This window comes from Bradyrhizobium sp. MI1.7 (genome assembly GCF_055811795.1).
The window spans coordinates 1-56,401 of record NZ_JBVVPO010000038.1 but is presented as its reverse complement, the minus strand read 5'-3'; the positions used below and the strand labels follow the sequence as shown (position 1 = coordinate 56,401).

Annotated in this window: 52 protein-coding genes (1 of these 52 cut by a window edge); 26 read left to right on the top strand and 26 right to left on the bottom strand. The window is 65.0% G+C overall.

Features of this window, described 5'->3' with window-relative positions:
* Nucleotides 1-69 carry the 3' end of a GNAT family N-acetyltransferase gene (locus tag AC0L3X_RS28990; RefSeq protein ID WP_063980439.1) on the top strand. Its footprint begins 525 nt before the window's first position, so 69 of the gene's 594 nt are visible here — the last part of the coding sequence; its start codon lies off the left edge, out of view; it ends in the stop codon at nt 67-69.
* Nucleotides 70-255: 186 nt separating this feature from the next.
* On the opposite strand, the gene AC0L3X_RS28985 is transcribed toward AC0L3X_RS28990, so the two are convergent.
* The gene (locus AC0L3X_RS28985; RefSeq protein WP_063980438.1) at nt 256-1,170 is read right to left on the bottom strand and encodes a DMT family transporter; all 915 of its coding nucleotides are present in this window, start codon (nt 1,168-1,170) and stop codon (nt 256-258) included.
* 118 nt (nt 1,171-1,288) lie between these two features.
* Here AC0L3X_RS28985 and AC0L3X_RS28980 point away from each other — a divergent pair, with 118 nt between their 5' ends.
* The 3 genes from AC0L3X_RS28980 (at nt 1,289) to AC0L3X_RS28970 (ending at nt 4,789) form a co-directional block, all read left to right on the top strand.
* Nucleotides 1,289-1,771 carry a MaoC family dehydratase gene (locus tag AC0L3X_RS28980; protein WP_014490587.1) on the top strand — a complete coding sequence of 161 codons (483 nt, stop codon included), beginning with the start codon at nt 1,289-1,291 and terminating at the stop codon, nt 1,769-1,771.
* A gap of 85 nt (nt 1,772-1,856) precedes the next feature.
* Nucleotides 1,857-2,897, top strand: coding sequence for a GTPase ObgE (gene obgE, locus AC0L3X_RS28975; protein ID WP_063980437.1), 1,041 nt, complete (start codon nt 1,857-1,859; stop codon nt 2,895-2,897).
* Nucleotides 2,898-3,154: 257 nt separating this feature from the next.
* Nucleotides 3,155-4,789: an alkaline phosphatase family protein gene (locus AC0L3X_RS28970; protein WP_063980436.1), complete on the top strand. Its 1,635-nt coding sequence runs from the start codon at nt 3,155-3,157 to the stop codon at nt 4,787-4,789.
* Between the two features lie 133 nt (nt 4,790-4,922).
* Here the strand turns inward: AC0L3X_RS28970 and AC0L3X_RS28965 are convergent, their stop codons facing one another.
* Nucleotides 4,923-5,888 (bottom strand): Bug family tripartite tricarboxylate transporter substrate binding protein, encoded by a 966-nt coding sequence (locus AC0L3X_RS28965; protein WP_063980435.1) that lies wholly within the window; start codon nt 5,886-5,888, stop codon nt 4,923-4,925.
* Between the two features lie 195 nt (nt 5,889-6,083).
* Here AC0L3X_RS28965 and proB point away from each other — a divergent pair, with 195 nt between their 5' ends.
* Nucleotides 6,084-7,205, top strand: a complete 1,122-nt coding sequence (proB, locus tag AC0L3X_RS28960) for a glutamate 5-kinase (protein WP_028149988.1) — start codon at nt 6,084-6,086, stop codon at nt 7,203-7,205.
* Between the two features lie 19 nt (nt 7,206-7,224).
* Here the strand turns inward: proB and AC0L3X_RS28955 are convergent, their stop codons facing one another.
* Nucleotides 7,225-7,521 carry a type II toxin-antitoxin system RelE/ParE family toxin gene (locus AC0L3X_RS28955; RefSeq protein WP_063980434.1) on the bottom strand — a complete coding sequence of 99 codons (297 nt, stop codon included), beginning with the start codon at nt 7,519-7,521 and terminating at the stop codon, nt 7,225-7,227.
* Nucleotides 7,511-7,789, bottom strand: a complete 279-nt coding sequence (locus AC0L3X_RS28950; protein ID WP_063980433.1) for a type II toxin-antitoxin system ParD family antitoxin — start codon at nt 7,787-7,789, stop codon at nt 7,511-7,513. Before AC0L3X_RS28950 ends, AC0L3X_RS28955 begins: the two co-directional genes overlap by 11 nt.
* 194 nt (nt 7,790-7,983) lie before the next feature.
* Between AC0L3X_RS28950 and AC0L3X_RS28945 the strand changes: the two genes are divergently transcribed.
* The 9 genes from AC0L3X_RS28945 to AC0L3X_RS28905 all read left to right on the top strand — a co-directional run bounded on the left by AC0L3X_RS28945 (nt 7,984) and on the right by AC0L3X_RS28905 (nt 16,319).
* On the top strand, nt 7,984-9,279 hold the full coding sequence (locus AC0L3X_RS28945; RefSeq protein ID WP_063980432.1) for a glutamate-5-semialdehyde dehydrogenase: 1,296 nt from the start codon (nt 7,984-7,986) through the stop codon (nt 9,277-9,279).
* Between the two features lie 23 nt (nt 9,280-9,302).
* Nucleotides 9,303-9,947: a nicotinate-nucleotide adenylyltransferase gene (locus tag AC0L3X_RS28940; RefSeq protein ID WP_063980431.1), complete on the top strand. Its 645-nt coding sequence runs from the start codon at nt 9,303-9,305 to the stop codon at nt 9,945-9,947.
* 208 nt (nt 9,948-10,155) lie between these two features.
* Entirely contained in the window at nt 10,156-10,512 is a 357-nt protein-coding gene (gene rsfS / locus AC0L3X_RS28935) for a ribosome silencing factor (protein WP_014490594.1), read from the top strand.
* Nucleotides 10,513-10,605: 93 nt separating this feature from the next.
* A complete protein-coding gene (rlmH, locus tag AC0L3X_RS28930; RefSeq protein WP_014490595.1) occupies nt 10,606-11,088 on the top strand; it encodes a 23S rRNA (pseudouridine(1915)-N(3))-methyltransferase RlmH in 483 nt (160 codons plus the stop codon).
* Nucleotides 11,089-11,120: 32 nt separating this feature from the next.
* Entirely contained in the window at nt 11,121-12,458 is a 1,338-nt protein-coding gene (locus AC0L3X_RS28925) for a murein hydrolase activator EnvC family protein (RefSeq protein WP_473317034.1), read from the top strand.
* On the top strand, nt 12,455-13,810 hold the full coding sequence (locus tag AC0L3X_RS28920) for a S41 family peptidase (protein ID WP_014490597.1): 1,356 nt from the start codon (nt 12,455-12,457) through the stop codon (nt 13,808-13,810). Before AC0L3X_RS28925 ends, AC0L3X_RS28920 begins: the two co-directional genes overlap by 4 nt.
* Before the next feature lie 145 nt (nt 13,811-13,955).
* Nucleotides 13,956-15,179, top strand: coding sequence for a divergent polysaccharide deacetylase family protein (locus AC0L3X_RS28915; protein WP_063980428.1), 1,224 nt, complete (start codon nt 13,956-13,958; stop codon nt 15,177-15,179).
* A 72-nt stretch (nt 15,180-15,251) separates the two neighbouring features.
* A complete protein-coding gene (locus AC0L3X_RS28910) occupies nt 15,252-15,755 on the top strand; it encodes an RNA pyrophosphohydrolase (protein ID WP_166346733.1) in 504 nt (167 codons plus the stop codon).
* A gap of 63 nt (nt 15,756-15,818) precedes the next feature.
* A complete protein-coding gene (locus AC0L3X_RS28905; protein ID WP_354132415.1) occupies nt 15,819-16,319 on the top strand; it encodes an RNA pyrophosphohydrolase in 501 nt (166 codons plus the stop codon).
* Nucleotides 16,320-16,455: 136 nt separating this feature from the next.
* Here the strand turns inward: AC0L3X_RS28905 and AC0L3X_RS28900 are convergent, their stop codons facing one another.
* From AC0L3X_RS28900 to AC0L3X_RS28875, 6 genes are all read right to left on the bottom strand, one after another.
* Nucleotides 16,456-18,117, bottom strand: coding sequence for an adenylate/guanylate cyclase domain-containing protein (locus AC0L3X_RS28900; protein ID WP_354132397.1), 1,662 nt, complete (start codon nt 18,115-18,117; stop codon nt 16,456-16,458).
* Between the two features lie 149 nt (nt 18,118-18,266).
* Nucleotides 18,267-18,674, bottom strand: a complete 408-nt coding sequence (locus AC0L3X_RS28895; protein WP_247306819.1) for a F0F1 ATP synthase subunit epsilon — start codon at nt 18,672-18,674, stop codon at nt 18,267-18,269.
* 96 nt (nt 18,675-18,770) lie between these two features.
* Complete coding sequence (gene atpD, locus AC0L3X_RS28890; RefSeq protein ID WP_063980424.1) at nt 18,771-20,213, bottom strand: F0F1 ATP synthase subunit beta; 1,443 nt, start codon at nt 20,211-20,213, stop codon at nt 18,771-18,773.
* A 54-nt stretch (nt 20,214-20,267) separates the two neighbouring features.
* Nucleotides 20,268-21,143 (bottom strand): F0F1 ATP synthase subunit gamma, encoded by an 876-nt coding sequence (locus tag AC0L3X_RS28885; RefSeq protein ID WP_063980423.1) that lies wholly within the window; start codon nt 21,141-21,143, stop codon nt 20,268-20,270.
* A 141-nt stretch (nt 21,144-21,284) separates the two neighbouring features.
* Nucleotides 21,285-22,814 (bottom strand): F0F1 ATP synthase subunit alpha, encoded by a 1,530-nt coding sequence (gene atpA, locus AC0L3X_RS28880; protein ID WP_063980422.1) that lies wholly within the window; start codon nt 22,812-22,814, stop codon nt 21,285-21,287.
* Complete coding sequence (locus AC0L3X_RS28875; RefSeq protein WP_063980421.1) at nt 22,814-23,374, bottom strand: F0F1 ATP synthase subunit delta; 561 nt, start codon at nt 23,372-23,374, stop codon at nt 22,814-22,816. The genes atpA and AC0L3X_RS28875 overlap by 1 nt, the downstream gene beginning before the upstream one ends.
* A gap of 635 nt (nt 23,375-24,009) precedes the next feature.
* Here AC0L3X_RS28875 and AC0L3X_RS28870 point away from each other — a divergent pair.
* Entirely contained in the window at nt 24,010-24,519 is a 510-nt protein-coding gene (locus AC0L3X_RS28870) for a septal ring lytic transglycosylase RlpA family protein (RefSeq protein ID WP_028150468.1), read from the top strand.
* A 227-nt stretch (nt 24,520-24,746) separates the two neighbouring features.
* Here AC0L3X_RS28870 and AC0L3X_RS28865 read toward each other — a convergent pair whose 3' ends face one another.
* Nucleotides 24,747-26,957, bottom strand: coding sequence for a primosomal protein N' (locus tag AC0L3X_RS28865; RefSeq protein ID WP_354132396.1), 2,211 nt, complete (start codon nt 26,955-26,957; stop codon nt 24,747-24,749).
* 123 nt (nt 26,958-27,080) lie between these two features.
* Here AC0L3X_RS28865 and AC0L3X_RS28860 point away from each other — a divergent pair, with 123 nt between their 5' ends.
* Nucleotides 27,081-28,046: a tyrosine recombinase XerC gene (locus AC0L3X_RS28860; RefSeq protein WP_354132395.1), complete on the top strand. Its 966-nt coding sequence runs from the start codon at nt 27,081-27,083 to the stop codon at nt 28,044-28,046.
* Between the two features lie 88 nt (nt 28,047-28,134).
* Nucleotides 28,135-28,722, top strand: coding sequence for a DUF4337 domain-containing protein (locus AC0L3X_RS28855; RefSeq protein WP_063980418.1), 588 nt, complete (start codon nt 28,135-28,137; stop codon nt 28,720-28,722).
* Nucleotides 28,723-28,899: 177 nt separating this feature from the next.
* Here AC0L3X_RS28855 and AC0L3X_RS28850 read toward each other — a convergent pair whose 3' ends face one another.
* The 12 genes from AC0L3X_RS28850 to AC0L3X_RS28795 form a co-directional block, all read right to left on the bottom strand.
* The gene (locus AC0L3X_RS28850) at nt 28,900-29,430 is read right to left on the bottom strand and encodes a hypothetical protein (RefSeq protein WP_063980417.1); all 531 of its coding nucleotides are present in this window, start codon (nt 29,428-29,430) and stop codon (nt 28,900-28,902) included.
* A gap of 35 nt (nt 29,431-29,465) precedes the next feature.
* Nucleotides 29,466-30,866: a dihydrolipoyl dehydrogenase gene (gene lpdA, locus AC0L3X_RS28845; RefSeq protein WP_063980416.1), complete on the bottom strand. Its 1,401-nt coding sequence runs from the start codon at nt 30,864-30,866 to the stop codon at nt 29,466-29,468.
* Nucleotides 30,867-30,904: 38 nt separating this feature from the next.
* Nucleotides 30,905-31,666 carry an SDR family oxidoreductase gene (locus AC0L3X_RS28840; protein ID WP_094183824.1) on the bottom strand — a complete coding sequence of 254 codons (762 nt, stop codon included), beginning with the start codon at nt 31,664-31,666 and terminating at the stop codon, nt 30,905-30,907.
* A gap of 56 nt (nt 31,667-31,722) precedes the next feature.
* Nucleotides 31,723-32,967: a 2-oxoglutarate dehydrogenase complex dihydrolipoyllysine-residue succinyltransferase gene (gene odhB, locus AC0L3X_RS28835; protein WP_014490618.1), complete on the bottom strand. Its 1,245-nt coding sequence runs from the start codon at nt 32,965-32,967 to the stop codon at nt 31,723-31,725.
* Nucleotides 32,968-33,142: 175 nt separating this feature from the next.
* Nucleotides 33,143-36,112 carry a 2-oxoglutarate dehydrogenase E1 component gene (locus AC0L3X_RS28830; RefSeq protein WP_063980415.1) on the bottom strand — a complete coding sequence of 990 codons (2,970 nt, stop codon included), beginning with the start codon at nt 36,110-36,112 and terminating at the stop codon, nt 33,143-33,145.
* A gap of 137 nt (nt 36,113-36,249) precedes the next feature.
* Entirely contained in the window at nt 36,250-37,134 is an 885-nt protein-coding gene (sucD, locus tag AC0L3X_RS28825) for a succinate--CoA ligase subunit alpha (RefSeq protein WP_025575976.1), read from the bottom strand.
* A gap of 33 nt (nt 37,135-37,167) precedes the next feature.
* Nucleotides 37,168-37,647, bottom strand: a complete 480-nt coding sequence (locus tag AC0L3X_RS28820; protein ID WP_166053462.1) for a DUF1579 family protein — start codon at nt 37,645-37,647, stop codon at nt 37,168-37,170.
* A 4-nt stretch (nt 37,648-37,651) separates the two neighbouring features.
* Complete coding sequence (sucC, locus tag AC0L3X_RS28815; RefSeq protein ID WP_135215827.1) at nt 37,652-38,848, bottom strand: ADP-forming succinate--CoA ligase subunit beta; 1,197 nt, start codon at nt 38,846-38,848, stop codon at nt 37,652-37,654.
* A gap of 222 nt (nt 38,849-39,070) precedes the next feature.
* Nucleotides 39,071-40,039, bottom strand: a complete 969-nt coding sequence (mdh, locus tag AC0L3X_RS28810) for a malate dehydrogenase (RefSeq protein WP_063980412.1) — start codon at nt 40,037-40,039, stop codon at nt 39,071-39,073.
* 263 nt (nt 40,040-40,302) lie between these two features.
* Nucleotides 40,303-41,487 carry a cell division protein ZapE gene (gene zapE, locus AC0L3X_RS28805; RefSeq protein ID WP_354132393.1) on the bottom strand — a complete coding sequence of 395 codons (1,185 nt, stop codon included), beginning with the start codon at nt 41,485-41,487 and terminating at the stop codon, nt 40,303-40,305.
* A 239-nt stretch (nt 41,488-41,726) separates the two neighbouring features.
* Nucleotides 41,727-42,263: an RNA 2',3'-cyclic phosphodiesterase gene (gene thpR / locus AC0L3X_RS28800; RefSeq protein WP_354132392.1), complete on the bottom strand. Its 537-nt coding sequence runs from the start codon at nt 42,261-42,263 to the stop codon at nt 41,727-41,729.
* 174 nt (nt 42,264-42,437) lie between these two features.
* Nucleotides 42,438-43,073, bottom strand: coding sequence for an arylesterase (locus tag AC0L3X_RS28795; RefSeq protein ID WP_166346762.1), 636 nt, complete (start codon nt 43,071-43,073; stop codon nt 42,438-42,440).
* Between the two features lie 55 nt (nt 43,074-43,128).
* Here AC0L3X_RS28795 and AC0L3X_RS28790 point away from each other — a divergent pair, with 55 nt between their 5' ends.
* The 4 genes from AC0L3X_RS28790 (at nt 43,129) to AC0L3X_RS28775 (ending at nt 48,310) form a co-directional block, all read left to right on the top strand.
* A complete protein-coding gene (locus AC0L3X_RS28790) occupies nt 43,129-43,851 on the top strand; it encodes an ABC transporter ATP-binding protein (protein WP_071908649.1) in 723 nt (240 codons plus the stop codon).
* Complete coding sequence (locus AC0L3X_RS28785; RefSeq protein ID WP_354132391.1) at nt 43,848-46,418, top strand: ABC transporter permease; 2,571 nt, start codon at nt 43,848-43,850, stop codon at nt 46,416-46,418. Before AC0L3X_RS28790 ends, AC0L3X_RS28785 begins: the two co-directional genes overlap by 4 nt.
* Nucleotides 46,419-46,688: 270 nt before the next feature.
* Nucleotides 46,689-47,480: a Bax inhibitor-1/YccA family protein gene (locus AC0L3X_RS28780; RefSeq protein WP_014490629.1), complete on the top strand. Its 792-nt coding sequence runs from the start codon at nt 46,689-46,691 to the stop codon at nt 47,478-47,480.
* Nucleotides 47,481-47,782: 302 nt separating this feature from the next.
* On the top strand, nt 47,783-48,310 hold the full coding sequence (locus AC0L3X_RS28775; RefSeq protein WP_354132390.1) for a GNAT family N-acetyltransferase: 528 nt from the start codon (nt 47,783-47,785) through the stop codon (nt 48,308-48,310).
* Nucleotides 48,311-48,458: 148 nt separating this feature from the next.
* Here AC0L3X_RS28775 and AC0L3X_RS28770 read toward each other — a convergent pair whose 3' ends face one another.
* The 3 genes from AC0L3X_RS28770 to acnA all read right to left on the bottom strand — a co-directional run bounded on the left by AC0L3X_RS28770 (nt 48,459) and on the right by acnA (nt 53,158).
* A complete protein-coding gene (locus AC0L3X_RS28770; RefSeq protein WP_063980407.1) occupies nt 48,459-48,830 on the bottom strand; it encodes a DUF2794 domain-containing protein in 372 nt (123 codons plus the stop codon).
* Nucleotides 48,831-49,443: 613 nt separating this feature from the next.
* The gene (locus tag AC0L3X_RS28765) at nt 49,444-50,220 is read right to left on the bottom strand and encodes a DUF1223 domain-containing protein (RefSeq protein WP_063985992.1); all 777 of its coding nucleotides are present in this window, start codon (nt 50,218-50,220) and stop codon (nt 49,444-49,446) included.
* A 217-nt stretch (nt 50,221-50,437) separates the two neighbouring features.
* A complete protein-coding gene (gene acnA, locus AC0L3X_RS28760; RefSeq protein ID WP_354132388.1) occupies nt 50,438-53,158 on the bottom strand; it encodes an aconitate hydratase AcnA in 2,721 nt (906 codons plus the stop codon).
* A gap of 243 nt (nt 53,159-53,401) precedes the next feature.
* Between acnA and ccmA the strand changes: the two genes are divergently transcribed.
* The 5 genes from ccmA to AC0L3X_RS28735 all read left to right on the top strand — a co-directional run bounded on the left by ccmA (nt 53,402) and on the right by AC0L3X_RS28735 (nt 56,335).
* Entirely contained in the window at nt 53,402-54,004 is a 603-nt protein-coding gene (gene ccmA, locus AC0L3X_RS28755; protein ID WP_354132414.1) for a heme ABC exporter ATP-binding protein CcmA, read from the top strand.
* The gene (gene ccmB / locus AC0L3X_RS28750; protein WP_473317032.1) at nt 54,001-54,726 is read left to right on the top strand and encodes a heme exporter protein CcmB; all 726 of its coding nucleotides are present in this window, start codon (nt 54,001-54,003) and stop codon (nt 54,724-54,726) included. Before ccmA ends, ccmB begins: the two co-directional genes overlap by 4 nt.
* 91 nt (nt 54,727-54,817) lie before the next feature.
* The gene (locus tag AC0L3X_RS28745; RefSeq protein ID WP_354132413.1) at nt 54,818-55,549 is read left to right on the top strand and encodes a heme ABC transporter permease; all 732 of its coding nucleotides are present in this window, start codon (nt 54,818-54,820) and stop codon (nt 55,547-55,549) included.
* On the top strand, nt 55,546-55,731 hold the full coding sequence (ccmD, locus tag AC0L3X_RS28740; RefSeq protein WP_014490637.1) for a heme exporter protein CcmD: 186 nt from the start codon (nt 55,546-55,548) through the stop codon (nt 55,729-55,731). The genes AC0L3X_RS28745 and ccmD overlap by 4 nt, the downstream gene beginning before the upstream one ends.
* 10 nt (nt 55,732-55,741) lie before the next feature.
* Nucleotides 55,742-56,335, top strand: coding sequence for a DsbE family thiol:disulfide interchange protein (locus tag AC0L3X_RS28735; RefSeq protein ID WP_354132387.1), 594 nt, complete (start codon nt 55,742-55,744; stop codon nt 56,333-56,335).
* Nucleotides 56,336-56,401 lie beyond the last annotated feature (66 nt).

Here is a 56,401-nt window from a genome sequence, read left to right as displayed (position 1 = left end):
TGCTTCCGCCTGTCACGCGGCGTGTGGTCGTCGCTGAAGAACTGGAGCAGTGCGAGACGGATGAGGTAGGGCGGAGAACTGCTCCATTCTCCGCTGTCGTCCCGGGGCGCGACAAAGCCGCGAGCCCGGGACCCATAATCCCAGGGAGAAGTGGGGGACAAAAACTCCCGCTCCGAGTTATCGCAAAACGGCGTCCTGTGGGTATGGGTCCCGGGCTCGCGCTACGCGCGCCCCGGGACGACGGTGTGACCGCAGCTACGCCGGCGGATTCACCTCGTTGCTCGGGCGGCCGAGATCGCGTTCGCGCAAGTAGATGTAGAACCCGGCGCCGATGATGATGGCGGCGCCGATGATGGTGGCAATCGACGGCACGTCGCCGAACACGACGAAGCCGAAGATCACGGCCCAGACGATCATCGAATATTGATAGGGCACCACGACGCTCGCCGGCGCCAGCTTGAGCGAGCGGTTGACGCAGAACAGCGCCGTCACCGAGACGCACCCCGCCATTGCGAAGATCGCGAGGCTGCCCGGTGTCGGCGGCACCCAGTGGAATGCCGACAGCACAGCACCCAGCGAGAACGTGCCGATGAATTGCGACGACGCCATCACGATGTCGGGCGTCTTCCGCAGGCTGCGCGTGATCAGCATCAGGGTCGCAAACGACAGACTGCCGCCGAGCGCGATCAGCGCCGGCAGGCTGACCGTCTGGGCCGACGGCCGTAACGCGATCAGCACGCCGCAGAAGCCGATCAGGATCGCCGTCCAGCGCCGCCAGCCGACCTTCTCGCCGAGGAAGATCGCCGACATCGCGGTGACGAAGATGGGGCCGGCGAGATAATAAGTGATGACGTCGGCGAGCGGCAGATAGACCGTCGCGAGGAAGAAAGCGGCCACTTCCAGCGTCGACAGCACGACGCGAAACAGCTGCAGGCGCGGCCGCTCCAGATGCAGGAACTGGTGACGCTGCCGCCAGACCAGCGGCGACAGCAGCAGCAGCGCCGCGCAGGCGCGCAGGAACAAGAGCTGCCCCACCGAATACGTCCCGACCAGGAACTTGCCCATGGCGTCGCCGAACGAGAACATGAAGATCGACAGCACCATCAACGCAATGCCGGCCAGGCGTGCGGAGCGGTCGTCATAGGCGGAGAGATTCTTGAAGAAGGGCATTGGCGCCGTTTTAATCACGTGGGCGCGCCGGACAAGCCCGCATCTGCCGATTGAACGGATTGTCGCACTCTTCGCGGCGCGATAGCGATAGGCGCCTCCCCAACTAGAGAGCATGGACATGACCGACTTCGACCCGACGCGGCATCGCATGATCCCCGCGCAACGCTGGTTTGAGGATTTCGTGGTCGGCGAGCGCTTCGTGCTGCCGAGCCGCACCCAGACCTCGGCGGTGTTCGCCGCCTTCCAGACCGCGAGCGGCGACACTCATCCCGTGCATTACGACGTGGAATATTGCCGCAGCCGCGGCATGCCGCATCTGCTCGCCCACGGCTTCCAGACCTTGATCCACACGGCGCCCGGCGCAGGCCTGTTTCCGTTCATGGTCGAGGACTCCCTGGTCGGCTTCCTCGAGCAATCGAGCCGGTTCCTCAAACCGGTGTTCGCCGACGACACCATCTATCCCGCGCTCGAGGTCACGGAGCTGGTGCCGGGTCGCACGACCGGCGCGGTGACGCTCAAAAGCACCGTATTCAACCAGCGCAAGGAGCTGGTGCTGGAGGGGATGCAGAAATTCCTGATCCGGAGACGGCCTGCGGGTTAAGCACGGGGTCAAATTCGCGGAAATTCGGCCGATTCAGGGATAAGTCCGGGTTGCCGCGCGGGACCACCTGCCCTACCTATGGCCCATGAAATTCCTCGACGAAGCAAAGGTCTATATCCGCTCCGGTGACGGCGGGAACGGCTGCGTGGCGTTCCGCCGCGAGAAGTTCATCGAATTCGGCGGTCCTTCCGGCGGCAATGGCGGCCGCGGCGGCAACGTGGTCATCGAGGTCGCCGACGGCCTCAACACGCTGATCGACTACCGCTACCAGCAGCATTTCAAGGCCCAGAAGGGCGAGAACGGCTCGGGCTCGGACCGCCATGGCGCCAACGGCAAGGCGATCGTGCTGAAGGTCCCCGTGGGCACGCAGATCTTCGACGAGGATCGCGAGACCCTGATCCACGACTTCACTGATGTCGGCGAGAAGTTCGTGCTGGCCGAGGGCGGCAATGGCGGCTTCGGCAACGCGCATTTCAAATCGTCGACCAATCGCGCGCCGCGCAACGCCAATCCCGGCCAGCCCGGCGAGGAGCGCTGGATCTGGCTGCGGCTGAAACTGATCGCGGATGCCGGCCTGGTCGGCCTGCCCAATGCCGGCAAATCGACCTTCCTCTCCAAGGTCAGCGCGGCGAAGCCGAAGATCGCCGACTATCCCTTCACCACGCTGCATCCGCAGCTCGGCGTCGTGAATTCCGACGGCCGCGAATTCGTGCTGGCGGACATTCCCGGTCTGATCGAAGGCGCGCATGAAGGCGCCGGCCTCGGCGACCGCTTCCTCGGCCATGTCGAGCGCTGCCGCGTGCTGCTGCATCTCGTCGACGCGACCTGCGAGCACGCGGGCAAGGCGTATAAGACGGTTCGCAACGAACTCAATGCCTATGGCGGCCTGCTCACCGACAAGATCGAGATCGTCGCGCTGAACAAGATCGACGCGGTCGGGCCGGACGAGTTGAAGAAGCAGAAGGACCGGCTGAAGCGCGCCGCCAAGAAGACACCGCTGCTGCTCTCCGGCATCACCGGCGACGGCGTGAAGGAAGCGTTGCGCGCGCTTGTCGAAGTGATCGGCGAGGCCCCGGTATCGGCCAAGGCGAAGAGCGCGGCCGAAGCGGAGCCGTGGTCGGCTTGAACTCTCTCCCCACGGTCGTCCCCGCCTAGTGCGCAATTGCGCACGGGGAGCGGGGACCCATACCGCGTGATCTTTCGATTGCGGACGGTTGTAGTACCGAACAACGAGCCTTCGCAAAACTACGTCTTGGGGTTATGGGTCCCTGCTTTCGCAGGGACGACAGCGGAATGCGCGGCCGCGGGCACGCGTATCGCTGGCTTGTCATCGCGCCCGCGATAGCGCAGCATTAAAAAATCAAGAAACGGCAGGGGCGAAGCATGGCGCGCGCGAAGAACGTTCTCTGGATCATGTGCGACCAGCTTCGCTACGACTATCTCGGCTGCACCGGCCATCCCACGCTGAAAACGCCCAACATCGACGCCATGGCCAAGCGTGGCGTGCTGTTCAGCAAGGCGTATGTGCAGTCGCCGATCTGCGGCCCGTCGCGGATGTCGTTCTACACCGGGCGCTACATGCGCTCGCACGGCTCGCACTGGAACGGCTGGCCGCTGCGCGTCGGCGAGCCCACGCTCGGCGACCACCTCAAAAAGATCGGCGTGCGCAACGTGCTGGTCGGCAAGACCCACATGGCGCCCGATCTCGAGGGCATGAAGGCGCTCGGCATCCCGCCGGAATCGATGATCGGCGTTCACGTTGCCGAATGCGGGTTCGAGCCTTATGAGCGTGACGACGGCCTGCATCCAACGGGACGGCCGCGCCCGAAATACGATGAGTACCTGCGCAGCCAGGGATTCGAGGCGACCAATCCCTGGGAGCATTGGGCGAATTCCGGCGAAGCTGGCGACGGCTCCCTGCAGAACGGCTGGCTCCTGGTGCATGCCGACAAGGCCGCGCGCGTGCCGGACGAGCACTCTGAGACGCCCTACATGACGCGGCGCGCGATGGACTTCATCAGCGAGGCCGAGACCGACGGCAGGCCGTGGTGCCTGCATCTGTCCTACATCAAGCCGCACTGGCCCTACATCGCGCCCGAGCCCTATGCGAGCATGTATTCGACCGATGACATGATCCCGGCGATCCGCTCCGAGCGCGAACGCCAGAATCCGCATCCGGTGTTCGGCGCTTACATGGACATGCGCTACTCCCGCAACATGGCGCGCGACGAGGCTCGCGAGAAGGTGATCCCGACCTATATGGGCCTGATCACCCAGATCGACGACCAGATGGGCGTGCTGATGAAGTTTTTGGAGGCGCGCGGCCTGCTGGACACCACCATGATCGTGTTTACCTCCGATCATGGTGATTATCTCGGCGATCACTGGATGGGCGAGAAGGATCTGTTCCACGAACAGTCGGCGAAGATTCCGTTGATCATCATCGATCCGTCGAAGGAAGCCGACGCCACGCGTGGCGCGCGCAGCGACGCGCTGGTGGAAGGCATCGATCTCGCGCCGACCTTCGTCGATTATTTCGGCGGCAAGGTGCCGGGCCACATCCTCGAAGGACGCTCGCTGCTGCCGCTGCTGCGCGGCGAGAGGCCGTCCGACTGGCGCAAGGTCGCGTTCTCTGAATACGACTACGCCATGCAGGATGTGCGGCTGAAGCTGAACCAGCCGATCGAACGCTGCCGCCTGTTCATGGTGTTCGACGGCCGCTGGAAATACATCCACGCCTCCGGCTTCCGCCCGATGCTGTATGATCTCGAAACCGATCCGGAGGAATACGTCGATCGCGGCGACGATCCGGAATGCGCCGCGATCATCGCGAGGCTACAGGCCGAGCTGTTCGACTGGGCCCTGCATCCCAACGACCACATCACCACGCCGCGCGAGAAGATCGCGAACTATGCCGACAACCAGCTCCAGGTGAAGGGCGGCATTTTGATCGGCGTCTGGGATGAGGCGGAGCTTGCGTCGATCAAGGACGGGATCGCGCAACGCGCGAAGCTCTAAAACCCTCATGGTGAGGAGGCGCGAAGCGCCGTCTCGAACCATGCAGGCCCCCGCTGCTACAGCCGGGCCTTTCATCCTTCGAGACGCCGCTCCGCGGCTCCTCAGGATGAGGGGATAGAGTAGCGCGCGGCATTCAATTCTCGATCTTGTACCCCGTCGCCTTCACGATCGGCTGCCAGAACGCCGTGTTGGCGGCGAGCTCCTTGGTCAGGCCATCCGCGGTGCTGCCGACCGGGATCAGCCCGATCGCGGTGAGCTTCTCCTTCACCTCGGGCCTGGCGAGCGCCGCACTCGCGGCGGCGCCGAGCTTGCTGGCGAAGTCCGGCGGGCTGCCGGCGGGAAGCCACATGCCGTACCAGGCATCCGCGACGAGATCGATGCCGCTCTCCTTCAGCGTCGGAACCTCAGGTGCGAACGGCGAACGTTCCGCGCTCGCGACCGCGATGATCTTCACGCCCTTGGCGCGGTGCTGCGGCAGCGCATCGGCCAATGTCACGATGCCGAACGACAGATGGCCGCCGATGAGATCGTTGAGGATGGGCGCGCTCCCGCGATAGGGCACGCGGGTCAAGGGAATGCCGAGATCCTTCTCGAGCTTGGAGCCCATGAAATGCGGAATGGTGCCGTTGCTCGGCACCCCGAACGACGTCTTGTCCGGATGCGCCTTCAGCCACGCCACGAATGACTTGAAATCGGCAGCGTCAATCGCCGGGCCGATCACGACTGCGAATTCGAACCGCGCCAACAGCGACACCGGCATGAAATCCCTGGCCGTGTCGAAGCTCGGCGTCGTCTCCACCATCGGCAGCAGGTACATGGTGGGGCCCGTCGTCACCAGCACCATGCTGCCGTCGGCACTCGCGCCCTTCACCGCCTTGATGCCGATCAGGCCGTCGCCGCCGGTACGGTTCTCGACGACGATGGTCCGTTGCAGCGCCGGCGCCATCTCCTGCGCGATCAGCCGGCACAGCGTGTCGCCGCCCGCTCCCGCCGCGAACGGGAAGATCATCTTTGTCAGCCCGGCCTGCGCTTGCGATCCGCCCGCCTGCGCCAACAGCGGCAACCCGAGACATCCGGCGATGAAGTTGCGGCGATCCATCGGTTTCCTCTTTGAGCCCATTATGGTTGGCGACAATTAGAGCCAGACGCGTGTCCCGGACAAGCGCCGTTTACCATTTTAGCCGCCTTGCGCCGGCCATCGTCCTGCTGCAAAAGCAGGCCTTAACCGGCGCCGCCTGTCGCTCCGCCGTTTCCGATGCAGAGCAATCCGTCACACGCGCCAACGCATACACACATGGCCAGCCCCGAACTCAGTCAATTCCGCCGCATCGTCGTCAAGGTCGGCTCCGCCCTGCTGGTCGATTCCGACAAGGGCGAGGTGCGCGCCTCCTGGCTCGCCGCGCTCGCCGACGACATGGCCAAGCTGCATCGCGAGGGCCGCGATGTGCTCGTGGTGTCCTCGGGCTCGATCGCACTCGGCCGCAGCCGCCTCAAGCTGCCGCGCGGCCCGCTGAAGCTGGAGGAGAGCCAGGCGGCCGCCGCCGTCGGCCAGATCGCGCTGGCGCGGATCTGGTCGGAGGTGCTCGGCGCCCACGGCATCGGCGCGGGGCAGATCCTGGTCACGCTCCAGGACACCGAGGAGCGCCGCCGCTATCTCAACGCTCGCTCCACCATCGGCAAGCTGCTGGAATGGCGCGCGATCCCCGTCATCAACGAGAACGATACGGTCGCCACCAACGAGATCCGCTACGGCGACAATGACCGCCTCGCCGCGCGCGTCGCCACCATGGCGAGCGCCGATTTGCTGGTGCTGCTGTCCGATATCGACGGGCTCTACGACGCCCCGCCGAAGAACAATCCGAACGCAAAACTCATTCCCGTGGTCGACAGCATCTCCTCCGAGATCGAGGCCGTGGCAGGCGACGCCGAGTCCGAGCTGTCGCGCGGCGGCATGCGCACCAAGGTCGAGGCAGCCAAGATCGCGACCACAGGCGGCACGCATATGCTGATCGCCTCGGGCAAGATCGAGCATCCCCTGCAGGCGATCGCCGACGGCGGCCGCTGCACCTGGTTCCTGACGCCGGCCAACCCCATCACCTCGCGCAAGCGGTGGATCGCGGGCACGCTGGAGCCGAAGGGCACGCTGACCATCGATGCCGGTGCCGTGACGGCGCTGCGTGCCGGCGCCAGCCTGCTGCCGGCCGGTGTGATCAAGGTCGAAGGCCAGTTCGCCCGCGGCGATGCCGTGATCGTGCGCGGTCCTGATACCAGCGAGGTCGGCCGCGGCCTGATCGCCTACGATGCCGAGGTCGCCGAGCGGATCAAGGGCCGCTCGTCCCCGGACGTGATGGCCATCCTGGGCATCAGCGGGAGGTCCGAGATGATCCACCGCGACGATCTGGTGGTGGGTGGGTAAGGACGAGCAAGTCCGCCAACTATTGCATGTCGTCAGAGCCGATATCCTGGCGGCCGTGCATCACGCGGACGATCTCGACTCCATCGGGCAGCGGGACATAGAAGATCACGTAATTGCCAACGGGGAAGCTGCGCAGGCTGTCGCGCAATTCTCGCCGTTCGCGGCCAGCCAAGGGATTTTCCACGAGCATCTCGAAAATCTCGCCGATGCGCGCGATCTGCTTGTCGGCCGCCCGAACGCTGTCCGACGCGATGAAATCCCAGATCGAATCTAGATCTTGGTCGGCTTGTGGGGCCTTGCGGAATCTATTCGCCACGTTTGCGCGCGGCCAGTCGCTGCCGTCCCCGCGCCTTGATGTCGTTCATCCATTCCTGGACATCGACCTCTTCCATTGGTCCGCTGTCAAACCCCTTCTGGATTTCCTCCCGCAGCGCCTCCAGCTTGACCCTGCGCCGCTCTTCACGCTCCTCGACTAGGCGAAGGCCTTCGCGCATGACCTCGCTCGCGGTGGCATAGCGGCCGCTCTCGACCAGATCGTCGATCAGGTCCTCGAAATGCTTTCCAATGCTGTAGCTGCTCGCCATGGAACGGCTCCGTTATCAAGTAATGATATTTATTGATATTTGAGCGCCTCGCAAGGATCCGTCCGGCCTCGGGGGCAACCAGGCCATTGGCCGACCGGGCGGCGCGAACCGGGCCCCAGCCATACCCTCCCGACCCTTCGCAGACGCGGGATTTCCGTGCTAGGACACTGCCTTAGCAGAAGGTTGAACTCTCCATGGCCGCCCCCCTCAAAGCCGTCGACGGCAATGCCGATCTCCAGGCGCTGATGTCCGATCTCGCCGCCCGTGCCCGCGCTGCCGCGCGCGTGCTGGCGCTGGCGCCGCCGGAGCAGAAGAACAGGGCGCTCGGGGCCATGGAGCGGGCGATCCGCGCGAACTCTGCCGCGATCCTTGCCGCCAATGCCGAGGACGTCGCGGAGGCCCGGGCCTCGGGCACCATGATCGCCTCATTCATCGACCGCCTGACGCTGACACCTGCGCGCGTCGAGTCGATGGCCGAGGGCATCGGTATCGTGCGCGGCATCGCCGATCCGATCGGCATCGTCACCGAGAGCTGGCAGCGGCCGAACGGCATGACCATCGAGCGCGTGCGCGTTCCGCTCGGCGTCGTCGGCGTGATCTTCGAGAGCCGGCCGAACGTTGCGGCGGATGCCGGCGTGCTGTGCCTGAAATCCGGCAATGCCGTGATCCTGCGCGGCGGCTCCGACAGTTTTCGTTCGTGCCGCGCGATCCATGAATGTCTCGTCCAGGGCCTGCGTGACGCCGGGCTCCCCGAAGCTGCGATCACGCTGGTGCCGACGCGCGACCGCGCGGCGGTCGGCATGATGCTGTCGGGGTTGAACGGCGCCATCGACGTGATCGTTCCGCGCGGAGGCAAGAGCCTCGTCGCGCGCGTCGAGCAGGAGGCCCGCGTGCCCGTGTTCGCGCATCTCGAAGGCGTCAACCACGTCTATATCGATGCCAGCGCCGACCTCGCCATGGCGAAGTCGATCGTGCTCAACGCCAAGATGCGCCGCACCGGCGTCTGCGGCGCGGCCGAGACGCTGCTGGTCGATCGCGCCGCGGCCGCCAAGAACCTGAGGCCGCTGGTCGAGATGCTGATCGAGGCCGGCTGCGAAGTGCGCGGCGACGACGCCGTGCAGAAGACCGATGCGCGCGTCAAGGCTGCCAGCGAAGACGATTGGGACACCGAATATCTCGACGCGATCATCGCGGCGAAGGTGGTGGACGGTGTCGACGGCGCAATCGCGCATATCCAGAACCACGGCTCGCACCACACCGATGCGATCGTGAGCGCGGATGAGGCTGCTGCGAAGAAATTCCTGAGCGAGGTCGATTCCGCGATCGTGCTGCACAATGCCTCGACGCAATTCGCCGACGGCGGCGAGTTCGGTTTCGGCGCCGAGATCGGCATCGCCACTGGCCGATTCCACGCCCGTGGTCCTGTCGGCGCCGAGCAGCTCACGAGCTTCAAATATCGCGTCCACGGCACAGGTCAGACGCGGCCGTAAGTCATGTCGCGAGGCGTGGGGCATTGAGTAACAATTTCGTCGCGCCACGTTTCTTCGCGCAGGCCATTCCGCCCTACACCGAAGGCATGCGCGTCGGCCTGCTCGGCGGCTCGTTCAATCCACCGCACGAGGCCCATCGCGCCATCAGCCAGTTCGCGCTGAAACGCCTCCGACTCGACCGCGTGTGGTGGCTGGTGACGCCGGGCAATCCGCTGAAGGAGAACGGCACGCTGCATGAGCTCGGCGCGCGCATGCAAGCCGCGCGCGACGTCGCCGACGATCCCAGGATCGAGGTGACCTGTCTCGAATCCGTCATTCGTACCCGCTATACTATCGACACGATCAACACCTTGCGCCGCCGCCTCAGCGGCCTGCGCTTTGTCTGGATCATGGGCGCCGACAATCTCGCTCAATTCCATCGTTGGCAGCACTGGCGGCGCATCGCCGACCAGGTGCCGATTGCGGTCATCGATCGCCCGCCGCAGAGTTTTCGCGCCCTCGCCTCGCCCGCTGCCCAGGCCCTTGCACGCTACCGCGTGCCCGAGACGGACGCGGCATTGCTTCCGGATCGGCCAGCGCCGGCCTGGGTCTTTCTGACGGGGTTGAAACTGAACCTGTCCTCGACCGGCTTGCGGAACCCGGACGGGAGCTGGAAAGGTCCGAAGTGAGACGGAGTGTGTGGACGTTGTGGGGATTTCAGACTCTCTGGCATATTGAAACCCTTAACCCCACATGATGTAGTGTAACCAGTGAGCGTCGGATTCGGCGTTCGCGATACAGTGAAAGGAATGGTCCCTGACCACATCTGTATTGTCCAAGTCTGTTTTACCCAAGGTAGCGAAACCGGCGCGTAAAACATCGACCAAAGCTGCGGCCTTGAAGGCGCAACCCGACGCCGACAAGACGCTGAGCCTGATCCTCTCCCGCCTCGACGACATGAAGGCGGAAGAGACGGTCACCATCGACCTTCGCGGCAAATCGGCGTACTCCGACTACATGATCGTCACCACCGGCCGGGTGAACCGGCACGTCGGCGCGATCGCGGACAACGTCGCCAAGGGCCTCAAGGAAAACGGCATCAGGAACATCCACGTCGAGGGCTTGCCCAATTGCGACTGGGTGCTGATCGATTCCGGCGATGTGATCGTGCACGTGTTCAGACCCGAGGTCCGTGAGTTCTACAATCTCGAGAGATTGTACACGCAGGGCCCAGGGGCGGCGAAGGCGATCTAGGCTCATCGAGCCGATTTCGAATCGGCTGACGCGCATGCTAGCGTCGTGCGCGCGCATATTGCGCGCGGTCTCGAAACACGACCTGAAGATATCATGCGCGTTGCTGTCATTGCGGTGGGCCGGCTGAAGCAGGGCCCCGAACGGGAGCTTGCCGACCGCTATTTCGAGCGGTTCGACGAAGCCGGCCGCAAGCTCGGATTCCGCGAGCTCACCATCCACGAAATCCCCGAAAGCCGCGCGCGCGACACCGCGACACGGATGGCCGAAGAGGCCGCGGCGATTGGTGCGCACATCCCGGAAAAATCGATCCTGGTGGCGCTGGACGAGCGCGGCCAGAATCTCGACTCCACCGTATTCGCACGGCACCTCGGTCGCTGGCGCGACGAGGGTGCCGGACATACTATCTTCGTGATCGGAGGGGCGGACGGACTTTCGCCCGAATTGCGCCGTAAGGCCAAGCTCGCGATCGCGTTCGGCTCTGCGACCTGGCCGCACCAAATGGTCCGCGTCATGCTTCTGGAACAGCTTTATCGGGCCGCCACCATTCTGGCCGGCCACCCCTATCACCGCGCGTGATGCGCGCACAACGAGCACCTTTGCGTAAAGCGATGCGAGCGCCGATCCTCAACCTGCTGCTGATCGCCGGCGTCACGGGCGCAAGCCTCGCGCAAGCTCAGACGCAAGGTCCGATAATTGCGCCCGCGCCACAGACGGCGGCCGCCTCGCCCGATGCGATCAAGCAGCGCGAGCAGGAGCTCGAGGCCGCCCGCGCGAGGCAGAAGAGCGCCGAGGAAGCGCAGGCCAAGCTCAAGGCCGAAATCACCTCGCTCGGCCAGGACCGCACCCAGCTCAATCAGCAGCTGATCGATACCGCAGCCAATGTGCGGGCCGTCGAGACCAAGATCGACGAAGCCGAAGCGCGGCTGCGCTCGCTCAACGGCCGCGAGCAGCAGATGCGCACCTCGCTGGAGTCGCGCCGCGCCGACATCGTCGAGGTGCTGGCGGCCCTGCAGCGCGCCGGCCGGCGCACGCCGCCGGCGCTGTTGGTGCGGCCAGAAGATGCGCTGCAATCACTGCGCACCGCCATGCTGCTCGGCGCCGTGGTGCCGGAATTGCGCGGCCGCGCCGAGAAGCTCGCCGGCGACCTCGGCGAGCTCGTGGCCTTGCGCAAGAACATCGCCGCCGAACGCGACCAGCTTGCCACCGACCGCGACAAGGTCCGCAACGACCAGACCCGGCTGACCGCCCTGGTCGACGAGCGGCAGCGTCAGCAGGCGTGGCGCGAAAAAGACCTAGACGCCGAGAACTCGCGCGCCATCGCGCTCTCCAGGCAGGTCGGCGATCTCCAGGGGCTGATCACCAAGATGGAGCAGGATCTGCAGAGCGCCGCCAAGGCCGCCGAGAAGGCGGCTGAGGCCGCCAAGCAGGCCGAGGCCAAGGCGGCCGCCAGCGCCAAGCCCGGTCCGGGCACTTTCAAGGACCGGTCCCGGACCACCCCGGCGATCGCCTTCGCGGCGGCCAAGGGGCTCCTGCCTCTCCCGGTTAACGGTAACAAGATCAGGGATTTTGGCGGTTCCGACGGGGTCGGCGGTGTCCAGAAGGGCATTTCGCTGGCAACCAGGCCCGGCTCCCAGGTCACGACGCCGTGTGATGGCTGGGTTGTCTATTCCGGCCCGTTCCGCAGCTATGGACAACTCTTGATCCTCAACGCCGGGGGCGGGTATCATGTCCTGATCGCCGGGATGGAGCGCATTTCGGTTAACATCGGTCAGTTTGTGCTCACGGGGGAGCCGGTCGCGACCATGGGATCGACCTCACAAGTCGCCTCCATTCTCGCCACGAACGCGAGTCAACCTGTGCTGTATGTCGAGTTCCGTAAGGACGGCACTCCAATCGATCCAGGCCCATGGTGGGCCGCAAATGAAGGCGAGAAGGTTCGCGGATGATGCGCAAGACTTCAGTTATCCTCCTCAGCGCGGCCACCGGTGCTGCGCTGACGCTGTTCGTGACCCAGCCGCGCGCGGTCTTCATGGGCTCCAGCGCGCGAGCCGCAACTGCAGACACTTATCGCCAGCTCAATCTGTTCGGCGATGTGTTCGAGCGCGTGCGCTCGGACTATGTCGAGAAGCCCGATGACACGAAGCTGATCGAATCCGCCATCAGCGGCATGCTCACCGGCCTCGATCCGCATTCGAGCTACATGGACGCCAAGAGCTTCCGCGACATGCAGGTGCAGACCCGCGGTGAGTTCGGCGGCCTCGGCATCGAAGTCACGATGGAGGACGGCCTGATCAAGGTGGTCTCGCCGATCGACGACACCCCCGCTTCGCGCGCCGGCGTCATGGCCAACGACATCATCACCAATCTCGACGACGAAGCCGTGCAGGGCCTGACCCTGAACCAGGCGGTCGAGAAGATGCGCGGTCCGGTCAACACCAAGATCAAGCTCAAGATCATCCGCAAGGGCCAGGACAATCCGATCGACGTCACCCTGGTGCGCGACAACATTCGCGTCCGCTCGGTGCGCGCGCGCATCGAGGCCGACGACATCGCCTATATCCGCATCACCACCTTCAACGAGCAGACCACCGAAGGCCTGAAGCGCGAGGTCGCCAACCTCTCGAATCAGATCGGCGACAAGCTCAAGGGCTACATCATCGATCTCCGCAACAACCCGGGCGGCCTGCTCGAGGAAGCGGTCACCGTCTCCGACTCGTTCCTGGAGAAGGGCGAGATCGTCTCGACCCGTGGCCGCAATGCCGAGGAGACCCAGCGCCGCACCGCGCATGCGGGCGACCTCACCAAGGGCAAGCCTGTTATCGTGCTGGTCAACGGCGGTTCGGCTTCGGCATCGGAAATCGTCGCCGGCGCGCTGCAGGACCACAAGCGCGCGACCATCGTCGGCACGCGCTCGTTCGGCAAGGGCTCGGTGCAGACCATCATTCCGCTCGGCTCGGGCAACGGCGCGCTGCGCCTGACCACGGCGCGCTACTACACGCCGTCGGGCAAGTCGATCCAGGCGAAGGGCATCGTGCCCGACATCGAAGTGCTCCAGGATGTGCCGGACGAGCTGAAGTCGCGCACCGACACCAAGGGCGAGGCTTCGCTGCGCGGCCATCTCAAGAACGACGGCGACGAGAAGACCGGCTCGCAGTCCTACGTCCCGCCGGACGCCAAGGACGACAAGGCGCTCAAGCTCGCGGACGACCTGCTCCACGGCATCAAGAACAGCGCCTCCGCGGCGCCGACGCCGGGCGACAACAAGGCCACGACCGACAAGCCCAAAGCGGCGAACTAAGTCGGCGCGTCACCTCATCTCTCGAAAAGGGCGGCTCCTGGAGCCGTCCTTTTTGCTTGGGGCTCCTGCTACCCCCGGCCTATCCCGGCCTGACGCCGCTTGACCTCGGCGTGGTATCGTCGGCGGGAGTGATTCGGGATCTCGCATGACTGAAACGGCCGATGATCTGAGCGCCCCGCTCGGACAGGACAAGCCGCGCCGGAAACGGCGGCTGCGGCTGCCGTTCACAGCCATGCAGGCCCTCACGGTCATGCTCGGCCTGTTCCTGGTCGCCTTCGCCGGCTTCGCCATCTTCAACAAGGATCCGCTCGGCGGTGAGCCGATGACGCGGATTGCGATCCGCGAGCCCAGGGCCACCGACGAGAAGCCGGCCGCCGCGAGCCTTGGCCAGGAGAGCAAGCCAGAGAGCAAGCACGAGGCCAAGGAGGCGCCGAAGCAGGCGGGCGAGCAGAAGACCGTCACCATGATCGACGGTTCCACCGGCACGCGCCACGACGTGGTGATCGGTGGCGGCGATGCCGCCGACAAGGGGGACGCGGCAGCCGCCTCCGCCCCTCCGCCCGTCATGGCCGGGATCGACCCAAAACTGCTGGAAAAATCGCGCTACGGCATGATCCCCGTGACGGCCGAGGGCGCGAAGCCGTTCAACGTCTACGCGGCGGATGCCGACCGCGCCAAGGCGGCAAAGATGCCTGTGGTCGCGATCCTGATCGGCGGCCTTGGCGTCGGCGCGGCCAAGACCACCGACGCGATCATGCGGCTGCCGCCGGCGGTGACGCTGGCCTTCACGCCCTATGGCGCCGATCCCGGCAAGCTCGCCGAGCGGGCCCGCGCCCAGCGGCACGAGATCTTCCTCCAGATCCCGATGGAGCCCTACGACTTCCCGGACAACGACCCGGGCCCGCAGACGCTGCTGACCTCGCTCACCACCGACCAGAACATGGACCGCCTGTACTGGCACCTGAGCCGGATGCAGGGCTATGCCGGCCTCACCAATTTCATGGGCGCCCGTTTCGTGGCGACCGACGCCGCGATGCAGCCGATCATCCGCGAGGCGGCCAAGCGCGGCCTCGGCTTCTTCGACGACGGCTCCTCGCCGCGCAGCATCGCGCCCCAGGCCGCGGGCAGCCAGGCGATGCCGTTCGGCAAGGGCGATATCGCGATCGACGTGGTGCCGACCCCGGCGGAGATCGACCGCGCCCTGAACAAGCTCGAATCGATGGCGCGCGAGCGCGGCGTTGCAATCGGCACCGCCTCCGCCCTGCCGGTCTCGATCGAGCGCATCGGCAGCTGGACCAAGACATTGAGCGACCGTGGTATCCTTTTGGTGCCGTTGACAACCGCGATGCTGAAATCAAAATCTAGCTAAATCAACGGATTGGTACGGTACGGACCCTCGGGACCGGCATACCCACCAAAAGCACGCGAGAGGTCTGGCGGAATGGCACGCTACGAGGATCTGCCCTACCGTACTTGCGTCGGTGTGATGCTGATCAACAAGAAGGGTCTGGTGTTCATCGGCCGACGCGCCGGCGGCATCGAGCATGTCGACGACGCCCATGTCTGGCAGATGCCGCAGGGCGGCGTCGATCCCGGTGAGGATACCTGGGAGGCCGCCAAGCGCGAGCTCTACGAGGAGACCAGCGTGCGCTCGGTCGAGCGGCTCGGCGAAGTCCCGGACTGGCTCGTCTACGACATCCCGCGCACGGTTGCGGGACGCGCCTGGAAGGGCCGCTATCGCGGCCAGCGCCAGAAATGGTTCGCGGTCCGGTTCACCGGCAAGGACAGCGAGATCAACGTCGAAAAACCCGGCGGCGGCCACAAGGCCGAGTTCGTGAGCTGGCGCTGGGAGCCGATGAAGAACCTGACCGGGCTGATCATCCCGTTCAAGCGCCCGGTCTATGAGCGCGTCGTGAAGGAATTTTCCGCGCTGGCGGATGAATAAATCAAATCGTCATCCCGGGTTCGGTGCTAATGCATCGCCGGAATGACGATGAAAGACGTGCGCGTGACCAATCAAAAACCCTACCGTCCCAATGTGGGGATCGCCCTCTTCAATGCGAACGGCCGCGTGCTGATCGGCCACCGCTTCAAGGGCGACGGCCCCGAGATCATCCTGCCGGGCCTCGACTGGCAGATGCCGCAAGGCGGTGTCGATGAGGGCGAGAACCTGCGCGATGCGGCGCTGCGCGAGCTTTGGGAAGAGACCAGCGTCAAGAGTGCGGACTATCTCGGCGAGACAGACTGGCTGACTTACGAGTTCCCTCCCTACGACGGGCCGCAGACGCACCGGCTGGCGAAGTTCCGCGGGCAGCGCCAGAAATGGTTCGCGCTGCGCTTCACCGGTCGCGACGACGAGATCGATCCGCTGACGCCGCGCAACGAACAGCCTGCGGAGTTCGACGCCTGGCGTTGGGAGCGGCTCGACCGCGTCACCGAGTTCGTGGTGCCGTTCCGCCGCGAGGTCTACCGCGCGGTCGCTCAGCAGTTTGCGCCCTTCGCAAACTAAAACTGCGAAAACAACCCCATGCACAGTAGCCGGCGATTGCCGGTGCGATGCGCGGTGGTTGTGGCGAAGTTTTTGAAGCGTCGGAGAGAATCGGCCGCACGGCGCAATCGTCGTGGCGGCCTATGTCCAGCAAGCTCTAATTCGTCGGTCCGACCGTGAACGGGCCGATCGCGATGACGTGGCAATCGCTGTCGCGCTTGGCGCAGTCGGCGAGCGCGGAGTTGACGGCGGTCTGCTCGTCCGCCGCCTTCAGGCCGAGGCCCGGCCGGCCCGCGGTTCCGACCGCGACCGCGTTCCAGCCCATGCCATCGGCGAGCTTGCGTACGACCTCGGCCCGCGCGTCGGCGGCGATCGAGGCGTTGGAAGCGGCATGGAAGAAGCCCGTGATCCTGAGCAGGGTCGGGATCGGCACGACGAAATTGTCATCGACCGCGACGATCAGACAAGCCATGCCGGCGATGGCGCCGCACGATTCCAGCGAACGCCGCGCCGAATCGTCGACGGATGACGCGCCCAGCACCATGAAATATTGACCGCCCGGGCCGAGCGCGATCGCGCGGGATTTCGCCGCCGGCACGAACATGTTCTCGAGCCGGACTTTTGCCGGATCCCGCACCATCGGAAAATCCTTCGGCGCGAAGGCCCGCTCGGTCATGGCGTCGTGGCGCACCCAGGGCTGCGGCGGCATCGGCGGCTTGCCGTGCGTGTAGACGACGTCGTTGCCGACCGCATAGAGCTCGCAGCGCCGCGGCGATTGCGCGGCATCGGCGCGCTTCTGGCACTGCTCGAGCGCCATGTTGCGCGCGGCTTCCTCGGTCGGCTGGTTCAACGCCGCGCCTGTGAAGCCGCCGATATTGAGCGCGAAGGCCTTGTAGTCGCCGGAGCCGGAATAGTCGCCGGCCAGGTAGTTGCGGATGCGCTCGTTGATGAAGGGCACGCTATCGGCGGCCAGCTTGCCCGATAGCGGCGCGGCGGATGGTGAGGGCGCGGGCATCGGCGCCATCGCAGCGCCGGCTGGGCTCATCGGAGCCATCGGCGTTTTTGCCATCTGGGTCGGCATCGGGCTCGGCGCCACGGCATCTGCCGCTGGCGCTGCGCTCGGCGTCGCGGCTGGCGCGACTGCGGCGGTGACCGTCTGCTTGAGCTTGGTGTTGTAGAGGAAGCCGGTGACAAGGATGGCGACGACCGAGACGACGGCGACCACCAGCGGCCACATCCACACCGGTGCCGCGGCCAGCTTGGAGGCGGGCTTCTTCAGTTTCGGCGTGGCGTAGGTGCCGTCCTCGCGCCGCATCGCCACCATGTAGGCGTGCACCGGCGTCGGGATGTTCTTGACCTCCTGCGCGCCGATGTCGGCGAACTGCACCGACAGCTTGTTGGCGACCTGCTCGTGCACGGCGCGGGAGACGCAGATGCCGCCGACCTCGGCGAGGCCTTCAAGCCGGGCGGCGATATTGACGCCGTCACCGAGCAGATCGCCGTTGCGCTCGACCACGTCGCCGATGGTGATGCCGATGCGGAACGACATCTGCCGGCTCGGCGGATAGGCCATGTTGCGGGTTCGCAGGGATTCCTGGATGTCGATCGCGCAGCGCACCGCATCGACCGCGCTCGGAAATTCCGCGAGCACGGCGTCGCCCGCCGTGTTGAAGATGCGTCCGTTGGCTTTCGCGATGAAGTCGTCGATGACCTCGCGGTAGGAGGCGAGACGCCGCAGCGTCTCCTCTTCGTCTTCCGCGACCAGTCTTGAGTAACCGGCAATATCGGCTGCGAAAATCGCTGCGATCTTGCGTTTCATCTGCTGCCAGCCCCGAAACAAATTCGCGGGCGCAGAATGCCGCTATCGGCGGCGCGGTGCAACAAAGTTTCAGCGCCCGCCACTTCCGTGACGAGCGCTGAACCTGTTCAGGAATTTTTAGCTTGAGCCCCGGAGCAGTGCACCGGGGCTTAGTGCATAGCCGTGCTACTGAGCTGCTGCTGGATGCTCTTGAAGTGGTCGAGCCGCTCGATGGCCTGATCGAGCTCGCCGCCTTCGTGCTCCTTCAGGCCGTCTTCCATCTCGGAGATGGTCGCGGCGAACTGGGCACGGTCGAGTTCGTCGAGCGACGTCGCGACGTCGGCGAGCACGGTGAGGCCCTTCTCGGAGACTTCGGCGATACCGCCGAGCACGATGATCTTCACGTGCCTGCCGCCCGTGGTCACGGTGAGGATGCCGGGCCGGATCGCAGCCACGACCGGCGCATGTCCCGCCAGCACGCCGAAGTCACCCTCGACGCCGGGGATATCGACCTGATCGACCTGACCCGAGAATGCGAGCTTTTCCGGCGAGACGAGATCGAAGTGGATGGTGGCCATTGGAAACCTGCGAATGGTGAGTAGCGAACGCGCGAGTGGCGAGCAGCGAATGGCGAATAGATTCTACTCGCCACTCCCTATTCGCTATTCGCCAGCTTAGGCGGCTTCCGCCGCCAGCTTCTTGCCCTTCTCGACTGCCTCTTCGATGGTGCCGACCATGTAGAAGGCGGCTTCCGGCAGGTGGTCATACTTGCCTTCGCAGAGGCCGCGGAAGCCCTTGATGGTGTCCGCGAGGTCGACGAACTTGCCGGGCGAGCCGGTGAAGATTTCGGCGACGTGGAACGGCTGCGACAGGAAGCGCTCGATCTTGCGGGCGCGGGCCACCGTCAGCTTGTCCTCTTCCGAAAGCTCGTCCATGCCGAGAATGGCGATGATGTCCTGGAGCGACTTGTAGCGCTGCAGCACCTGCTGGACCTGACGCGCGGTGTCGTAGTGCTCCTGACCGACGACGAGCGGCGAGAGCATGCGCGAGGTCGAGTCGAGCGGGTCCACCGCGGGGTAGATGCCCTTTTCCGAGATCGCGCGGTTCAACACCGTGGTCGCGTCCAGATGCGCGAACGAGGTCGCGGGCGCCGGGTCGGTCAAGTCGTCGGCCGGAACGTAGATGGCCTGCACCGAGGTGATCGAGCCCTTCTGCGTGGTGGTGATGCGCTCCTGGAGCGCGCCCATGTCGGTGGCGAGCGTCGGCTGATAACCCACCGCCGAAGGAATACGGCCGAGCAGCGCCGACACTTCCGAGCCGGCCTGGGTGAAGCGGAAGATGTTGTCGACGAAGAACAGCACGTCCTGCCCCTGGTCGCGGAAGTGCTCGGCGACGGTGAGACCCGTGAGGCCGACGCGGGCGCGGGCGCCCGGCGGCTCGTTCATCTGGCCGAACACCAGTGCGCACTTCGACTTCACGCTCGGATCCGGATTGTGCGGATCGGCGTTGACCTTGGACTCGATGAACTCGTGATAGAGGTCGTTGCCTTCGCGGGTACGCTCGCCGACGCCGGCGAACACCGAGTAACCACCGTGCGCCTTCGCGACGTTGTTGATCAGCTCCTGAATCAGCACGGTCTTGCCGACGCCGGCGCCGCCGAACAGGCCGATCTTGCCGCCCTTCGCATACGGAGCAAGAAGATCGACGACCTTGATGCCGGTGACGAGAATTTCAGCTTCGGTCGACTGGTCGGTGTAGCTCGGCGCTTCCTGGTGGATGGCGCGGAGACCTTCGGACTTGATCGGGCCGGCTTCGTCGATCGGCTCGCCGATCACGTTCATGATGCGGCCGAGCGTGCCGTCGCCCACCGGAACCGCGATCGGCTGGCCGGTGTCGGTCACTTCCTGGCCGCGCACCAGACCTTCGGTCACGTCCATCGCGATCGTGCGGACGGTGGACTCACCGAGATGCTGCGCAACTTCCAGCACGAGGCGGATGTTGCCGTTCCGGGTTTCCAGCGAATTGAGAATGGCGGGCAGGTGGCCCTCGAACTGCACGTCGACGACGGCGCCCATGACCTGGGTGACGCGACCGACCTGGTTAGCTGCTGTAGCCATGAATAGCTCTCCTTCGAAATTCTGGACTTGAACGACCGTCGTTTGGTTCGTGCGTCAGACCGCCTCGGCGCCGGAGATGATCTCGATCAGCTCCTTGGTGATCTGGGCTTGACGGGTTCGGTTGTAGATCTGGGTTTGCTTGCGGATCATTTCGCCGGCATTGCGGGTGGCGTTGTCCATCGAGCTCATCTGCGCGCCATAGAACGAAGCGTTGTTTTCCAGCAGCGCGCGGAAGATCTGCACCGCGATATTGCGCGGCAACAGGCCGGACAGCAGTTCGTCCTCCTCCGGCTCGTAATCGTAGGACGTCGTCGGCGCGTTCGCCGCCTTTTCCTCGACGACCAGCGGGATGATCTGCTGCGCGGTCGGGATCTGGGCGATCACCGACTTGAACTGCGCGTAGAACAGCGTGCAGACGTCGAACTCACCGTTGTCGAAACGGGCCAGCACCTTCTTGGCGATGTCCTCGGCGTTGACGAAGCCGAGCTGACGAACGCTACGCAGGTCGAGGTGCTCGACGATCTGCTTGTCGAACAGGCGGCGGAGCTGCTCATAGCCCTTGCGGCCGACACAGAAGAATTTCACTTCCTTGCCCTGCGCGATCAGCGCCTGGGCGCGCTCGCGGGCGAGGCGCACGATCGAGGAGTTGAAGGCGCCGGACAGACCGCGCTCGCCGGTGCAGACCAGCAGCAGGTGGACCTGGTCCCTGCCGGTGCCGGCCAGCAGCGCCGGCGCGCCGGGCGAACCCGCAGCGGCGCTGGCGATGTTGGAGATCACCGCACTCATCTTGTCGGCATAGGGCCGCGCCGCCTCGGCCGCTTGCTGGGCACGGCGCAACCTCGACGCCGCGACCATCTGCATCGCCTTGGTGATCTTCTGCGTCGCCTTGGTGGAGGCGATGCGGACGCGCATGTCTTTAAGTGACGCCATTCTTCGTCCCCGACGATCCGACCCTTTGGCCTGATCGCAAACCTATCCAGTCGTCATGCCCGGGCTCGCCCCGGGCATCCACGCGGTGCCTCACACGCCGTTAGACGTGGATGGCCGGGACAAGCCCGGCCATGACGGCATTTACGCGAAGCTCTTCGCGAAGCCTTCGACCACCGACTTCAGCTTGGCGGCGGTGTCGTCGGAGAGATCGCGGCTGTCGCGGATCGCGTTGAGGATCTCGGCGTTCTTGCCGCGCAGCAGCGACAGCAGACCGTCCTCGAACGCGCGCACCTTGTTGAGCGGGAGCGGATCGAGATAGCCGTTGGTGCCGGCCCAGATCACGCAGACCTGCTCTTCCATCTTCAGCGGCGCGAACTGCGGCTGCTTGAGCAGCTCGGTCAGGCGCGAACCGCGGTTGAGCAGGCGCTGGGTCGAGGCGTCGAGATCGGAGCCGAACTGCGCGAACGCCGCCATTTCGCGGTACTGCGCGAGCTCGCCCTTGATCTTGCCGGCGACCTTCTTGGTGGCCTTGGTCTGCGCGGACGAACCGACGCGCGACACCGACAGACCGACGTTCACCGCGGGACGGATGCCCTGGAAGAACAGGTCGGTTTCCAGGAAGATCTGGCCGTCGGTGATCGAGATGACGTTGGTCGGAATGTAGGCCGACACGTCGTTGGCCTGGGTTTCGATGACCGGCAGCGCCGTCAGCGAGCCCGAGCCCTGGTCCTTGTTCAGCTTCGCCGCGCGCTCGAGCAGGCGGGAGTGCAGATAGAACACGTCGCCCGGATAGGCTTCGCGGCCCGGCGGGCGGCGCAGCAGCAGCGACATCTGACGGTAGGCGACGGCCTGCTTGGACAGATCGTCATAGATGATGACGGCGTGCATGCCGTTATCGCGGAAGTACTCGCCCATGGTGCAGCCGGTGAACGGCGCGATGTACTGCATCGGAGCCGGATCCGAAGCGGTGGCGGCGACGATGATCGAGTATTCGAGCGCGCCCTGCTCTTCCAGCACCTTCACGAACTGGGCGACGGTCGAACGCTTCTGGCCGATCGCGACGTAGACGCAATACAGCTTGATGTTCTCGTCCGGCTGCGCGTTGAGCGGCTTCTGGTTCAGGATGGTGTCGAGCGCGATCGCGGTCTTGCCGGTCTGACGGTCGCCGATGATCAGCTCGCGCTGGCCACGGCCGATCGGGATCAGGGCGTCGATCGCCTTGAGGCCGGTCGCCATCGGCTCGCTCACCGACTTGCGCGGAATGATGCCGGGCGCCTTGACGTCGACGCGCATGCGCTTGTCGGCCTGGATCGGGCCCTTGCCGTCGATCGGGTTGCCGAGCGCGTCGACGACGCGGCCGAGCAGGCCCTTGCCGACCGGCGCGTCCACGATGGCGCGGGTGCGCTTGACGGTCTGGCCTTCCTTGATCTCGCGGTCGGCGCCGAAAATAACGATACCGACGTTGTCGGTTTCGAGGTTCAGCGCCATACCGCGGGTGCCGTTCTCGAACTCGACCATTTCGCCGGCCTGGACGTTGTCCAGACCATAGACGCGGGCAATACCGTCGCCGACGGACAGCACCTGTCCGACTTCGGAGACTTCAGCTTCCTGGCCGAAATTCTTGATCTGGTCCTTGAGGATCGCGGAAATTTCCGCGGCGCGGATGTCCATCAGCCTGCCTCTTTCATCGCGTGCTTGATCGAATTGAGTTTGGTGCGAAGCGAACTATCGATCATGCGGCTGCCAAGCTTGACCACGAGGCCACCGATGATCGAGGGATCGACCTTCACGTTGAGCGCGACGTCCTTGCCGGTCACCGACTTCAGGGCAACCTTGAGGGCGTCGAGATTCTTGTCCGAAAGCGCCTCCGCCACGGTGACGTCGGCCGTCGTCTCGCCCTTGAACCTGGCGACGAGGGCGCGATAGGCGCGAATGACGTCGGCCACCGCGAACAGGCGGCGGTTGGCGGTCAGGACTTTCAGGAAATTGGCGGAGATGCCGGCGATGCCCGCCTTGTCCAGAACGGCCGAGAGGGCCCTGGACTGGGTATCGGCCGCAAACACCGGGCTGCGGACGAGGCGCGTCAGATCGGCGCTTTCGCTCAGTAAGCCCTCGAATTTATCGAGATCGGCTTTGACCTCGTCGACCACATTCTGGTCGCGGGCCAGTTCAAACAAGGCCGTTGCATAACGGCCCGACACACCGGAAACGGACGTATCTTCTGCAGCCACAGACGCGCTCTTTTTGCTGTCAAACTCGCAAGGGAAAAACCGTCGCCACAAAGCGGCGCCAAGCGATCCAAGCCCTTGGAATTCAAGCGGGACTTCGATTTTCGGCCGACACGGGAGGTGCCGGGTCCGTTAAAATCGCGGCTTTGCTAACATAGCAGGCGCGCACGTGCAACATGACGCCAAATTAAAGGCACGACCTTCTGTCGCCAGTTCGTCGCAGCCGACGGCACCGCGGTAGCGGCCTGCCACGTCGCGGAATGACGCGCCCCCTCGGCGGCATCGCGGCCATTCGTTCCTGCCCTCAGCGCATAGCGGCCATGAACACGAATCGCTGAGGCGTGAGTCGGACGTGACGAGCGGCCTCCCCTGAATACTTTCCTAATTCTAAACATGAAGTATAATGACCTCGTTTTACAGTATTAGTGAGTAATAAAATAGTTAAAGAATTGTTAAAGCGAAAGATTCCAGAACATTGGCTGCAACATTGATGCCAATCACAGAATATTTCATGACGACACAGAATGGATTTACTGCCCAATTCACGCCTCATTAGGAATCGAAACGCGATCCCGCTCACAGACTTACGGGGGCTCCACTTGCCACATATGTGGCAATACTAGATTAGGGACCACTAAATGCTGTCTTTGAAGACGCTGGGCTCCGTGCCCCGGCCGCGCACGGCGATCGCTTTCGTTGCCGCCACTCTCCTCGTCGGTGGAACCGCCACCGAAGCTTCTGCCAAATCCCGGCATCACCACCGGTACTCTCACCATCATCACCGCCACCACGCCCAGAGCGATGCCAACACGACCTCCGATTGGCGCAACGCCAACGCGTCGATGACGCCGTCGTCGGGCACGGGCCGCAGCTTCTCCGGCATGGCCTCCTATTATGGCAACGAGTCCGGCAGCCGGACTGCGTCGGGCCAGCGCTTCAACCAGAATGCCATGACCGCGGCTCACCGTTCGCTGCCGTTCGGCACCAAGCTGCGCGTCACCCATGGCGGCTCGAGCGTCATCGTCACCATCAATGACCGTGGCCCGTTCATTCGCGGCCGTGTCCTCGACCTCTCCACGGGCGCTGCCCGCGCCATCGGCCTCACCGGCGCCGGCGTCGGCCGCGTCACCGCGGAAGTCGTCTCCTAAGGCGCCACCAGCGCCTCACCGACAAAGCGCAAATCTCGCCATCGTCCGCGGACGTGTGAGCGGCGAGACCAGTTCGGGCGAAACAAGCCCGCCGTCTTGGGGGACGGCGGGCTTTTTGTTTGCCCCGTCATTGCGAGGAGCGCAGCGACGAAGCAATCCAGACTGCCTCCGCGGAGAGATTCTGGATTGCTTCGCTGCGCTCGCAATGACGGGGATGGATCGCAGCCTTACAAAAAGCTCTGCGGGTCGACGTCGACCTCGAGCTTTTGGTTGCCCTTCGGCTTCGGACACACCGCCAGCCAGTTGCGCAAATAGTCCGACAGATCGAAACCGCGCGCCGATTTCACCAGGATGCGGAATCGGTAGCGGCCCTTGATCACGGCGAGCGGGGCCTCCGCCGGTCCCAGCACCACGACGCGCTCGTCGCGCGGTGCGAGCGCAACGAGGCGGCGGCCCAAACCTTCGGCGCTCGGACGGTCGCCTGCCGAAATGATCAGGCTCGCGAGCCGGCCGAACGGCGGATAGAGCGTGCGCTCGCGCAGATCGATCTCGCTGTCGTAGAAGGCCTCGCGGTCGCAGGCGATCAGCGCCTTCATCACGGGATGATCGGGCTGGTGGGTCTGGAGATAGCCGACGCCGCGGCCCTGCTCGCGCCCGGCGCGGCCGATCACCTGGTTGAGCAGCTGCCAGGTACGTTCCGACGCGCGCGGATCGCCGTTGGACAGGCCTAGATCCGCATCGACCACGCCGACGAGATTGAGCCGCGGAAAGTTGTGACCCTTGGCGACGAGCTGCGTGCCGATGATGATGTCGACGCGGCCCTCAGCGATCTCGGTAAGTTCGGAGCGCATCGTCTCGATCGAGGTGATCAGATCGCTCGACAGCACCATGGTACGCGCCTCGGGGAACAGCGCGGCCGCCTCTTCCTGCAAGCGTTCGACGCCCGGTCCGACCGCGACCAGCGATTCCTCCGCCGCGCAATGCGGGCAGGTCTGCGGACGCGGCATCGAGAAGCCGCAATGGTGACAGACCAGCCGCTGGCGAAAGCGGTGATCGACCAGCCAGGCATCGCAGATGGTGCAGGCGAAGCGATGGCCGCAGGCACGGCACAGCGTCAGCGGCGCATAGCCGCGGCGATTGAGGAACAGCAGCGCCTGCTCGCGCTTTTCGATCGCTTTTCTGATCTCACCGGCCAGCCGCGGCGAGATATAGCGGCCGCGCGCGGGCGGCTCGCGGCGCATGTCGATCGCCTCGATATGCGGCATGTGCTGGCCGCCGAAGCGCGAGGGCAGCGCAATGCGCTGATAGCGGTTCTTGCGCGCATTGACCTCGGATTCGACCGACGGCGTGGCGGAGGCCAGCACGATCGGGATCTTTGCGATATGCGCGCGCACCACCGCCATGTCACGGGCGTGATAATGCACGCCCTCGTCCTGCTTGTAGGCCTGGTCGTGCTCTTCATCGACCACGATGAGGCCGAGATTGGCGTACGGCAGAAACAACGCCGAGCGCGCGCCGACCACGACCGGCGCACTGCCGTCGGAGATCGCGGCCCAGTTGCGTGCGCGGGTGCGCGGCGTCAGCTCGGAGTGCCATTCGATCGGCCGCACGCCAAAACGCTGCGCGAAGCGGTCGAGGAACTGGCCGGTCAGCGCGATCTCCGGCATCAGGATCAGAGTCTGCTTGCCGCGGCGGATGGTCTCTGCAATCGCCTCGAAATAGACCTCGGTTTTGCCCGAGCCGGTGACGCCGTCGAGCAGCGCAACGTGAAACGTGCCGTTGGCCGCGAGCGCGCGCATCGCATCCACCCCGGCGCGCTGGAGCGGTGAAAAATCCGGCTGGCCAAAATCCGGATCGGGTGCCGGCGGCCGCGGAGGCGGCGGCATCGGCTCGACCGTGAGCGTGCCTTCGTCGACGAGGCCGTCGATCACGCCGGCCGAGACCCCTGCTTCCTTGGCGGCCTCGGACTTGCCGTGCAGCAGGCGATCCGACAGCAGCTCGATCACGCGCTGCCGCGCCGGCGTCAGCCGCCGCGGCGGATCGCCGACAAGGCGCACACCGGCGCGCACCCGCTCCGGGCCGAGATTCTCGCCCATGCGCAGGCACATCCGCAGCACCATGCCGCGCGGGCTCAGCGTGTAATTGGCGACCCAATCCACGACCGAGCGCAGCTCAGGCTTCAGCGGAGGAAGATCGAGCTTTTCGCTGACCTCCTTGAGGCGATTGTGCAGGCGCGGGTCGGGATTGGCGTTCTCCGCCCAGACCACGGCCAGCACCTCGCGGGGCCCGAGCGGCACGCCGACGAGATCGCCCGCCTTCAGCTCCATCCCGCGCGGCACCTTGTAGGAATAGGTCTGGTCGAGCGCGACCGGCACCAGCACGTCGACCATGCGGGTCGCGTTGGCGGGGGTGATCGTGCTGCGCGACGAATGATCCATCAAAGGTCTTTGGAGGGAGAATCGGAACCTTGGGGCCTTGAAGCTAACGCCCCCGGGCGGCCTTAGCTAAGAGTAAACGGGTGTGATGCGATATACTGAGTGGAATCATTACGTCCAGAGCGCATGAGCAAAGCCGCGGCCCCATTAATCGAGCTCGCCAGCGCCGATCCCTCGATCGCGCAGGAGATGACGCGCTGGCTGTCGCATCTCGGCGCCGAGCGGCGGCTGTCGCCGAAGACGCTGGAGGCCTATGGCCGCGACCTGCGGCAATGCCTGGACTTCCTTTGCGCCCATTGGGGCGAGCGCGTGACGCTGGCGCGCTTTGCCGCGCTGGAAGCCACCGACATCCGCGCCTTCATGGCGATGCGCCGCGCCGACGACATTGCCGGCCGCTCGCTGATGCGCGCGCTGGCGGGCCTGCGCTCGTTCGGCCGTTTCCTCGAACGCGAAGGCAAGGGCAAGGTCGGCGCACTCTCGGCTATCCGCGCGCCCAAGGTGGCCAAGACTTTGCCGAAGCCGCTGCCGATGGCATCCGCAAAACGTCTCGCCGACGCCGACGAGCGCGCCGGCGAGGAACGCGAGACGTGGGTTCTGGCCCGCGACGCCGCGGTGATGGCGCTGTTGTATGGCTCGGGCCTGCGCATCTCCGAAGCGTTGGGGTTGAAGCGCCGCGAGGTGCCGCGTCCCGGCGAAGGCGACGTGCTGATCGTGACAGGCAAAGGCAACAAGACCCGCATGGTGCCGGTGCTGCAGAACGTGCTCGCGCTCGTGCAGGAATACGTTGCGATGTGCCCCTATCCGCTGCCGGCGGAAGGCCCGATCTTCCTCGGCGCGCGCGGCGGCCCGCTCAGTCCGCGCATCATCCAGCTCGCGATGGAGCGGCTGCGCGGCGCGCTCGGCCTGCCCGACAGCGCGACGCCGCATGCGCTGCGACACTCCTTCGCCACGCATCTGCTGTCGCGTGGCGGCGATCTGCGCGCGATCCAGGAATTGCTCGGCCATTCGTCGCTCTCGACCACGCAGATCTATACCGGCATCGATTCGGAGCGGCTGCTCGAAGTCTATGCGAGCGCCCATCCGCGGCGATGAACCTGACATGAAGCTGTCATAGCGCGCGTGCCTCTTGCGCGGCGCCCGCGGTTCGGTCAATCGTGGGGAACCGCGACTGGAGGGAATCATGAGCGCACACGAAAGCATGGAGCATGCCGAACACGCCGAGCACGCGTCCGGATCGAACAAGAAGATCGCTCTTCTGATCGCCGTGCTGGCGCTGTTCCTGGCGATCTCCGAGACGCTCGGCAAGGGCGCCCAGACTGAATCGATCAGCAAGAACGTCGAGTCCGCCAATCTCTGGGCGTTCTTCCAGGCCAAGACCATCCGCCGCACCGTGGTGCTGACCGCATCCGAGCAGGGCAAGCTCACGCTCGCCGCCGCCGACGAGGCTCAGAAGCCGGCGGTGCAGAAGCAGGTCGACGACTGGACCAAGACCGCGCAGCGCTATCGCTCAGAGCCCGAGACCGGCGAAGGCACCGAGCAGCTCGCCGAGAAGGCCAAGCACGCCGAGCACGAGCGCGACGAGGCGACCGCGAAATATCATCACTTCGAGCTGGCCTCCGCCGCCTTCCAGATCGGCATCGTTCTGGCCTCGGCCACCATCATCACCGGCATGATCGCGCTCGCCTATGTCGCCGGCGTCCTGACCCTGGCCGGCCTCCTCATGACCGCGCTCGGCCTGTGGTGGCCGCATCTGGTGCATTTGCATTAGCGGCGTTGAGGCGCGCGCAGCCGTCACATCTTGGGTGTCATGCCCCGCGAAAGCGGGGCATCCAGTACGCCGCAGCTTCTCGGTTCTAGCCTTACCGTCGCTGGAATACTGGATTGCCCGCCTTCGCGGGCTATGACACCGAGTATGTGACGATGACAGTGTGTATGTCGCGAGCAGCTAGCGCGCCTGGTGCACGCTCTTGCGAAAGCGCTGGATCAGGCGGAGCGTACGGGCGGACCAGCCTTCGCCGTTGCCGGCGATCAGCTCGCGGATGCGCTGCTTGATCGGGTCGACCAGCTCGGCGGCCTTGGCGCGCAGCTTCATCACGAGATCGTAGAGCCGCTCGAACCAGTGCATCTCCATCAGCTTGTCGCGCGTCACGTCGAACACGAAGGCGGTGACGCCGACGCCGAGCAGCTTTGCGAACAGAAACGTGGATACGCCGCTCAGCCAGTATTCATGCGTGAGCAGATACAGGCCCATCAGCTTGAGCGGAAACAGCGGGATGATCGGCACCGCGAACACGATCAGTGTCATGGCCGGCGGCAGCGCATCGACGCGCTCCGTCAGCCATTGCTTGAAGCGTGCGAGCGGGATGGCTGCGACAACCCGCGCGACGATCGGCTCGAGATGGTCCCACAGCCAGGCTTCGATCAGGAAGATGATCGCCAGCAGGACCCAGACCGGTTGAAGTAGGCGGCGCAGCATGTGTTTCCCGCCCGATTCGACGCTAGGCGCGTCGCCTACATATGGATGGCCCGCTTGCCCACCGCAAGCGCGGCTTCCTTGATGGCCTCTGAACGGGTCGGATGCGCGTGGCAGGTGCGCGCAAGATCTTCCGCGCTGCCGCCAAACTCCATGAGAACGCAGGCCTCATGGATCATTTCGCCGGCTTCACGGCCGATAATGTGCACGCCGAGCACGCGATCGGTCTTCGCATCTGCGAGAATCTTCACGAAGCCGTCGGTGGTCTGGTTGACCTTGGAGCGGCCGTTGGCGGTAAAGGGAAACTTCCCAACGGTATACGCTTGACCCGCCTGCTTCAGCTCCTCCTCGGTCTTGCCGACGGAGGACACTTCTGGCGTGGTATACACGACGCCTGGGATAACGTCGTAGTTCACGTGGCCGGCCTGCCCTGCGATGATCTCCGCAACGGCTACGCCTTCATCCTCGGCCTTGTGCGCGAGCATCGGGCCCGCGACGACGTCGCCGATGGCATAGACGCCCTTCACGCTGGTCGCGAAATGCGGATCGATCTGCACGCGGCCGCGATTGTCCAGCGCCACGCCGGCTTCCTTCAGGCCGAGCCCATCCGTGTACGGCACGCGACCGATGCAGACGAGAACGACGTCGGCTTCCAGCGTCTCGGCAGCGCCGCCGGCCGCAGGCTCGATGGTCGCCTTCAGCGACTTGCCGGAGGTGTCGACGGCGGTGACCTTGGCGCCGAGCTTGAATGCAAAGCCCTGCTTCTCCAGGATGCGCTGGAATTGCTTGGCGATCTCGCCATCCATGCCGGGCAGGATGCGATCGAGGAATTCGACGACGACGACTTCAGCGCCGAGCCGCTTCCACACCGAGCCGAGTTCGAGGCCGATCACGCCGGCGCCGACGATCAAGAGCTTGCCGGGGACCTTGTCCAGCGACAGCGCGCCGGTGGACGACACGATGCGCTTCTCGTCGATCTCGATGCCCTTGAGGCGCGCGATGTCGGAGCCGGTCGCGATGACGATGTTCTTGGTCTCGACCACTTGCGACTTGCCGTCGGCGGACACTTCCACCTTGCCGGTGCCCAGGATCTTGCCGGTGCCCTTGAGCACGTCGATCTTGTTCTTCTTCATCAGGAACTCGACACCCTTGACGTTGCCGTCGATGCCCTGCTGCTTGAAGTTCATCATCGCCGGAAGCTCGAGCTTCGGCGCGGAAACGGAAACGCCCATCTTGGCGAAGGAGTGCGCGGCTTCCTCGAACATTTCGGACGCGTGCAGCAGCGCCTTCGACGGCATGCAGCCGACGTTCAGGCAGGTGCCGCCGAGCGTGGCGTCCTTTTCGACCACGGCGACTTTCATGCCGAGCTGGGCCGCGCGCACCGCGCAGACATAACCGCCAGGTCCGGTGCCGATGACGACGAGATCGTAGGTAGCCATGAGAGAAAGTCCCGTAAGTTTAGCGTGATGAGGATGTGTCAGCGTCCGCCGGACACATCGAGAATGGCCGAGGTGACGTAGGAGGCTTCGTCCGACATCAGCCAGACGATGGCGTTGGCGATTTCGTCGGCGGTACCGACGCGCTTCATCGGCACCATATGGGCCAGACGATGGGCGCGATCGGGCTCGCCGCCGGCGGCGTGGATTTCGGTGTCGATCAGGCCGGGGCGGATGCCCGCGACACGAATGCCTTCGCCTGCGACCTCATAGCCGAGACCGACGGTGAAGGAATCGATCGCGCCCTTGGACGCGGCATAGTCGACATAGGTATTCGGCGCACCAAGTCTGGCAGCGACCGATGACAGATTGACGATGACGCCGCCCTGGCCGCCGTGCTTGGTCGACATCCGCTTCACCGCTTCGCGCGCGCAGAGGATGGAGCCGGTGACGTTGACGGCCATCACGCGCCGGATGCGCTCCGCCGACATCTCGTCGACGCGCACGCCGCTCTGGCCGACGATGCCGCCATTGTTGACGAGTGCACCGAGCGTGCCGAACTTGTCGGCAGCCTTGAACAGCTCGATGATGTCGCTTTCCTCGGCGACATCGCATTTCACCGCGATGGCCTTGCCGTTGCTGGCCGCGATCTGGGCGACCACCTCGTCAGCAGCCGTTTTGTTGCTGGCGTAGCCGACGACGACACGGAAGCCGCGCGCGGCCGCCGCAATCGCGGTCGCCCGCCCGATGCCGCGGCTGCCGCCGGTGATGACAACGACTTTATCCGTCACGCGCGCCTCCATGGTTCGACCCGCGCCGTCGCACGATTAAGGCGACGGCGCTCGCAGAGCTTCAGGGATCAGAGATCGAGCACCAGGCGCGCCGGATCTTCCAGGCTCTCCTTGACGCGGACCAGGAAGGTGACGGCTTCCTTACCGTCGATGACGCGGTGATCGTAGGACAGTGCCAGGTACATCATCGGGCGGACCTCGATCTTGCCGGCGACGACCATCGGCCGCTCCTGGATCTTGTGCATGCCGAGGATGCCGGACTGCGGCGCGTTCAGGATCGGGGTCGACATCAGCGAGCCGTAGATGCCGCCATTGGTGATGGTGAAGGTGCCGCCCTGCATCTCGTCGATCTTGAGCTGGCCGTCACGGGCGCGACGACCGAAATCGGCGATGCCCTTCTCGATGTCGGCGATCGACTTGTTGTCGCAGTCGCGCACGACGGGCACGACCAGACCCTTGTCGGTGCCGACGGCGACGCCGATGTGGTAATAGTTCTTGTAGATCAGATCGGTGCCGTCGATCTCGGCGTTGACGGCCGGGATGTCCTTCAGCGCCTGCACGACGGCCTTGGTGAAGAAGCCCATGAAGCCGAGCTTCGAGCCGTGCTTCTTCTCGAAGGCATCCTTGTAGTGGGCACGCAGCGCCATCACGTTGGTCATGTCGACCTCGTTGAAGGTCGTGAGCATGGCCGCAGTGTTCTGCACGTCCTTGAGGCGGCGCGCGATGGTCTGGCGCAGGCGGGTCATCTTGACGCGCTCTTCGCGGGCGGCGTCATCGGCGGGCGATGGCGCGCGGACCTGGACGGCGGCGGCGGGCTGGTTGACCGGGGTCGGCGCGGAGGCCGCACGCTCGATCGCGGCGAGCATGTCGCCCTTGGTGACGCGGCCATCCTTGCCGGAGCCCGGAACGGTCGAAGCGTCGATGCCGGTCTCGGCGGAGAGCTTGCGGACGGACGGGGCGAGCGGCGCATCGGCCGGCGGCGCCTTCGCGGCCGGAGCCGGCGCAGGAGCAGCAGCCACGGCGGCCGGAGCGGCGGCGGCGGGCTTCGCGGGAGCAGCGGCGGGCTTCGCAGCACCGGCACCGTCGGTGATCTGGCCGAGCAGCGCACCGACCGCAACGGTCGCGCCATCGGCAGCGACGATCTCGCTCAGCGTGCCGGCGGAGGGCGCCGGGACCTCGATGGTTACCTTGTCGGTCTCGAGCTCCACCAAGGGCTCGTCGACGGCGACGGGATCGCCGGCCTTCTTGAACCAGCGGCCGATGGTGGCCTCGGTGACGGATTCGCCGAGCGTCGGCACACGAATTTCAGTCATGGTCTTTTCCTTAAGGGATCGCCGGTGCGGTCAAAAATCGGTTGTCATCGGCCCGCGAAAGGCAAGCCATCCAGCAAGCCGGACGTTCGTATTCTGCACGGACGTCGCGGCGTACTGGTGCCCCGCTCCAGTGCGCGATTGCGCACGAGGCGGGGCATGACGCAGTTCAGAAAGATCAGCTCAGTGCTTCGTCCAGGAACGCCTTCAACTGCGCCTGATGCTTGGACATCAGACCAGTGGCGGTCGCGGCGGAAGCGGCGCGGCCGACATAACGCGGACGCCGGCTCACACCGTGCACCTGGTTCAGCACCCATTCCAGATAGGGCTCGATGAAGTGCCAGGCGCCCATGTTGCGGGGCTCTTCCTGGCACCACACCACTTCAGCCTTCTTGAAGCGCGACAGCTCGGCCACCAGCGCCTTCAGCGGCACCGGATAAAGCTGCTCGACGCGCATCAGGTAGATGTCGTCGATGCCGCGCTTCTCGCGCTCCTCGTAGAGGTCGTAATAGACCTTGCCGGAGCAGAGCACGATGCGGCGGACCTTCTCGTCAGGGACGAGCTTGATCGCCTCGTTCGGCAGCATCTGGGCGTCATCATAGAGGATGCGGTGGAAGGTCGTCCCCTTCGCGAGCTCCTCGAGGCGCGACACCGCCCGCTTGTGGCGCAGCAGCGACTTCGGCGTCATCAGGATCAGCGGCTTGCGGATCTCGCGATGAAGCTGGCGGCGCAGCACGTGGAAGTAGTTCGCCGGCGTGGTCGGGTAGACCACCTGCATGTTGTCTTCGGCGCACATCTGCAGATAACGCTCCAGACGCGCCGAGGAGTGCTCCGGCCCCTGGCCCTCATAGCCGTGCGGCAAGAGGCAGACGAGGCCGGACATGCGCAGCCATTTGCGCTCGCCCGAGGAGATGAACTGGTCGAACACGACCTGCGCACCGTTGGCGAAGTCGCCGAACTGGGCTTCCCACAGGGTCAGCGTGTTCGGCTCGGCGAGCGAGTAGCCGTATTCGAAGCCGAGCACGGCTTCTTCCGACAGCAGCGAGTTGATGACCTCGTAATGGCCCTGCTCGTGGCCGAGATGGTTGAACGGCGTGTAGCGGCTCTCGTCTTCCTGGTCGATCAGGACCGAATGGCGCTGCGAGAAGGTGCCGCGCTCGGAATCCTGGCCCGACAGGCGGACATGGTGGTTCTCGTTGAGCAGCGTGCAGAACGCCAGTGCTTCACCGGTCGCCCAATCGATGCCGGCGCCGGTGTCGATTGCCTTGGCGCGGTTGTCGAGGAAGCGCTGGATGGTGCGGTGAACGCGGAAGCCATCCGGCACCTTGGTGATCTTGCGGCCGATTTCCTTCAGCTCGGCGGTGTCGACGCCGGTGACGCCGCGGCGCGCATCCTCCTCCTGGTCGGCGATCTTGAAGCCGGACCACTTGCCGTCGAGCCAGTCGGCCTTGTTCGGCTTGTAGGAGGTGCCGGCCTCGAACTCGGCGTCGAGCCGCGCGCGCCAGTCGGCCTTGGCCTTGTCGACCTCGCCCTCGGTCATCACGCCTTCGCTGATCAGGCGGCGGGCGTAGAGCTCGAGCGTCGACGGATGCGCCGCGATCCTCTTGTACATCACCGGCTGGGTGAAAGCCGGCTCGTCGCCCTCGTTATGGCCATGCCTGCGGTAGCAGAACATGTCGATGACGACGGGCTTGTGGAATTTCTGCCGGAATTCGGTCGCGACCTTGGCCGCGAAAACCACTGCTTCCGGATCGTCACCGTTCACATGGAAGATCGGCGCGTCGATCATCTTCGCCACGTCAGACGGATAGGGCGAGGAGCGCGAGTAGCGCGGATAGGTGGTGAAGCCGATCTGGTTATTGACGATGAAGTGCACGGAGCCGCCGGTGCGGTAGCCCTTCAGGTCAGACAGGCCGAAGCATTCCGCGACCACGCCCTGGCCGGCGAACGCCGCGTCGCCATGCATCAGCAGCGGCATCACCGAGATGCGCTGGTCCGGCGGATCGCCGTGCTGGTCCTGCTTGGCGCGGACCTTGCCGAGCACCACGGGATCGACGATCTCGAGATGCGAGGGGTTGGCGGTCAGCGACAGATGGATGCGGTTGCCGTCGAACTCGCGGTCCGAGGAGGCGCCGAGGTGATATTTGACGTCGCCGGAGCCTTCGACCGCATCGGGGTTGGCCGAGCCGCCCTTGAATTCATGGAACAGGGCGCGGTGCGCCTTGCCCATCACCTGCGTCAGCACGTTGAGGCGGCCGCGATGCGGCATGCCGAGCACGACTTCCTTCACGCCGAGATTGCCACCGCGCTTGATGATCTGCTCGAGCGCAGGAATCAGCGATTCGCCGCCGTCGAGGCCGAAGCGCTTGGTGCCGGTGAACTTGGTGTCGCAGAACTTCTCAAAACCTTCGGCTTCGACCAGCTTCGTCAGGATCGCGCGCCGGCCTTCGCGGGTGAACGAGATTTCCTTGTCCGGGCCCTCGATGCGCTCCTGGATCCACGCCTTCTGCGCGGCGTTGCTGATGTGCATGAACTCGACGCCGAGCGTCTGGCAGTAGGTGCGCTCGCAGATCGCGGTGATCTCGCGCAGCGTGGCGTATTCGAGACCGAGCACGTGATCGAGGAAGATCTTGCGGTCGAAATCGGCTTCGCTGAAGCCGTAGGTGCGCGGGTCGAGCTCTTCGCGGTTGCGCGGGGCTTCGATGCCGAGCGGATCAAGCTTGGCGTGGAAGTGGCCGCGCATGCGGTAGGAGCGGATCAGCATCAGCGCGCGGACGGAGTCGCGCGTGGCCTGCAGCAGGTCGGCGGACGAGAAATCAGCGCCCTTGTTGCCCGCCTGGGCCTGCGCCTTGGCGGCGATCTTGGCACCGACCGCCTTCTCGACCTGGGCCCAGTTACCGTCGAGGGCGGAGGTGAGGTCGTCCTGCGGGGTCAGCGGCCAGTTGGCGCGCTCCCAGGACGGGCCTTCGGCGTTCTTGCTGATATCGCCGGGCTGGTCGTTGAGGCTCTTGAAGAACTCCTGCCACTCGGCGTCGACCGAGGACGGGTCCTTCTCGTAGCGGGCGTAGATTTCGTCGATGTAGGTGGCGTTGGTGCCCTGCAAAAAGGAAGAGAGGGCAAAGGCTGCGTTCGCGTCTTGGCGAGACATGCTTGAGTTCCTGGCGATTTCGGTTCGCGCATAACAAACGGCGCTGGCGCTGGGCTCCCCGGCAGAGGCCCAGCGCGACAGGCACCATTTATCCTATTTGCTACGAAACTTCGCCCGGAAAAGTACGAAGAAGTGAACTAGCCTTTCAACTTTTCGGCAAGCGTGTGGCCGAGGCGGGCGGGAGACGGAGACACTGTAATCCCAGCCGATTTCATCGCATCGGTCTTGGAACCCGCGTCGCCCTTGCCGCCGGAGATGATCGCGCCGGCATGGCCCATGCGGCGGCCGGGAGGCGCGGTGACACCGGCAATGAAACCGACCATCGGCTTCTTGCGGCCGCGCTTGGCCTCGTCCTTGAGGAACTGGGCGGCGTCCTCCTCGGCGGAACCGCCGATCTCGCCGATCATGATGATCGATTCGGTCTTGGGGTCGGCGAGCAGCATTTCCAGCACGTCGATGAACTCGGTGCCCTTGACCGGGTCGCCGCCGATGCCGACCGCGGTGGTCTGGCCGAGGCCTTCCTGCGAGGTCTGGAACACGGCTTCATAGGTCAGCGTGCCGGAGCGGGAGACGATGCCGACGCTGCCGGTCTTGAAGATGTTGGCGGGCATGATGCCGATCTTGCACTCGCCGGCGGTCATGACGCCCGGGCAGTTCGGCCCGATCAGGCGCGACTTGGAACCGGCCAGCGAGCGCTTCACGCGCACCATGTCGATAACAGGAATGCCCTCGGTGATGCAGACGATCAGCGGGATCTCCGCGTCGATGGCTTCGCAGATCGCATCGGCCGCGCCCGGCGGCGGCACGTAGATCACCGACGCATCGGCACCGGTCTTCTCACGCGCCTCGCGCACCGTGTCGAACACCGGCAGGCCCAGATGGGTGGCGCCGCCTTTGCCCGGCGAGGTGCCGCCGACCATCTTGGTGCCGTAGGCAAGCGCGGCCTCCGAGTGGAAGGTGCCGTTCTTGCCGGTAAAGCCCTGGCAGATGACCTTGGTGTTCTTGTCGATCAGGATGGACATGAGGTCTGCTTTCGCGAACTAACGAGTGAGAGGTCAGTGGATGCGGCGGTAGATGCCGGTGAGCACATCGGCCCAGCCTTCCGCGTCCGGCGAGAACTGGATCTTCAACGAGTAGGAATCGTCGTCGATGATTTCGTAGACGTGGCGCGCATTGCCGCGGAGCGAGCCGCGCACCAGCGTCAGGGTCTTGCCGACCCAGCCGCCGGAGGCGGGCGAGGGCGGCGTGTAGCCGAGCGAGTCGTACCAGAACAATTTGTAGGTCCGGTCCTCACGATCGTAGGTGAAGAGGCCGTGGGTGGCGAAGACCTGCTTGCCGTCGCGGATCTGGACAGCATCCTGGATCAGGTAAAATCCGTTCAGATCCATGCGTGCGACGACATGCGAAGTTGCCGGCCCACCCTCCGTCCAGCGCGACGGGAAGACCACCTCTTCGCCATTCCATTCGCCGGCGAACGCGGCGAGGCGCGTGTGCTCTGCAAGCGGAGATGATGCGGCGAGATGGTCCTGAGTCATGGCCTCAGCCTCCCTTGACGGCCTTCACGATCTTCTGCGCGGCGTCGTCGAGATTGTCGGCCGGCACCACGTTCAGGCCGGATTCACGGATGATCTTCTTGCCGAGCTCGACATTGGTGCCTTCGAGGCGAACCACCAGCGGCACGCTGAGGCCGACCTCGCGCACGGCGGCCGTGACGCCCTCGGCGATCACGTCGCACTTCATGATCCCGCCGAAGATGTTGACCAGGATGCCCTTCACGTTGGGATCGGCGGTGATGATCTTGAAGGCGGCCGCGACCTTTTCCTTGCTGGCGCTGCCGCCGACGTCGAGGAAGTTCGCCGGCGCCATGCCGTAGAGCTTGATGATGTCCATCGTCGCCATCGCGAGGCCGGCGCCATTGACCATGCAGCCGATGTTGCCGTCGAGGGTGACGTAGTTGAGGTCGTATTTCGACGCCTCGATTTCCTTGGCGTCTTCCTCGGTCTCGTCGCGCAGCGCGAGCACCTCGGGATGACGGAACAGCGCATTGTCGTCGAACGACACCTTGGCGTCGAGCACGCGGAGCTGGCCCTGCTTGGTCACGACCAGCGGGTTGATCTCCAGCATCGACATGTCCTTGGCGACGAAGGCGGTGTAGAGCTGCGCGGTGAGCTTCTCGGCCTGCTTGGCGAGATCACCGGAGAGTTTCAGCGCGTTGGCGACGGTGCGGCCGTGATGGCCCATGATGCCGGTCGCGGGATCGACCGAGAAGGTGACGATCTTCTCAGGGGTGTTGTGCGCGACGTCCTCGATGTTGACGCCGCCTTCGGTCGAGACGACGAAGGAGACGCGCGAGGTTTCGCGGTCGACCAGGAGCGAGAGATAGAACTCCTTGTCGATGTCCGAGCCGTCCTCGATGTAGAGGCGGTTGACCTGCTTGCCGGCGGGGCCGGTCTGGATCGTCACGAGGGTCGCGCCCAGCATCTGCTTGGCAAATTCGGTGACCTCCGCGGCCGACTTGGCGATACGGACGCCGCCCTTGTCGCCGGCCGAGGCTTCCTTGAACTTGCCCTTGCCGCGGCCGCCGGCGTGGATCTGGCTCTTCACCACCCAGACCGGACCCGGGAGGGCCTTGGCGGCGGCTTCCGCGTCCGCGGGCTTCAGGACGGGGACGCCCTTTGAGATCGCGACGCCGAACTCGTTCAGCAGCGCTTTGGCCTGATATTCATGGATATTCATATGGTCGCTCCCTGAACCCGCGGGCGGTGACCTCTAGGGCCCACCTCAGTCTTGTGGCTGGCATACCATATACCACAGGAACTGCAACCCGGATTCTTTGACATCGAGATCTCTGGACTGCCGAACCGGGCGCCCACCAAGCCTTCAACAAGAGTTGCAGCCGGGCCCCGGAAGTGAAACCGCCGAAGACCGGATTTCGGTCTTCGGCGGGGATTTTTGCGCTTAGCGGCCGAGAAGATCGGGTGCGATCTTCTTGCAGGCATCGACCAGGCCCTGTACGGCGCCGACCGACTTGTCGAAAGCCTCGCGGTCCTTGCCGGTGAGCTCGATCTCGACGACGCGCTCGACACCCTTGGCGCCGATCACGACGGGCACACCGACATACATGTCCTTCACGCCGTATTCACCGTTGAGGTAGGCGGCGCTGGCCAGCACGCGCTTCTTGTCCCGCAGATAGCTCTCGGCCATCGCGATCGCAGAAGCAGCAGGCGCGTAGAAGGCCGAGCCGGTCTTGAGCAGATTGACGATCTCGGCGCCGCCGTTGCGGGTGCGGTCGACGATCTCGTCGAGGCGCGCCTGCGAGGTCCAGCCCATCTTGACGAGGTCGGGCAGCGGAATGCCGGCGACGGTGGAGTACTTCACCAGCGGCACCATGGTGTCGCCGTGACCGCCGAGCACGAAGGCGGTGACGTCCTCGACCGAGACGTTGAACTCGTCGGCCAGGAAGTAGCGGAAGCGCGAGGAATCCAGCACGCCGGCCATGCCGACGACCTTCTTGTGCGGCAGGCCCGAAGCCTTCTGCAGCGCCCACACCATCGCGTCGAGCGGGTTGGTGATGCAGATGACGAAGGCGTCGGGGGCGTATTTCTTGATGCCGGCGCCGACCTGCTCCATGACCTTGAGGTTGATGGAGAGGAGATCGTCGCGGCTCATGCCGGGCTTGCGCGGCACGCCGGCGGTGACGATGCAGACCTTTGCGTTGTCGAGGGCTTCGTACGAATTGGCGCCGGTGTAGTGCGCGTCAAAACCGTCGACCGGCGACGACTGCGCAATGTCGAGCGCCTTGCCCTGCGGCACGCCCTCGGCGATGTCGAACATCACCACGTCGCCCAGTTCTTTCAGGCCGATGAGATGAGCCAGCGTTCCGCCGATCTGACCTGAGCCAATCAAAGCAATCTTGTCGCGCGCCATGTGAACCTGTCCTTTAGACACGTAAGGAGGGGAAAACTGAGACGGGTGGTTATCCCTTTCGCTCCCCCCGTTCAAGTCGGTGGATGCCCAATTGTCGGGCTTGGCGAATATTGAAGCGCATCCCTGTCATTCCGGGGCGCGACGAAAGTCGCGTGCTACGATGCGCAATTGCGCATCTGAGAATCCATAACCACCAGCGGGAGTATGGATTCCGGGCTCGTCGCTTCGCGACGCCCCGGAATGACAGCGCTGGCAAATAGGACTTAAGTCTCCACCAGGCCCTTGGTGGAGCCGCTGGCGGTGGAATCCTTGCGGCCGTGAGGCAGCGCCAGATAGGATTCCGAGCTCATCTCGATCAGGCGCGACGCCGTCCGCTTGAACTCCATGGCCTCGTTGCCCTCGTGGGCGAGGTAGAGCGAGATCGGATTGGCATCGGCCGAGGCCATCAGCTTCACGGCATTGTCATAGAGCGTATCGATCAGCGTGATGAAACGCTTGGCGGCGTTGCGCTGGGAAAAATCCATCACTGGAATATGGTCGACCAGGATGGTGTGATAGTCGTGCGCGAGCCGGAGGTAGTCGGACGCGCCGAGCGGTTTCTCGCAGAGATCCGCAAATCCGAACCGCGCCACGCCATGGGCCGAGCACGGCACGTGCAGGATGCGGCCCTTGAACGAAATATCGCGCGACTTGCATTTGGCGCCGCCGGTCATTTTCAACCAGGCGCGGTCGAGGGCCGCGCCGGCGTCGCCGTCGGCCGGCGTCAGCCACATCGGCACGCCCTGAAGCTTTTCCAGGCGGAAATCCGTGCGCGCGTCGAGCCGCAGCACGTCCATGTGGTCGGTGATCTGCTTGATGAAGGGCAGGAACAGCGAACGGTTCAGGCCGCCCTTGTAGAGATCGTCGGGCGCGACGTTGGAGGTCGCGACCACCACGGTGCCGAGCTCGAACAGCTTTGCGAACAGGCGGCCGAGGATCATCGCGTCCGCGATGTCGGTGACGTGGAATTCGTCGAAGCAAAGCAGCCAGCTTTCCTCGAAGATCGCGTTCGCGGTCAGCGTGATGACGTCGCCATCGGCGATCTCGCCGCGCGAGATGCCCTGGCGATAATCGTAGATGCGCTCATGCGCTTCCGCCATGAACTCGTGGAAATGCGCGCGGCGCTTGTGCTCGACAGTGCTGTGCTGGAAGAACAGATCCATCAGCATGGTCTTGCCGCGGCCGACTTCGCCATGGACGTAGAGCCCGCGCGGCGCCTCGTCCTTGTCGCCGCTGAACAGACGACTGAGCAGGCCCTGCTTGCGCTGCGGCTTGTAATTCGCGAGCCGCTGGTCGAGCGCCGCATAGGCTTCGGCGATGTCGGCCTGCGCAGCATCGGGCTCGATCGCGCCGGACGCGATCTGGGCCTGGTATGCCTCGCGGAATGAGGAACTGGGGGTGGAGAGCATGGCTCTTTACCGCCAGAGATGCGCGGAAATTGCAAGCCGTGAATTGGTGGGCGGGGTATGCGTTCCGCGTCCCGGACGCGCTACGGGAAGCAGTGACGCTGCGCAGAGCGGGGACCCACTATTTCGTACATCCATCGTGGAGCGATGGGCCCCGGCTCAGCAGCGCACCCCATAGCGTGTCGAAGACGCGCGTAAACGCGCTGATGGCGCTGCGCCGCGTCCGGGGCACGAGAGCTAGCTCACTCACACAGCTCGTAGGCGTCCTCGACCACATAGGGGCCGCCGCCGGTCGATGCGCGGGACGAGAACAAGACAAAACGTTCGGCCAGGAACGCCTTGCTCGGGAAGTAACCGCGCAGCGAGAGATAGTCGGCGACGTCGCGGTCGGACGCGTCGTGCAGCCGGGCCAGCGTGACATGCGGGGTGAACTTGCGGCCTTCAGGATCGAGGCCGATCCGCTGCATCATGCGTTCGAGCTCGGCCTGCAATTCCATCAGCGGCTTGCTCGGCGCGATGGTCGCGACCACCGCGCGCGGCTTGCGGCCACCGAAACTCGTGAGCCCCTGCACCTTCACCTCGAAGGGCTTGCGATCAACGCGAAACAGCATCGATGCGATCTCGTTGGCGGACATGCCGTCAATATCGCCGATGAAGCGCAGGGTAACATGATAATTTTCGGGATCGACCCAGCGGGCGCCTGGAAGGCCGCCCCGTAAATTGGAAAGCGTCTGGCCGATCTCGGCCGGAATTTCCAGACCTGTGAACAAACGCGGCATCGTTTCGCACTCCCGATGCTTGGGCATGATCCCTGGGAAGGATCATATCCAAATTGTAGAGCCGGCGACGAATCACCGGTACCCTGATTCCTATCGCAGTTGTGTGACTCTGCGAAGCATCGCGCGCCTCACCCCGGTAAAACCCTGGGAATTACGGTTAGCGCTGCCCGCTTTTCAGCGGCGCTGCTCGCTTATGTTGCGCAAAAATGCCTCCACGCTGGGCATGATGTTGTTAACGATGATGTCGACGCCGGCCGCGGTCGGATGAATGCCGTCGGCCTGGTTGAGCTTGGCGTCGGCCGCGACGCCGTCGAGGAAGAACGGATAGAGCGGCACGTCGAATTTTTTCGCCAGATCCGGATAAATCGAATTGAAGCGCGCGGCGTATTCCGCGCCGTAATTCGGCGGCGCCAACATGCCGCACAGCATCACCGCGATCTTGCGTGCCTTCAATCGCTGGACAATGTCGGTCAACGCGGTACGCGTCAAATCGGGGTCGATGCCGCGCAGCGCGTCGTTGGCGCCGAGCTCGACGATCACGCCGTCGGTTCCGTCCGGGACCGACCAGTCGAGCCGGTCACGGCCGCCGGACGAGGTGTCGCCGGACACCCCGGCATTGGTCATGTCGACCGCTATGCCTTTGGCTTGCAAGGCTTTTTGAAGTTTTGTGGGGAATGCGTCCTGGGCCGGGAGGCCGAGGCCGGCGCTCAGGGAATCGCCGAGAACGACCAGCTTGACCGGTTTTGCCGCTTCGGCCCATGCCGGATCAACCGCCGTCATCAAAGCGATCATCAACACGGCTATGTGCATGAAGAATCCGTAACGCCTCTCGACCGCGTATGCGGAGTTGCCATATGACCGGACCATGGACAGTCGCATCGAAACCTCTTCGCTCGCCGGCACCGCGCCGGACACCATCGCCATCTCCAACGTCAATCTTTCATTGGGTACGGGCGCGGCACGCGTTCACATCCTCAAGGATATCAGCCTGCGGGTCGCCTCGGGCGAGACGATCGGCCTGATCGGCCCGTCAGGCTCGGGCAAATCCACGCTGCTGATGGTGATGGCGGGGCTGGAGCGTCCTGATAGCGGAGAGGTGGTGGTGTCAGGCACGCCTTTCAATGCCCTCGACGAGGACGCGCTGGCCCGCTTCCGCGGCCGCCAGGTCGGCATCGTCTTCCAGTCCTTCCATCTGATCCCGACCATGACGGCGCTCGAGAACGTCGCCGTGCCGCTCGAACTCGCCGGCAACCCTGACGCTGCAAGACGCGCGGCGCAGGAGCTGCAATCGGTCGGGCTCGGCGATCGCCTGCATCACTATCCGACGCAGCTGTCCGGCGGCGAGCAGCAGCGCGTCGCGCTCGCCCGCGCGCTGGCGCCCGATCCCGCCATCCTCGTCGCGGACGAGCCGACCGGCAATCTCGACGAGGCGACCGGAAAGCAGATCGTCGATCTTCTGTTCAACAAACATGCCGAGCGCGGCATGACCTTGGTGCTGGTCACGCACGATTCCTCGCTCGCACAGCGCTGCGATCGCGTGATCCGCCTGCGCTCCGGCCGCATCGACACCCAGTCTGCGCCGGCATGAGCATCGCGGCCGAACCGTTCGCGAAACCCAACGGCGTCGCGCTGTCGCTGCGCTACGCGCTGCGCGAATTGCGCGGAGGCCTGCGCGGCTTCTATGTCTTCATCGCCTGCATCGCGCTCGGCGTGATGGCCATCGCCGGCGTCGGCTCGGTCTCGGCGAGCCTGAGCGACGGTCTCGCGCGCGAGGGCCGTACGTTGCTCGGCGGCGACGTCTCCTTCGTGCTGTTCCAGCGCGAGGCGAAGCCCGAGGAAGTCTCCTTCCTGCGCTCGCGCGGCACGGTCTCGACAGCCGCGACCTTGCGCGGCATGGCGCGCTCCGCCGACGGCCAGCTCGCGCTGGTCGAGATGAAGGCGGTCGACGACACCTATCCGATGCTGGGTCAGCTGACGCTGGCGCCGCCGCTGCCGACGTCCGACCTGCTCGCGGAGCGCGACGGCGCGTTCGGTGCCGCCGCCGATCCGACGCTGCTGGCGCGGCTGTCGCTGAAGACCGGCGACCGCGTCACCATCGGAAGCGCGACGTTCCAGATCCGCAGCACCGTCGAAGCCGAGCCCGACAAGCTCGCCGGCGGCATCGGTTTCGGGCCGCGCTTCCTGATCAGCGAGGCGGGCCTGCGCGCCACCGGCCTGATCCAGCCCGGCAGCCTGGTGCGCTGGGTGTACCGGGTGAAGCTGCCTGACACCGCCAACAGCGAGCGCGCCACCGACGCCTTCATCGCGGACGCGCGCAACGCCGCGCCGCAGGCCGGCTGGGAGATCCGCAGCCGCTCCAATGCCTCGCCGCAGCTCGAGCGCAACATCAACCGCTTCACGCAATTCTTGACGCTGGTCGGACTCGCCGCGCTCCTGGTCGGCGGCGTCGGCGTCGCCAATGCCGTCAAGAGCCATATCGACCGCCGGCTCGAGGTCATCGCGGCCTTCAAGGCGGTCGGCGCCACCGGCCGCGACGTGTTCGGTATCTATCTGGCGCAGGTCCTCCTGCTGGCGGGAATTGGCTCGGTGATCGGCCTTGCGCTCGGCGCCGCCATGCCGTTCGCCATCGTCGGCCTGTTCGGAAAACTGCTGCCGCTGCCGGTGGTGCCGGCCGTACATGCCGACGAGCTCGCGCTGTCCTTCGTCTACGGCCTGCTCACGGCGCTCGCCTTCGGCCTGTGGCCGCTCGGGCGGGTGCACGACGTGCCTGTCGCCGCGCTGTTCCGCGACACCATCAGTTCCGAATGGCACCGGCCGCGCTGGAGCTATGTCGTGTTCATGGCCGTCGTGATCGCGCTGCTGATCGCGGTCGTGATCGGATTGTCCTTCGACAAGCGCATCGCCGCGGTGTTCGTGGCCTCCTCCGTCGTCGTGTTCGCCCTGCTCCGCGGCATCGCCGCCCTGCTGATGACAATCGCGCGCCGGCTGCCGCGCACGCGCCTGCCGATGCTGCGGCTGGCGATCGCCAACATCCACCGGCCCGGCGCGCTGACGCCCTCCGTCGTGCTGTCGCTCGGGCTCGGGCTCGCCGTGCTCGTCACCATCACCCAGATCGACGGCAATCTGCGCCGGCAGTTCCTTGCGGCCCTCCCCGAGCACGCGCCGTCGTTCTTCTTCATCGACATCCCGAGCACGCAGGCCGAGCAGTTCGACGGCTATCTGCGCCGGATCGCGCCGGGCGCAAAGGTCGAGGACGTGCCGATGCTGCGCGGCCGTATCGTTGCCGCGCGTGGGGTGCGTGCCGAGGACCTCAAGCCCACCACCGATTCCGAATGGGTGCTGCAAAGCGACCGCGGCCTGACCTATACCGCCGAATTGCCGAAGGGTTCCAAGGTGGTCGAGGGCGAATGGTGGAGCGCCGACTATTCCGGCCCGCTGCTGGTCTCGATGGAGAAGAAGATCGCCGACGGGCTCGGCCTCAAGCTCGGCGACGAGATCGTGGTCAACGTGCTCGGCCGCGACATCCCGGCCAAAATCGGCAATCTGCGCACCATCGACTGGCAGGGCATGGGCATCAATTTCGTGCTGGTGTTCTCGCCCAACGCCTTCAAGGGCGCGCCGCACACCCATATCGCGACGCTCACCGAGGCCGGCGGCACTGCGGCCGGCGACGGCAAGATCATCAGGCAAGTCGCCGACACCTATCCGATGGTGACGAGCGTGCGCGTGCGCGAGGTGATGGAGACGGTCGGCTCGGTCGTGACCAATCTGGCGCTCGCGATCCGCGGCGCCAGCGCGGTGACCTTGATCTCGGCGATCCTGGTGCTGGGCGGCGCGCTCGCCGCCGGCCACCGCCACCGGGTCTACGACGCGGTGATCCTCAAGACCCTCGGCGCGACCCGGCTGCGGCTGCTCGGCGCCTATGCCCTCGAATACCTGCTGATCGGACTTGCCACCGCGGTGTTCGGCGTGATCGCCGGCAGCATCGCGGCCTGGATGATCGTGACGCGGCTGATGACGCTGAGTTTCGTCTGGCAGGCCGGCAGCGCGGCCGGCGTGGTCGCGGCGGCCCTGGTCGTCACGGTCGGACTTGGGCTCGCCGGGACGCTGCTGGCATTGAACAAAAAGCCCGCCACGGTGTTGCGGAATTTGTGACAAATGGTAGCGGGCGAGCCCGCGATGTCGGAATCGCACGATTCCAGCGATTAACCACGTCTGCTCGCCAGGATTGCGGGCGAGGGCGACATTCAGCCGCGCGTGGACGGTTGCAGCGAATGTGTTAGTTTCCCACATATCCAATGGGTTCGGACCCCCGATTATGAGCCAGAATTTAGTCGGCACAGATCGGTATCCGAGATAGAATTTGACGAACCGGCGGCATGGCGACCCTCATGCCGGACCGGGCTAACCAACGGGAATTCGACCATGTCGGACCTAGACCGTAACTACGCTTCTCCTTTCGGCAGGGCCGCCGGGCGTGTTGACGCCGCGACGGTCGATGCCGGCCTGCGCGCCTATATGCTGCGCATCTACAATTACATGAGCATCGGCCTCGCCATCACCGGCCTGGCCGCGCTCGGCGTCTATATGGCCGCCGTGACCGACGTTCCGACCCCGGAGGCCGTCCGCGTCGGCAAGCTGTTCCTGACGCCGTTCGGCTACGCGATGTTCGTCAGCCCCCTGAAGTGGCTGTTCATGCTCGCGCCACTCGCGATGGTGTTCGTGATCTCGGCGGGCATCAACCGTCTCGCCCCCTCGACCGCGCAGATCCTGTTCTGGGTGTTCGCGGCACTGATGGGCATCTCGCTGTCCTCGATCTTCCTGGTGTTCACGCACACCTCGATCGTGCGGGTGTTCTTCATCACCGCGGCCACGTTTGGCGCACTGAGCCTCTACGGCTACACCACCAAGCGTGATCTGACCGGGATGGGCTCGTTCCTGTTCATGGGCCTGATCGGCATCATCATCGCGAGCCTGGTCAACCTGTTCCTGGCGAGCACGATGCTGCAGTTCATCGTCTCGGTGGTGGGCGTGCTGGTGTTCGCGGGCCTCACCGCCTGGGATACCCAGCGGCTGAAGAACGACTACATCTACGGCTACGCCTCGGCCGGCGGTGACATCGCAGAGCGTGCGGCCATCACCGGCGCGCTGTCGCTGTACCTGAACTTCATCAACCTGTTCACGCTGCTCCTGCAGCTCCTCGGCCAGCGCGACTAAGCGCTTCGACGAGGGAACGGATACGAACCCCGGCCGAGAGGCCGGGGTTTTTGTTTGGGCCGGGATGCGCGACGCCCCCCGCTGGCATCGCCCGCCTTGTGCGCAATTGCGCACTGGGGCGGGCGATCCAGTACGCCGCAGCGGCTCGGTTCTAGCCGCGCTGTCTCGGAGTACTGGATGCCCCGCCTGCGCGGGGCATGACAGCGGAGAAGATTGGAGGGCTGCTGCGCTGGCAATGACGGAGCATGGGGAAGCGGGGTTGCCCCTTCCAGTGACCGCAGGAAGGCTCTAATCTCGCCGCCATGTCCGCACCTGAGATCAGGCCCGCCATTGAGGCCGACCTTCCCGCCATCACCGCCATCTACAAGCAGGCCGTCCGCGAGGGCACCGCGACATTCGAGCTGGCGCCGCCGGATCTCGCCGAGATGACGCGCCGCTACCGCGCGCTGATCGACGGCGGCTATCCCTATTTCGTCGCCATCCTCGATCGTAGCGTCGCCGGCTATGCCTATGCCGGCGCCTACCGGCCGCGGCCGGCCTACCGCTTCACGGTCGAGAACTCGATCTATCTCGATCCCTCGTTCCACCGCCGCGGCATCGGCTCGTTGCTGCTGGAGCGGCTGATCACCGAATGCGAGGCGCGCGGCTTCCGCCAGATGATCGCGGTGATCGGCGATTCCGCCAATGCCGGCTCGATCGGCGTGCACACGCGCGGCGGCTTCAAGATGATCGGCACGCATCCCAATGTTGGCCTGAAATTCGGCCGCTGGCTCGACACGGTGATGATGCAACGCGACCTCGGCGAGGGCGCGAGCACGGTGCCGAAATAACCTCGGTCTCGTAGGGTGGGCAAAGCGACTTGTCCGCCGTAGCTCGGAGAGCGTAAGGCGGAAGCGTGCCCAGATGCCCGGCGATTGAGGAAAGATGGTGGGCAGGGCGCGGTGCGCCTTTGCCCACACTACGGCACCGTCCGTAAGGCTAAACCACCGCCAGCTTGCGATCGATCACCAGCAGCACGCGCTCGAGCTCGTGGCCGCGGCGCAGGATCAGGCCGGTCGCCGAGATCACACTGTACATGCCCTGCTTGCGCGCCAGCCGCGGGTCCTTCTCGATGCGATAGATCGGCACTTCCGAGGCGCGGCGGAAGACCGAGAACACCGCGCGGTCCTTCAGGAAGTCGATGGCATAGTCGCGCCACTCGCCGTCGGCGACCATGCGGCCGTAGAGGTTGAGGATGCGGTTCAGTTCCAGCCGGTTGAATGTCACCCGGTTGGGTTGGGCATTCGCAGCGGTGGGGCGCGCCACTGCGCGCTGCTCGCTCGGATCGGCATCCTCCGGCGTCAGACTCATCGAGCGCCTCCTCATCTCGCGGCATGATCGCATCCGCGAAGGACCGTCCCCGGAACCGCGGATCATGACAATTGCATGATCGCGCCAACCGTTCCCCGCCGCAAGGGGCTCTTCACTCAACTGATTGAATCAGGTGCGAATCGGAGCACACGCAGGAGTGGAATTCTGTCGCGGCAAACCGTCACGGGATCGTTAGAAGGAATCTTGATATCGCCGCTTTTCCGCCAAGCGCCTGCCGCCCTGCATTGCGAAAAGACCTGTGTGCGTTGACCCGGTCCTTTCGGTTCCGGATTCCTCAGCCCCCAGCCCCCCGGGGCCGTCAGGATCGGGTCTGTACGCGCGACAAGGAGGGCCAACGCAAGTTGGTCCTTTTTGGTTTGTGGCGAGATGTTTCCGGCACGACCAACTTCCCTCTGATTGACGCGAAGACAACTCTCTCCCCTCATCCTGAGGAGCCGCGAGGCGGCGTCTTGAAGGATGGAAGGCCGCGCCGCATCAGCCGCGCCTGCATGGTTCTCGCGGCGATGCGTAGCATCGTCCGCCTCGCGCGCAAGGGCGCGCTCCTCACCATGAGGAGTTAGAGCGAGTACGACACTAGCGAGAGAAATCGGATCTAGTGCAGCGACGTGTATGCTGCGCCGAGCATCGCACCCGGCTTCTCACGGCTGCCGTCCTGGACATAGACCACAGCGCCGTCGACGCCGTCGCGCGTGAGATTTTCCAACGGCACCGTCCAGCTTTCCGGACGCCCGTTCCAGTCGCCGACCTTGAGCAGGTTGCGCACGACGTTGTGATAGGTGATCTGCTGTCCCCGATTTTCGCCGCGGCTGATTGCGATCGGCACCGATTTCGTGATCGAGCAGATCCAGACCTCACCGTGCGAGACCGCCGACTCCTTGCTCGCCGCCACCGACACGTTGATCTGCTTGCCTGCAAGCGACATCGTCACCGGCACGCTCATTACGCCTGTGCCGTTGTCGGTCTTGCCGATCGCGCTCTCGATGCCGGCGCGATCGCTGCCGATGACATGCGTCGAACCGTTGACCACGACTTGCGGCGTATAGACCTCGCGGTCGCCGCGCATGCGCGAATAGGCGCGCTGCCGCGCCGAGAAGCGCGAATCCGCAAGCGTGTCCTTCCAGCCGAGATAATCCCAATAGTCGATCGGCATGCTCAGCGCGATGATCGACGGGTCGTTGGAGAGATCGCCGATGACCTGGTCGGCGGGCGGGCAGGAGGAGCAGCCCTGCGATGTGAAGAGCTCGACTACGGCGCGAGGATCAGCCTCGGCGGGACGGATGACGGCGACGATGGCGCAGATACCAAGTGCTCCCGACCAGAGTGCACCGGACCAGCGCGAAACCAGATTAGAAGCCATCATTGCAGTCATTTTGAACGTCACACCTCGCACGCGTGGGGGAAGATCCTATCGCCTGATGGTCACCGTAGTCTTACGGGCATCGTACATTCAACCGTCCAGGGCGAGGTTTTCCGCCGGGCGGGACCATCGGACGCGTGTTCTAACGCACGAAGGCGGCCTTGTGATAGGCCGCCCTCGTTTAACCTTCTACTCACGTCGCGGTGAGCCACCGTTCACAAATTCGCGCTTAGGCCGCGAGCTTGCGCAGCACGTAGTGCAGAATGCCGCCGTTCCGGTAGTAATCGAGCTCGTCCAGCGTATCGATGCGGCAAAGCAGCGAAACCCGCTGCAACGAACCGTCGCCGGAGACGATCTCCGCGGTCAGCTTCTGACGCGGCTTCAGGTCGCCGACCAGGCCGCGCAGCGTGACCTTCTCGTCGCCCTTCAGGCCGAGCGACGACCAGGAGGTGCCCTCTTCGAAGGTCAGCGGCAGCACGCCCATGCCGACCAGGTTGGAGCGGTGGATGCGCTCGAAGCTCTGGCAGATCACGGCGCGGACGCCGAGCAAGCGTGTGCCCTTCGCAGCCCAGTCGCGCGAGGAACCGTTGCCGTATTCGGCACCGGCGAACACCACCAGCGGCACCTGCTCCTGCTGGTACTTCATCGCGGCGTCGTAGATCGACATCTGCTCGCCGTCGGGCCAGTGCTTGGTGAGACCGCCTTCCGGGATATTTCCGTCAGCGCCCTTCAGCATGAAGTTCTTGATGCGGATGTTGGCGAAGGTGCCGCGCATCATCACTTCATGGTTGCCGCGACGCGTGCCGTACTGGTTGAAGTCGGCCGGACGCACCTGGTGTTCGCTGAGATATTTGCCGGCGGGCGAGGTGAGCTTGATCGAACCGGCCGGCGAGATGTGGTCGGTGGTGATCTTGTCGCCGAACATGGCGAGGATGCGCGCCTCGATGATGTCGGTGACCGGCTCCGGCTCCTTCTTCATGCCGTCGAAATAGGGCGGGTTCTGCACATAGGTCGAGCTCATGTTCCAGCGATAGGTCTCGCTCTCGACCGTCTTGATCTTGCGCCAGTTGGTGTCGCCCTTGAACACGTCGGCATACTTCTTCTTGAAGATCGACGCGGTCACGAACTTCTTCATGAAGGCGTTGATCTCCTTCGTCGTCGGCCAGATGTCCTTGAGGTACACCGGCTTGCCGTCCTTGCCTTCACCGAGCGGCTCGACGGCGAGGTTCTTGGTGACGCTGCCCGCGAGCGCGTGGGCGACGACCAGCGGCGGCGAAGCCAGATAGTTCGCCTGCACGTCCGGCGAGACGCGGCCTTCGAAGTTGCGGTTGCCGGAGAGCACGGCGGCCGCGACGATGCCGTTGTCGTTGATCGACTTCGAGATCTCCTCGGGCAGCGGACCGGAATTGCCGATGCAGGTGGTGCAGCCGAAGCCGACCAGGTTGAAGCCGACCTTGTCGAGATCAGCCTGCAGACCGGAATCGGCGAGATAGGCCGCGACCACCTGGCTGCCCGGCGCGAGCGATGTCTTCACCCACGGTTTTGCCTTGAGGCCCTTGGCGGCAGCGTTGCGCGCAAGCAGGCCGGCGCCGATCAAGACGCTCGGATTCGAGGTGTTGGTGCAGGAGGTGATGGCGGCGATCACGACGTCGCCATGACCGATCTCGAAGTTCTTGCCGTCGACGGCAAAGCGCTTCCCGGGCTCGTCGGTCTTCTTGTACTCGGTGCCGAGCGCGAGCGAAAAGCCTTCGGCGACCGACGGCAGCGCGATGCGGCCTTCGGGACGCTTCGGACCGGCCATCGAGGGAACGACGTCGCCGAGGTCGAGGGTCAGCGTTTCCGTGAACACCGGATCGGCCGACTTGGCGGTGCGGAACAGGCCCTGCGCCTTGGCATAGGCCTGCACCAGCGCGACGCGCGCCGGAGCGCGGCCGGAGGTCTTGAGGTAATCGAGCGCAGCAGCGTCGACCGGGAAGAAGCCGCAGGTCGCGCCATATTCCGGCGCCATGTTGGCGATGGTCGCCTTGTCGGCGACGGACAGGTGATCAAGGCCGGGACCGAAGAACTCGACGAACTTGCCGACCACGCCGAGCTTGCGCAGCATCTGCGTCACGGTCAGCACGAGGTCGGTCGCGGTGACGCCTTCCTTCATCGAGCCCTTCAGCTTGAAGCCGACGACGGTGGGCAGCAGCATCGACAGCGGCTGGCCGAGCATGCAGGCTTCCGCCTCGATGCCGCCGACGCCCCAGCCGAGCACGGCGAGACCGTTGACCATGGTGGTGTGGGAGTCGGTGCCGACGAGCGAGTCGGGATAGGCGACCTCGAAGGTGCCGGTCTTCTTGCCGACCGTCATCTTCTCCTTCTTGGTCCAGACCGTCTGGGAGAGATATTCGAGATTGACCTGATGGCAGATGCCGGTGCCGGGCGGCACGACCGAGAAGTTCGAGAACGCCTTCTGGCCCCACTTCAGGAACTCGTAGCGCTCCTGGTTCTGCTTGTATTCCTCGGTGACGTTCTTGCCGAAGGCCTTGTTGTCGCCGAAGAAATTCACGATCACGGAGTGGTCGATGACGAGGTCGACCGGCACCAGCGGATTGATCTTCTCGGCATCGCCGCCGAGCTTCTGCATCGCGTTGCGCATCGCGGCGAGGTCGACCACGGCCGGCACGCCGGTGAAATCCTGCATCAGCACGCGGGCCGGGCGGAATGCGATCTCATGCTCCAGCGACTTCTTGCGCAGCCACTTCGACACCGCCACGATGTCTTCCTTCTTGACCGTGCGGCCGTCCTCGTTGCGCAGGAGGTTCTCGAGCAGAACCTTCATCGAATAGGGGAGTTTCGAAATTCCCTTCAGACCATTCTTCTCGGCCGTGGGCAGGCTGTAATAGACATAGGTCTTGGCGCCGACCTTGAGGGTCTTTTTGCATTTGAAGCTGTCGAGCGAGGTCATGTAGGAAATCCCAATTGTTAGTTATACCCGGCAAGGGGTATTTTAACACCGTCAGCGAGTCCGGCTGGGTCGCTTGCAGGGGCAGGTTAAGTTGCTGCATCAAGTAGTTCCGGGCTTATAGAAGCTTTCTAACCGCGCCGCCACAGCCACAAACGTGCCGCAGCAATCCGCGAGCCAAAAATTCCCATGCGCTACCCCAAGATTTCCTGAGGCCAGGCTTTGAGCGGATTGAACCAAGGCAAGATGCAGCTGTCCGGACGCGGGGTCGTCTGCGTGCGCGGCGGCCGCGAGGTGTTCTCCGGGCTCGATTTCGAGGCGGTCTCGGGCGAGGCCGTGGCGGTCGTGGGCCGCAACGGCTCGGGCAAGACCTCGCTGCTGCGGCTGATCGCGGGCCTGCTGATTCCGGCCGGCGGGACAATCGCGCTCGCCGGCGGCGACGCCGAGCTGACGCTGCCGGAGCAGTGCCACTATCTCGGCCATCGCGACGCCCTGAAGCCGGCGCTGAGCGTGGCGGAAAACCTGTCATTCTGGGCTGATTTTCTGGGCGGCGAGCGCAGTGATGCGGCCAAGAGCCTCGCCATCGTCGGGCTCGATCACGCCACCCATTTGCCGGCCGCCTTCCTGTCCGCCGGCCAGCGCCGCCGCCTCTCGCTGGCCCGGCTGCTGACGGTGCGCCGCCCGGTCTGGCTGCTGGACGAGCCGACCACGGCGCTGGACGTGGCCGGCCAGGGCATGTTCGAGGGCCTGATGCGGGAGCATCTGGCCCGGGGCGGCTTGATCATGGCTGCGACCCATGCGCCGCTCGGCATCGATTCGCGGGAGCTGAGGATTGGGGGAATGGCATGATTCCGACGGACCCTCAGCTTTCTAAGCGGCTGGGCTCCGCCCTCTCCGTTCCCTCCCCCCTCTTGTCCGCCCTCATCCGCCGGGATATCCGGATCGCGCTCCGCGTCGGCGGCGGGGCGCTGATCGGCGTGCTGTTCTTCCTGACCGTCGTCGTCCTGATGCCGTTCGCGGTGGGGCCGGATCTGGCGCTGCTGTCGCGGCTGGGGCCGGCGATCCTGTGGCTCGGCGCGCTGCTGGCGAGCCTGCTCACCCTGGACCGGCTGTTCATGGCCGACCACGAGGACGGCTCGCTCGACCTGATCACGATGAGCCGGACGCCGCTGGAACTCGCCTGCGCCGCCAAGGCGCTGGCGCATTGGCTGGCCGCGGGCCTGCCACTGATTGTCGCAACCCCGGTGCTCGGCCTGCTGCTCAACCTCGACATGGTCGCGACCGGGGCGGTGGCGCTGACGCTCCTGGCCGGTACGCCGGCGCTGACCTTCACCGGCATGATCGGCGCGGCACTGGCGGTGACGCTGCACCGGGGCGGACTGTTGATGGCCGTGCTGGTGCTGCCGCTGTCGATCCCGGTGCTGATTTTCGGCGTCGCGGCCTCGCAGGCCGTGATCGTCGGGCCCATGACGTTCGGCGCACCGTTCTCGATCCTGTGCGCGCTGTCGCTGGTCAGCCTCGTCATCGGGCCTTTCGCGGCAGCGGCGAGCCTGCGCCATGGTCTCGATTGAGATGGACTGGATTGCCCTTGACCCCGATCAACTTTCGCTGCGCGCTTTTATGCTGATTGCGTGAGTGCTGACCTGTGATTATCAGAATACCATGACGCTGATCGATCTCGCCAATCCGACACGGTTCCTCGCGCTGACGGCGCGGGTGTTGCCGTGGCTTGTGGCCGCGACCGTCATCCTGCTCAGCATCGGCCTCTACCAGTCTGCCCTCGCGCCCGACGACTACCAGCAGGGCGCGACGGTGAAGATCATGTTCATCCACGTGCCCAACGCCTGGCTGTCGATGTTCGTCTGGGGCGTGATGAGCATCGCCTCATTGGGCACGCTGGTGTGGCGACATCCGCTCGCCGACGTCGCCGCCAAGGCCGCCGCGCCGATCGGCGCCGCCTTCACCTTCCTCGCGCTGCTCACGGGATCGCTGTGGGGTCGGCCGATGTGGGGCACCTATTGGGAATGGGACGCGCGGCTGACCTCGGTGCTGATTCTCTTCCTGATGTATCTCGGCCTGATGGCGCTGTGGCGCGCGGTCGAGGATCCCTCGCGCGCGGCGCGCGCCGCCGCCGTGCTGACGCTGGTCGGCGCGATCAACCTGCCCATCATCAAATTCTCGGTCGATTGGTGGAACACGCTGCACCAGCCGGCGTCGGTGATGCGCATGGGCGGCTCGACGCTCGACAAATCGTTCCTGATCCCGCTGCTGCTGATGGCCATCGCGTTCACGCTGCTGTTCGTCACGTTGCACCTGGCGGCGATGCGCAACGAGATCTTGCGCCGCCGCGTCCGCTCCTTGCAGATGATGCAGGCGAGCCAGAAGGCCGCATGACGATGTCGCTTGGTCCCTACGCGTCGTTCATCGTGACGTCCTATGCCGCGGCCGCGCTCGTCGTCGTGATCCTGATCGGCTGGATCGTGCTCGACTATCGCAGCCAGACCGAGCGCCTGCGCGAGCTCGACCGCAGCGGCGTCACCCGCCGCTCCGGACGCAGCGCAACGGACACGCCATGAGAGATCAATCATGAGCGATCAACCGACGTCCGCTCCGCCGCCGCGCCGCACCTTCCTGATGGTGCTGCCGCTGATTGCCTTCATCGCCCTGGCGCTGCTGTTCTGGTTCCGGCTCGGCAGCGGCGATCCCTCGCGGATTCCGTCCGCGCTGATCGGCCGGCCGGCGCCGCAGACCGCGCTGCCGCCGCTCGAGGGATTGCAGGCCGACAATTCGCAGGTGCCAGGCCTCGATCCCGCCGCGTTCAAGGGCAAGGTCAGCCTCGTCAATGTCTGGGCGTCCTGGTGTGTGCCCTGCCATGACGAGGCGCCGCTCCTGACCGAGCTCGCCAAGGACAAACGCTTCCAGCTCGTCGGCATCAACTACAAGGACGCGGCCGACAACGCGCGCCGTTTCCTCGGCCGCTACGGCAACCCGTTCGGCCGCGTCGGCGTGGACGCCAACGGCCGCGCCTCGATCGAATGGGGCGTCTATGGCGTGCCGGAGACGTTCGTCGTCGGGCGCGAAGGCACCATCGTCTACAAGCTGGTGGGACCGATCACGCCGGACAATTTGCGGACGGTGCTGCTCCCGCAGATGGAGAAGGCGTTGAAGGCGGGGAGCTGAGCTCCGCTCTCGCGCGAGCGCAGGGGCCAGCACCACGCACCGCTGTCATGCCCCGGCTTGACCGGG

Excerpts from the sequence above, each read along its gene's own strand:
- AC0L3X_RS28985 (WP_063980438.1), bottom strand. The coding sequence starts at position 1,170 with ATGCCCTTCTTCAAGAATCTCTCCGCCTATGACGACCGCTCCGCACGC.
- AC0L3X_RS28980 (WP_014490587.1), top strand. The coding sequence starts at position 1,289 with ATGACCGACTTCGACCCGACGCGGCATCGCATGATCCCCGCGCAACGC.
- obgE (WP_063980437.1), top strand. The coding sequence starts at position 1,857 with ATGAAATTCCTCGACGAAGCAAAGGTCTATATCCGCTCCGGTGACGGC.
- AC0L3X_RS28970 (WP_063980436.1), top strand. The coding sequence starts at position 3,155 with ATGGCGCGCGCGAAGAACGTTCTCTGGATCATGTGCGACCAGCTTCGC.
- AC0L3X_RS28965 (WP_063980435.1), bottom strand. The coding sequence starts at position 5,888 with ATGGATCGCCGCAACTTCATCGCCGGATGTCTCGGGTTGCCGCTGTTG.
- proB (WP_028149988.1), top strand. The coding sequence starts at position 6,084 with ATGGCCAGCCCCGAACTCAGTCAATTCCGCCGCATCGTCGTCAAGGTC.
- AC0L3X_RS28950 (WP_063980433.1), bottom strand. The coding sequence starts at position 7,789 with ATGGCGAGCAGCTACAGCATTGGAAAGCATTTCGAGGACCTGATCGAC.
- AC0L3X_RS28945 (WP_063980432.1), top strand. The coding sequence starts at position 7,984 with ATGGCCGCCCCCCTCAAAGCCGTCGACGGCAATGCCGATCTCCAGGCG.
- rlmH (WP_014490595.1), top strand. The coding sequence starts at position 10,606 with ATGCGCGTTGCTGTCATTGCGGTGGGCCGGCTGAAGCAGGGCCCCGAA.
- AC0L3X_RS28925 (WP_473317034.1), top strand. The coding sequence starts at position 11,121 with ATGCGAGCGCCGATCCTCAACCTGCTGCTGATCGCCGGCGTCACGGGC.
- AC0L3X_RS28920 (WP_014490597.1), top strand. The coding sequence starts at position 12,455 with ATGATGCGCAAGACTTCAGTTATCCTCCTCAGCGCGGCCACCGGTGCT.
- AC0L3X_RS28915 (WP_063980428.1), top strand. The coding sequence starts at position 13,956 with ATGACTGAAACGGCCGATGATCTGAGCGCCCCGCTCGGACAGGACAAG.
- AC0L3X_RS28910 (WP_166346733.1), top strand. The coding sequence starts at position 15,252 with ATGGCACGCTACGAGGATCTGCCCTACCGTACTTGCGTCGGTGTGATG.
- AC0L3X_RS28900 (WP_354132397.1), bottom strand. The coding sequence starts at position 18,117 with ATGAAACGCAAGATCGCAGCGATTTTCGCAGCCGATATTGCCGGTTAC.
- AC0L3X_RS28895 (WP_247306819.1), bottom strand. The coding sequence starts at position 18,674 with ATGGCCACCATCCACTTCGATCTCGTCTCGCCGGAAAAGCTCGCATTC.
- atpD (WP_063980424.1), bottom strand. The coding sequence starts at position 20,213 with ATGGCTACAGCAGCTAACCAGGTCGGTCGCGTCACCCAGGTCATGGGC.
- AC0L3X_RS28885 (WP_063980423.1), bottom strand. The coding sequence starts at position 21,143 with ATGGCGTCACTTAAAGACATGCGCGTCCGCATCGCCTCCACCAAGGCG.
- atpA (WP_063980422.1), bottom strand. The coding sequence starts at position 22,814 with ATGGACATCCGCGCCGCGGAAATTTCCGCGATCCTCAAGGACCAGATC.
- AC0L3X_RS28870 (WP_028150468.1), top strand. The coding sequence starts at position 24,010 with ATGCTGTCTTTGAAGACGCTGGGCTCCGTGCCCCGGCCGCGCACGGCG.
- AC0L3X_RS28865 (WP_354132396.1), bottom strand. The coding sequence starts at position 26,957 with ATGGATCATTCGTCGCGCAGCACGATCACCCCCGCCAACGCGACCCGC.
- AC0L3X_RS28860 (WP_354132395.1), top strand. The coding sequence starts at position 27,081 with ATGAGCAAAGCCGCGGCCCCATTAATCGAGCTCGCCAGCGCCGATCCC.
- AC0L3X_RS28855 (WP_063980418.1), top strand. The coding sequence starts at position 28,135 with ATGAGCGCACACGAAAGCATGGAGCATGCCGAACACGCCGAGCACGCG.
- AC0L3X_RS28850 (WP_063980417.1), bottom strand. The coding sequence starts at position 29,430 with ATGCTGCGCCGCCTACTTCAACCGGTCTGGGTCCTGCTGGCGATCATC.
- lpdA (WP_063980416.1), bottom strand. The coding sequence starts at position 30,866 with ATGGCTACCTACGATCTCGTCGTCATCGGCACCGGACCTGGCGGTTAT.
- AC0L3X_RS28840 (WP_094183824.1), bottom strand. The coding sequence starts at position 31,666 with ATGGAGGCGCGCGTGACGGATAAAGTCGTTGTCATCACCGGCGGCAGC.
- odhB (WP_014490618.1), bottom strand. The coding sequence starts at position 32,967 with ATGACTGAAATTCGTGTGCCGACGCTCGGCGAATCCGTCACCGAGGCC.
- AC0L3X_RS28830 (WP_063980415.1), bottom strand. The coding sequence starts at position 36,112 with ATGTCTCGCCAAGACGCGAACGCAGCCTTTGCCCTCTCTTCCTTTTTG.
- sucD (WP_025575976.1), bottom strand. The coding sequence starts at position 37,134 with ATGTCCATCCTGATCGACAAGAACACCAAGGTCATCTGCCAGGGCTTT.
- AC0L3X_RS28820 (WP_166053462.1), bottom strand. The coding sequence starts at position 37,647 with ATGACTCAGGACCATCTCGCCGCATCATCTCCGCTTGCAGAGCACACG.
- sucC (WP_135215827.1), bottom strand. The coding sequence starts at position 38,848 with ATGAATATCCATGAATATCAGGCCAAAGCGCTGCTGAACGAGTTCGGC.
- mdh (WP_063980412.1), bottom strand. The coding sequence starts at position 40,039 with ATGGCGCGCGACAAGATTGCTTTGATTGGCTCAGGTCAGATCGGCGGA.
- zapE (WP_354132393.1), bottom strand. The coding sequence starts at position 41,487 with ATGCTCTCCACCCCCAGTTCCTCATTCCGCGAGGCATACCAGGCCCAG.
- thpR (WP_354132392.1), bottom strand. The coding sequence starts at position 42,263 with ATGCCGCGTTTGTTCACAGGTCTGGAAATTCCGGCCGAGATCGGCCAG.
- AC0L3X_RS28795 (WP_166346762.1), bottom strand. The coding sequence starts at position 43,073 with ATGCACATAGCCGTGTTGATGATCGCTTTGATGACGGCGGTTGATCCG.
- AC0L3X_RS28790 (WP_071908649.1), top strand. The coding sequence starts at position 43,129 with ATGGACAGTCGCATCGAAACCTCTTCGCTCGCCGGCACCGCGCCGGAC.
- AC0L3X_RS28785 (WP_354132391.1), top strand. The coding sequence starts at position 43,848 with ATGAGCATCGCGGCCGAACCGTTCGCGAAACCCAACGGCGTCGCGCTG.
- AC0L3X_RS28780 (WP_014490629.1), top strand. The coding sequence starts at position 46,689 with ATGTCGGACCTAGACCGTAACTACGCTTCTCCTTTCGGCAGGGCCGCC.
- AC0L3X_RS28775 (WP_354132390.1), top strand. The coding sequence starts at position 47,783 with ATGTCCGCACCTGAGATCAGGCCCGCCATTGAGGCCGACCTTCCCGCC.
- AC0L3X_RS28770 (WP_063980407.1), bottom strand. The coding sequence starts at position 48,830 with ATGAGTCTGACGCCGGAGGATGCCGATCCGAGCGAGCAGCGCGCAGTG.
- AC0L3X_RS28765 (WP_063985992.1), bottom strand. The coding sequence starts at position 50,220 with ATGACTGCAATGATGGCTTCTAATCTGGTTTCGCGCTGGTCCGGTGCA.
- acnA (WP_354132388.1), bottom strand. The coding sequence starts at position 53,158 with ATGACCTCGCTCGACAGCTTCAAATGCAAAAAGACCCTCAAGGTCGGC.
- ccmA (WP_354132414.1), top strand. The coding sequence starts at position 53,402 with ATGCAGCTGTCCGGACGCGGGGTCGTCTGCGTGCGCGGCGGCCGCGAG.
- ccmB (WP_473317032.1), top strand. The coding sequence starts at position 54,001 with ATGATTCCGACGGACCCTCAGCTTTCTAAGCGGCTGGGCTCCGCCCTC.
- AC0L3X_RS28745 (WP_354132413.1), top strand. The coding sequence starts at position 54,818 with ATGACGCTGATCGATCTCGCCAATCCGACACGGTTCCTCGCGCTGACG.
- ccmD (WP_014490637.1), top strand. The coding sequence starts at position 55,546 with ATGACGATGTCGCTTGGTCCCTACGCGTCGTTCATCGTGACGTCCTAT.
- AC0L3X_RS28735 (WP_354132387.1), top strand. The coding sequence starts at position 55,742 with ATGAGCGATCAACCGACGTCCGCTCCGCCGCCGCGCCGCACCTTCCTG.